We start from the raw sequence: 57,671 nt of genomic DNA on the forward strand, positions 1-57,671 counted from the left end.
CAAAAATTGGGCGACCCGCTATATCGGAAAAAATTTCGCGAAAGGCTATATCGTTAAAGACGAACACAAAAACGAATCCGCGCAGGACACGCGCTGGCTGGCGTTTAATATTCAGCGCCCGGTTTTTTCCGATCGTCGGGTGCGTGAAGCCATTACCCTGGCGTTTGATTTCGAATGGATGAACAAAGCGCTGTTTTACGGAGCCTACAGCCGGGCGAACAGCTATTTCCAGAATACTGAATATGCCGCCCGTGATTATCCCCACGCGGACGAGCTGGTTTTGCTGGCGCCAATGAAAGCGGAGCTCCCGCCGGAGGTGTTCACCCGCGTATTTGAACCGCCCAAATCCGACGGAAACGGGTTCGACCGGGACAACCTGCTGAAAGCCAGCAACCTGCTGGATGATGCTGGCTGGGTGCTGAAAAATCGGCAACGGGTTAATGTGCAAACCGGTAAACCGCTCAGCTTCGAACTGCTGATTGCCTCCGGCGCAAACGATCAGTGGGTGCTGCCATTTAAGAAGAACCTTGCCCGGCTTGGCGTCACCATGAATATCCGCCAGGTCGATATGGCCCAGTTAACCAACCGCAAGCGCAGTCGCGATTACGACATGATGCAGACCCTGTGGGCCGCGCAGCCGTGGCCGAGTTCAGATCTGCAAATCTCCTGGGCATCGGGGTATATCGACTCCTCCTACAACGCCCCGGGCGTAAAGAGCCCGGTGATAGATGCGCTGATTGCAAAAATTGTCGCCGCTCAGGGCGATAAGAACAAGCTTCTGCCGCTTGGCCGCGCGCTCGATCGGGTCTTAACCTGGAACTATTACATGCTGCCGATGTGGTATATGGGCGAAGATCGCGTGGCCCGCTGGGATAAATTCTCCCTGCCTGCCGTTCGCCCGGTCTACACCCTCGGCTTTGACACCTGGTGGTATGACGTGAATAAAGCCGCAAAACTGCCCGCAGAGCGGCGTTAAGGAGTGACGATGGGCGCTTATCTTATCCGCCGGCTGCTGTTAGTGATCCCGACGCTGTGGGCCATCATTACCATTAACTTTTTTATCGTCCAGATCGCCCCCGGCGGTCCGGTGGACCAGGCAATTGCGGCTATAGAATTTGGTCACGCTGGCGGCATGCCGGGCGGCGGCGGTGAAGGAATGGGGGCCAGCCATGCCCGGACGGGCGTGGGCAACATCAGCGAAAGCCACTACCGGGGCGGTCGCGGACTGGATCCGGAGGTGATCGCCGAGATCACCCATCGCTATGGTTTTGACAAGCCGCTGCACGAGCGTTATTTCAGGATGCTCTGGGATTATGTCCGTTTCGATTTTGGCGACAGCCTGTTTCGCAGCGCCTCGGTGTTAACCCTGATCAAACAAAGCCTGCCGGTTTCCATCACGCTCGGACTGTGGGGGACGCTGATTATTTATCTGGTCTCCATTCCGCTGGGGATCCGAAAAGCGGTCTACAACGGTAGCCGTTTCGATATCTGGAGCAGCACATTCATTATCATCGGCTACGCTATCCCGGCGTTTCTGTTTGCCGTGCTGCTGATTGTCTTTTTCGCCGGCGGCAGTTATTTCGACCTCTTCCCGCTGCGCGGGCTGGTCTCTGCGGATTTCAGCACCCTGCCGTGGTATCAGAAAATCACCGATTACTTCTGGCACATCACGCTTCCGGTGCTGGCGACGGTCATCGGCGGTTTTGCGGCGCTTACGATGCTGACCAAAAACGCCTTTCTTGATGAGATCCGCAAACAGTACGTCGTCACCGCGCGCGCCAAGGGTGTCGGTGAAAAGCAGATCATGTGGAAGCACGTTTTTCGTAACGCCATGCTGCTGGTGATTGCCGGTTTCCCCGCCACGTTCATCAGTATGTTTTTTACCGGCTCGCTGCTGATAGAGGTGATGTTCTCGCTCAACGGATTAGGGCTGCTGGGCTATGAGGCCACCGTCTCCCGTGATTATCCGGTGATGTTTGGCACGCTCTACATTTTCACCCTGATCGGCCTGCTGCTGAACATCATCAGCGATATCAGCTATACGCTGGTCGATCCCCGTATCGATTTTGAGGGCCGCTGATGTCGCGTTTAAGCCCCGTCAATCAGGCCCGCTGGGCGCGTTTTCGCCACAACCGTCGCGGCTACTGGTCGCTGTGGATCTTCGCCGTCCTGTTCGCCTTAAGTATGTGTTCGGAACTGATTGCCAACGATAAACCCCTGCTGGTGCATTTCAAAGACCGCTGGTATGTGCCGGTGCTGACCACCTACAGCGAAAGCGATTTTGGCGGCCCGTTTGCGACGCCAGCCGAGTACCAGGATCCCTGGTTACGTGAACAGATAGCGCAGCACGGCTGGGCTATCTGGGCACCGATTCGTTTTGGCGCGAACAGTATTAACTTCGCCACGTCCACCCCCTTCCCTTCGCCGCCTTCCGCGCAAAACTGGCTGGGAACGGACGCCAACGGCGGCGATGTGCTGGCGCGCATTCTCTATGGCACCCGCATCTCGCTCCTGTTTGGGCTACTGCTGACGCTCTTTAGCAGCGTAATGGGCGTTGTGGCGGGCGCCGTGCAGGGCTATTACGGGGGTAAAATAGATTTATGGGGACAGCGCGTGATTGAAGTCTGGTCCGGTATGCCGACGCTGTTTCTGATTATCCTGCTGTCCAGCGTGGTACAGCCTGGCTTCTGGTGGCTGCTCGGGATCACCGTCCTGTTCGGCTGGATGGCGCTGGTCGGCGTGGTGCGCGCGGAGTTTCTGCGTACGCGGAATTACGACTATATTCGCGCTGCGCAGGCGTTAGGCGTGAGCGATGGCGCAATAATCTTCCGTCACATGCTTCCCAATGCGGTGGTGGCGACCCTCACCTTCCTGCCGTTTATTTTGTGCAGCTCCATTACCACCCTGACGTCGCTTGATTTTCTTGGTTTCGGTTTGCCGCTGGGCTCACCGTCCCTTGGCGAACTGCTGTTGCAGGGCAAAAACAATCTCCAGGCCCCCTGGCTGGGCATCGCCGCATTCCTCTCCGTGGCGGTGCTGCTTTCCCTGCTGATTTTTATTGGCGAAGCCGTGCGCGATGCCTTCGATCCCAACAAGGCGGTATGACATGACCCGGCCTCTTCTGAGCATAGAGAATCTGTCGATTGCGTTTTCAAAACAGGGCGAATCACGCACGGTGGTGACGGACTTATCGTTGCAGATCCAGCGCGGAGAGACGCTGGCGCTGGTCGGGGAATCCGGCTCCGGTAAGAGCGTTTCGGCGCTGTCGGTGCTGCGCCTGCTCCCTTCCCCGCCGGTCAGCTATCCGCAGGGGGATATTCTGTTCCATGGACAATCGCTGCTGAACGCTGACGAGCAAACCCTGCGCGGCATTCGTGGCAACAACATCGCCATGATTTTTCAGGAGCCGATGGTGTCGCTCAACCCACTGCATACCCTGGAAAAACAGCTCTATGAAGTGCTGTCACTTCATCGGGGAATGCGTAAAGAGGCAGCGCGGGGTGAAATTCTGGACTGCCTTGAACGCACCGGTATCCGTAATGCGGCGAAACGGCTGAACGATTTCCCGCACCAGCTTTCCGGCGGCGAGCGCCAGCGCGTGATGATTGCAATGGCCCTGCTCACGCGCCCCGAACTGCTGATTGCCGATGAACCTACTACCGCGCTGGACGTCACGGTACAGGCACAAATTCTGCAACTGCTGCGCGAACTGCGCGACGAGCTGAACATGAGCCTGCTGTTTATTACGCACAACCTGAGCATCGTGAAAAAGCTCGCTGACGCGGTGGCCGTGATGCAAAACGGCCGCTGCGTGGAACAGAACCGGGCATCCGCCCTGCTGAGCGCGCCTCAGCACCCGTATACACAGCGCCTGCTCGATAGCGAACCCGCTGGCGACCCGGTTCCGCTTAACGCTGACAGCGCGCCGTTGCTGAGGGTTGAGGGGCTGTCGGTGTCATTCCCGATCCGCAAAGGCATTTTGCGTCGCGTGGTCGATCACAATCATGTTCTGAAAGACATGAGCTTCGCTCTGCGTCCGGGCGAATCGCTTGGGCTTGTGGGCGAGTCCGGTTCAGGCAAAAGCACCACCGGCCTGGCGCTGCTGCGCCTGATCGCCTCTCAGGGAAGCATTGTTTTTGACGGCATGCCGCTGCAAAACCTGAATCGCCGGATGATGCTTCCCGTGCGTCCGCGGATGCAGGTGGTATTTCAGGATCCAAACTCTTCGCTTAACCCGCGCCTGAGCGTATTACAGATTATTGAAGAGGGCCTGCGCGTCCACCAGCCGACAATGACGGCGCAACAGCGTGAAATCGACGTGATGCGGGTGATGGCGGAAGTGGGTTTAGATCCCGAGACCCGGCACCGGTATCCGGCTGAGTTTTCCGGCGGACAGCGCCAGCGTATAGCGATTGCCCGCGCGCTGATCCTGAAACCGGAGCTGATCGTGCTGGACGAGCCAACCTCTTCCCTGGACCGCACCGTGCAGGCGCAAATTCTGGCGCTGCTGAAGGGGCTACAGGAAAAGCATCGGCTGGCCTATATCTTTATCAGCCACGATTTACAGGTGGTGCGTGCGCTTTGCCATCAGGTGGTGGTATTGCGGCAGGGAGAAGTCGTTGAGCAGGGAGAGTGCCAGCGCGTATTCACCGCGCCGACGCAGGATTACACACGCCAGCTATTGTCCGCTGACTAGCACTCAGAAAGGATATTGACCGGAGAACGGCTCGGCAATGGCCACGCCGAAGTTTTTCAGACGACAGGTGGCGGCAAACTCATCCTGGCTGTTAACAAACAGGCACGGCTCACCTTCGCATTCCAGCACGGAGCTGTCCACTTCGATGTCCGTCAGCGCCTGGCTGAGACGTTCCATGACCGGCCACGCATTTTCATCGCTCGGGCTGAGCAGTTTGAGGGCCACCAGACAATTATCCTCCCCGGCAACGCTTTGCGGAATCGGTTCAACTTTCGAACCTGCAAAACCCGTCGACCAGCGATAGCTCTGGGGCAAGCGATGGACAATGGAGAGTTGTAATGTATTCACGTTCAGATCCCCGGAAGCAAATTTACTTCACAATTTATTTACATTTATAGTAACACATCATCGCAAACCTGCACTGTTTAGCGGATTTTATAGGCGTTGCAGGCTCGCGTCGGCGCTATATGTACCCGTTTCTGCGATCTAACTCAACCTTTTTAAATACAATGATGTGACTTTTTACATAAATAGATTTTACATAAAAGAAACAAACACAGGGTAAACGAACGGAGGGTTGGTTGATATGGGTCAACAAAAAGGCCCGTCACGGGCCTTAAGTGGTCATTTATGCGCCGTCTTTCGCGGCCGGCTGGCGTAAAGATAGAAGAGAATGGAGCAGGTCGCGCAGAGGGCAATCGCCCACAGCATCGGCCAGGCGGTATTAAACGTCGCCGTCGAGAGCAGCGCCCCGACTATCGCGCCAATTCCGAAACGGAACGTTCCTGCCAGCGACGAGGCGGTGCCCGCCATATGCGGAAATTCGTCGAGGATCACCGCCATCGCGTTGGATGAAACCATCGACACGCAGCCGACAAACGCCGCCACGCCCACCACCAGCGCCCAGAAACCGACGCCCAGCAACGCGCTCAATACCAGCCAGATAGCCATCACGAACTGGATCCACAGCCCGGCGCGGAACATATTCAGCGCCCCAACCCGCCGGACAAAGCGGCTGTTGATAATGGTCATCACAAACAGGAACACAATATTCAGCGCGAAGTAGTAACCAAAATGCTGGGGTGACACATGGTTCAGTTCGATGTACACAAACGGCCCCGCGCTCAGGAACGAGAACATTCCGGCAAAGCTGAAGCCGCTGGCCAGCATATAGCTGAGCACACGCTTATGGCGAAACAGCGAGGCAAAGTTGCCAAGCGTGGTGCGAATGTGGAACTTCTGACGTCGCTCGACCGGCAGCGTTTCATCGATAAAGACGAAGATCATCACCGAGGCCAGCAGCGCGGCAATCGCCAGGATCCAGAAAATCGCATGCCAGCTGAACCACACCAGGACCGCCCCGCCCACCATGGGGGCGACCAGCGGCGCAATTGTCGTGACCAGCATGACGAACGACATCATGCGTGAGAACTCTTCCTTCGGGTAGACGTCGCGCATCAGCGCGTTAATCACCACGCTTGCCGCAGCCGCCGCCAGGCCATGGAAGAAGCGCATCACAATCAGCTGATCGATACTCTGCGCCAGCGCGCAGGCCACCGCCGCCGCGGCAAATATCAATGTCCCGCCCAGGATAACCGGTTTACGCCCCAGGCTGTCGGCCATTGGGCCATAAAAGAGCTGACCGAGGGCAAAACCAAGAATGTAGGTGCTGAGCGTCATCTGCGCGCTGCCTGCCGGTACGCCAAACTGAGCGGAAATCACCGGCAGCGCGGGCAGATACATATCGATAGACAGCGGCATCAGCATGGCCAGCAGGCCAAGGATAAATACAATTTTAAACGACGAGTGTGGCCTGGTGGTCACAGGGTTCTCCTGAATTTAGCGTGAAGGCAGCCCGACGCTGGCAATCTCTTCTTCCGTCAGCGGGCGATATTCCCCTGGGGCCAGGTCTGGATCGAGTTCAATCGCGCCGATACGTTCACGATGCAGCCCCACAACGTGGTTGCCCACGGCGGCAAACATCCGCTTCACCTGATGGTAGCGGCCTTCACTGATGGTCAGACGGACGTCCGTGGGGGTGAGGATTTCCAGCACCGCCGGTTTGGTCAGATCCTTCTCATTATGCAGCTGAACGCCTTTCGCGAATTGCTCTGCCGTGTCATCCGAGACCGGAGACTCAAGCATCGCCCGATAGGTTTTCTCACAGTGATGGCGCGGGGAGGTGATGCGGTGCGACCACTGGCCGTCATCGGTCATCAGCACCAGGCCGGTGGTATCGATATCCAGTCGCCCTGCCGCATGCAGCTTGTGCGCCACAGGTTCGTCGAGGAAATAGAGCACCGTCGGGTGATCCGGATCGTCCGTTGAACAGACGTAACCTTCCGGTTTGTTGAGCATGAAGTAGCGCGGGCCATTCTGCTGGGTCAGCGGGTTGCCGTCATACTCCACCTGGTGCTCAGGCTGGAGTTTAAAAGCGCTGTCTTTCACAATGTCGCCGTCCACGGTTACGCGGCTGGCGCGAATTTCACGCCCGGCAATAGCCCGGCTTACGCCGAGTTGCTGAGCGATAAACTTATCAAGTCGCATGAAATCTTTTTAGCCTTAATGGTGCTGGAAGTCGGACTACGCGTCCGAAAAAGAAGCAGTCAGAAACAGTTCAGTATAATGGTCTGGTTGCGCCACTCAAGGGAAAAAGTTTCGTGGCATACTATATGCGAGTTAACTGAATAGAGAAGCCATGACGTTCACATTACGCCCCTATCAGCAGGAAGCCGTTGATGCCACCCTCGCCTGGTTTCGCAAGCATCGGGAGCCCGCCGCCATCGTTCTCCCGACCGGAGCCGGTAAAAGCCTGGTGATTGCCGAACTGGCGCGCCTGGCCCGCGGACGCGTGCTGGTGCTGGCGCACGTCAAAGAGCTGGTGGCGCAAAACCACGCCAAATATTGCGCGCTCGGCCTGGAGGCCGACATTTTTGCCGCCGGACTGAAGCGCAAAGAGAGCCACGGAAAAGTGGTGTTTGGCAGCGTACAATCCGTTGCGCGCAACCTGGAACTGTTTCGCAGCGAGTTTTCCCTGCTGATTGTCGATGAGTGTCACCGCATCAGCGATGACGACGACAGCCAGTATCAGCAAATCCTCACTCATTTGAAAAAGGTGAATCCTCACCTCCGTCTGCTTGGCCTCACCGCCACGCCGTTTCGTCTGGGCAAGGGCTGGATTTATCAGTTTCATTATCACGGCATGGTGCGTGGCGATGAAAAGGCCCTGTTCCGCGACTGTATCTATGAGCTTCCGCTGCGCTACATGATCAAGCATGGCTACCTGACGCCGCCGGAGCGGCTGGATATGCCCGTCGTGCAGTACGATTTCAGCCGCTTACAGGCGCAGAGCAACGGGCTGTTCAGCGAGGCAGATCTTAACCATGAGCTGAAAAAACAGAAGCGGATCACGCCGCATATCATCAGCCAGATTGAAGAGTTCGCACAAACGCGCAAAGGGGTGATGATTTTTGCTGCCACTGTCGAACACGCGCGCGAAATTACGGGGCTGCTGCCCGCCGACGACGCGGCGTTAATTACCGGTGAAACCCCCGGCCCGGAGCGCGACAGCCTGATTGAGGACTTCAAAGCTCAGCGGTTCCGCTATCTGGTGAATGTCTCCGTACTAACCACCGGCTTTGACGCCCCGCACGTCGACCTGATTGCGATTCTTCGCCCGACGGAATCCGTCAGCCTGTATCAGCAGATTGTTGGCCGCGGGCTGCGTCTGGCGCCGGGCAAAACCGACTGTCTGATCCTTGATTACGCCGGTAACCCGCACGATCTCTATTCGCCGGAAGTCGGCACGCCAAAAGGCAAGAGCGACAACGTGCCCGTTCAGGTTTTTTGCCCTGCCTGCGGGTTTGCCAACACCTTCTGGGGGAAAACCACCGCCGACGGCACGCTGATCGAACATTTTGGCCGCCGCTGTCAGGGCTGGTTTGAAGACGATGAAGGCCATCGCGAACAGTGTGATTTCCGCTTCCGCTTCAAAAACTGCCCGCAGTGCAATGCCGAAAACGACATTGCCGCCCGCCGCTGTCGGGAGTGCGACACGGTCCTGGTCGACCCGGACGACATGCTGAAAGCGGCGCTGAAGCTGAAAGATGCGCTGGTGCTGCGCTGTTCCGGCATGGCCTTACAGCCCGGCGCGGATGAAAAAGGCGAGTGGCTAAAAATTACCTACTACGACGAGGATGGCGCAGACGTCAGCGAGCGGTTCCGGGTCCAGACGCCCGCCCAGCGCACCGCGTTCGAGCAGCTCTTTATCCGCCCGCATACCCGCACGCCTGGCGTGCCGCTGCGCTGGATAACCGTGGCCGATATCGTGCGCCAGCAGGCGTTACTGCGCCATCCTGATTTTGTTGTCGCCCGTAAAAAAGGGCAGTTCTGGCAGGTGCGTGAGAAGGTCTTTGACTATGAAGGACGCTTTCGCCGGGCAAACGAATTGCGCGGTTAACGGGACTTTTCGTTGATGCGCGAGCCATTTGAGTATAAAATGCCGCCCGCTTCACATCCGTGAGGCAGAACACTCACCTGCTGCTGGGTCGCCTGTAGTAGGGTTTTAAATACAGAGAGAAATCAATGTTCACTATCGAAGCAGAAGTACGTAACGTGCAGGGTAAGGGTGCGAGCCGCCGCCTGCGTACCGCAAACAAGTTCCCGGCTATCGTTTACGGTGGCGAAGCTGCTCCAGTTGCTATTGAACTGGATCACGACAAAGTATGGAACATGCAGAACAAAGCTGAATTCTACAGCGAAGTTCTGACCATCGTTGTTGACGGTAAAGAAGAAAAAGTGAAAGTTCAGGCTGTTCAGCGTCACGCGTTCAAGCCAAAACTGACTCACATCGACTTCGTTCGCGCGTAATCGCAAACCTGTCGAGAAAAACCCCGCGTTTGCGGGGTTTTTTTATGGCTGTTACTTACCGCCTGAAGTGCGACGCTGAAGCTGGTCGCGCAGATTCGGCGGTGTGCCTTTAATGGTCAGCGTGTCGGTGGCCGGGTCCCAGAAGATACGTTCCCCGAGCAGCATGGCATCAAAGTTAATGGTTAACCCACCGCCGCTACCGGCAAATTTCGTCAGCTGACGCAGCGTACTGCGATCCGCCGGGAAGCTCTCTTCCAGCTCATAGCCTTTTTCCGCAGTAAATTCCTGGAAGCTGACTTCGCTGACGCCTGCCAGCTCTTTGGACAGCGACTCCAGCTCAATCTCTTCTCCAGCCTGTAGCTGCTCGTTGCAGTAGCTGTAAACCTGCTGACGCACGGTCTGACGCTCAGATTTATCAAGCTGCGCCTCAGCCGTAAAGTCATCCACCGCCTGGAGGAGACCTTTGTTCTGCGCTTTGGCATTCAGCCCTTCGCTGGCGCCGAGGAAGTCCATAAAGAAATCCGCCACTTTGCGGCCCACGCGGCCTTTAAGGAAGGTCAGATAGCGCGTTGATTCCGGGTTGGTTTCCCATTCGGTTAAATCGATACGCGCCACAATATCCGCATGGTTGATATCCAGGTAGTGCGTTGAGCTGATATCCAGCTGCTCGTTCACGCGCATACTGCTTAAGTTATTCAGCACGGTGACCAGCAGATACTCTACCGCCAGATAGCGGTAGTGGCAGAACAGGACGATACCGCCATCGGCGAAGGGATATTTCGCCAGCTCGTCACGCAGACGGCCAGTAGCAGCGCGGCTGAATGCCAGGAAATCCTCTTCGCCCTGACGTTGCAGGCGCAGGCTATCCGCCAGTTCGCTCTCTTCGCTGAACAAGCCATAGGCTTTATTTTTCGCGCTGTAGACGCGATGCAACTCCGCCATCATCTCGACAACGGTAGGCGTTGGTTCCAGTAACGAATCGCGCAGCACCACTTCAAGGGTTTGCTCATCACGCTTGATAAGCTGGTGCAAGGCAATCTGGTTGATTTCCAGACTCATGATAAACTCTCCTTTTAGACCGGGCGGTATTCAACCACCACCAACGCATGTGTGCAACAGAAGATAAAAAAGGGGAAAAAAAGCTGTTGCTACGGTAATATGTCGCCCTTCTCTCAACAAACTGATTTTGATTTATGCCACAACATTCCCGCTACAGTGACGAACACGTTGAACAATTGCTCAGTGAGCTGGTCAACGTACTGGAAAAACATAAAACGCCAACCGATCTCTCCCTGATGGTTTTGGGAAATATGGTTACCAACCTGATCAATACCAGCGTTGCTCCGGCTCAGCGTCAGGCGATCGCCAAATCTTTCGCCCAGGCTTTGCAGTCCTCCGTTAGCGACGACCAGGCACACTAAGGGAAACGAACAACAGTTTATGGTGACGAATCGTCAGCGCTACCGTGAAAAAGTCTCCCAGATGGTCAGCTGGGGGCACTGGTTTGCCCTGTTCAACATTCTGTTGGCGATGGTGCTCGGCTGCCGTTATCTGTTTGTGGCGGACTGGCCAACCACGTTAACCGGGCGCATCTACTCGTGGATGAGCCTTGTTGGTCACTTTAGCTTTCTGGTCTTCGCCACCTATCTGCTGATCCTGTTCCCACTGACGTTTATCGTCATGTCGCAGCGGCTGATGCGCTTCCTGTCCGCCATTCTTGCGACGGCGGGCATGACACTGTTGCTGATCGACAGCGAAGTCTTTACTCGCTTCCACCTGCACCTGAATCCTGTCGTCTGGGAGCTGGTGATTAACCCGGATCAGAACGAGACCGCGCGCGACTGGCAGCTGATGTTTATCAGCGTGCCGATTATCCTGCTGATCGAAATGCTGTTCGCCACGTGGAGCTGGCAAAAACTCCGCAGTCTGACCCGACGCCGCCATTATGCGAAGCCCGTCGCGGCGCTCTTTTTCGCCTCATTTATCGGTTCGCACCTGATGTATATCTGGGCAGATGCGAACTTCTACCGCCCGATTACCATGCAGCGCGCGAACCTGCCGCTCTCCTATCCGATGACGGCGCGTCGTTTCCTCGAAAAACACGGCCTGCTGGACGCGCAGGAGTATCAGCGTCGTCTGGTCGAACAGGGTAATCCGGAAGCGGTCAGCGTGCAGTATCCCCTGAGCGATCTGAAATATCGCGACATGGGCCGCGGTCAGAACGTGCTGCTGATTACCGTCGATGGCCTGAACTATTCCCGCTATGAGAAGCAGATGCCAGCGCTGGCTGAATTCGCTGAGAACAACATCGTATTCACTCAGCATATGAGCTCCGGTAATTCGACCGACGCGGGTATTTTCGGCCTGTTCTACGGCATTTCACCGAGCTATATGGACGGCGTGCTGTCGGCCCGTATTCCGGCGGCATTGATTACCGGGCTTAATCAGCAGGGCTACCAGCTGGGGCTGTTCGCCTCTGATGGTTTCAACAGCTCGCTGTACCGCCAGGCGCTGCTGTCTGATTTCTCACTGCCCGCCGCGCAGAGCCAGTCTGACGATCGGACCGCTGACCAGTGGATAGACTGGCTGAAGCGCTATGCGCAGGAAGATAACCGCTGGTTCTCCTGGGTTGCGTTTAACGGCACAACGCTTGATGACAGCAATCAGAAAGGCTTCGCGCGCCGCTATAGCCGTGCGGCGGGCGATGTCGATGCGCAGATCGGCCGCGTGCTGACCGCCCTGCGCGACGCGGGCAAGCTGGATAATACGGTCGTGATTATCACGGCGGGGCATGGCGTGCCGCTCGGCGACGAGGCGAAGGGCATGGAGTGGTCGCGTCCGAACCTGCATGTTCCCCTTGTGATCCACTGGCCGGGCACTCCCGCGCAGCGCATCAACATGCTCACCGACCATAAAGACGTCATGACCACGTTAATGCAACGGCTGCTGCACGTCAGCACACCGGCAATTGAGTACTCGCAGGGACAAGACCTCTTTAGCGCCACGCGGCGTCATAACTGGGTCACGGCTGCTGGCGGAAACACGCTGGTGGTGACCACGCCAACGTTGTCCCTGGTGCTGAACAGCAATGGCAATTACCAGACGTATAACCTCGAAGGTGAGAAGCTGAAAGACCAGAAGCCGCAGCTCAGTTTGCTGTTGCAGGTGCTGACAGACGAGAAGCGCTTTATCGCTAACTGATTATTTATGAATCAGTTAGCGTTGCTTGCCCCTTGCATTCAAAAAGGAATCGAGTAGTATTCCTTTTATGCGTCGGCACGTAGCGCAGCCTGGTAGCGCACCGTCATGGGGTGTCGGGGGTCGGAGGTTCAAATCCTCTCGTGCCGACCAAAACTACACAAAAAAACCAGCCGCTTATGGCTGGTTTTTTATTGCCTGTCTCCGCATGCGCAATGCTTAGTGTTTTTCACGCCCACCGAGAAAGAAAATCCCCAGCGGAATCGCCAGCAGGACGGTGAACACCAGGCTGTAAACAAAGATCATCGCCGATTGCAGGACAAACATGCTGGTTGTCCAGGCAGAGAGCGGGATGTTGTACTGCTCAATCACACCGACAATGGTTGCTCGCCCCACGCATGCAGCAGCAATCATAAACACAACCAGTAACGCCAGCAGGAACTTGCGGCCTTCAGGTGTCTTCAGTTTTTCCCGTACCATCTCCCCTCCCTTTACAGATGAATAACAATAATTAACGCGTAAAATAACACGATTGCCGCATCGACTCCAACACAGCATTAAACACCAATAAATAAACATAAAAGCAGTGTATTACTCCATTTAAAATGAAAATATGAGTAAATTGCGCCAACTATTCACGTACTATATGTTAGTCTTTCCAGGATCGTTTTAACAAAAAGGAATGACAGTGAAAAACGCACCTAAATTTGCCATCGCCCTCATCGCCGCTGCGTGCGCCAGCACCAGTGCTTTCGCCAGCGAAACCCGGAAAGAGCAGCCGCTGGAAAAAGTTGCTCCGTATCCGCAAGCGGACAAAGGGATGAAGCGCCAGGTTATTCAGCTCCCGGCTCAGCAGGATGAAGCAAATTTCAAAGTTGAGCTGTTAATCGGCCAGACGCTGGAAGTGGATTGCAACCAGCATCGCCTGGGCGGCCAGCTGGAAAGCAAAACGCTGGAAGGCTGGGGCTATGACTACTATGTCTTCGACAAAGTAACCTCGCCAGTCTCCACCATGATGGCGTGCCCGGACGGCAAGAAAGAGAAGAAATTTATTACCGCGTATCTGGGTGATAACAGTCTGCTGCGCTATAACAGCAAGCTGCCGATCGTCGTATACACGCCGGAAAACGTGGATGTGAAATATCGCGTATGGAAGGCGGATGAGACGGTAGGACAAGCGGTAGTTCGTTAATAATAAGTCGGGTGGCGCTCTCGCTTACCCGACCAGGAAAGGGTGCGTTCTGGTGCCCTCACCCCAACCCTCTCCCACCGGGAGAGGGAGAAAACACTAAAAACGGTAACGGATGTTACCGTTTTGCGTTTACCTTACAGCGCGATATCCGCTACCGGCTTGCTTTCCGCCTGAGGCTTCAGCTCTGCCTTAGGCGCAGCATCCGCAGCCTGCGGTTTGACGTATTGCAGTTGCAGAACGCGGCTGGTGTATTCCAGCTCTTGTTCCGTGGCTTCAACGTTACCGTTCAGCTTCGTACCGTAGGATGGAATAATGGTTTTCAGCTTCGCCTGCCATTCCGGGCTGGATACTTTGTCCTTAAACACTTTTTCCATCAGGTGCAGCATGATTGGCGCAGCGGTAGACGCCCCCGGAGATGCCCCCAGCAGCGCGGCAATGGTGCCATCCTTATCGCTTACCACTTCGGTGCCCAGACGCAGCACGCCGCCCTCTTTCGGATCGCGTTTGATAATCTGCACGCGCTGACCTGCCTGCCACAGACGCCAGTCTTCTTTCTTCGCCTGCGGATAGTACTCTTTCAGCGCCTCGAAGCGTTCTTCATCAGAGAGCATCACCTGGCTAATCAGGTATTTCACCAGATCGAAGTTATCCAGCCCCACGTCCATCATTGGCTTAACGTTTGACGTCGTGGTCGCGCTCAGCAGATCCCACAGGGAACCGTTTTTCAGGAATTTGGTGGAGAATGTGGCAAACGGCCCGAACAGCACTACGCGCTTACCGTCCAGCATGCGGGTGTCGATATGCGGAACGGACATCGGTGGTGCGCCCACAGAGGCCTGACCGTACACTTTCGCCAGATGACGGTTAACCACTTCCGGGTTTTCCGACACCAGGAACTGGCCGCCAACCGGGAAGCCCGCGTAGTCGTCTGCTTCCGGAATGCCGGACTCCTGCAACAGTTTCAGCGCCGCGCCGCCCGCACCGATAAACACGAACTTCGCCTTAATCACATGCTCGGCTTCGTTGTTTTTCAGATCGGCAACGGTCACGCTCCAGCTATTATCCGCGTTGCGCTTGAAACCACGCACTTCGGAGCTGAGTTGCAGGTTAAAGTTCTCTTTTTTCTTCAGAGAGGACACCAGCTGACGGGTGATTTCACCGTAGTTAACGTCAGTACCAATTTCAGTGCGGGTCGCCGCTACTTTCTGGTTCGGATCGCGGCCTTCCATGACCAGCGGCGCCCACTCTTTGATTTGAGCGTGATCTTCAGAGTATTTCATCCCGCGGAAAAGCGTGCTCTGTTGCAGGGCAGCGTAGCGCGCGCGCAGGAAGTTGACGTTTTGATCGCCCCACACAAAGCTCATGTGCGGTACGGTGTTGATGAAGGAGTGCGGATTGTGCAACACACCGCTGTTCACCTGGTGAGACCAGAACTGACGTGAGATCTGGAACGCTTCGTTGATCTCTACCGCCTTCTCGATACTAATGGAACCGTCCTTTTTCTGCGGCGTATAGTTCAGTTCCATGAGTGCCGAGTGCCCCGTCCCGGCGTTGTTCCAGCCGTTAGAGCTTTCCTGTGCCACGCCATCGAGGCGCTCGACCATGGTCATGGACCAGTTCGGCTCTAATTCCTGAAGATACGTTCCCAGCGTGGCGCTCATGATGCCGCCACCAATTAAAAGGACATCCGTTTCCTGCTCTTTTGGTGCGTCAGCCTTCGCCGCCAGCGAGACGACGTTCAGCCCCACGGCCAGAGAAAAGAGCACGGCAGTCATTTTTTTCATCATTTATGCCTTAGTTGAATAGTGCTTGATGCGTGGAAATTACAGGTGAAACACGCTGCGGTGGCACGGTAGCAACTTTTAAATATTGTTTAAAGGTTACGAAATTATTGTAATTGTGAAATTTAATGATGGATTGTTTGTAGGGATTTGGCAGACAGGCTGGCACCCGACGATTTTCCTGGCTATCATGCTGCACTTTGTGATCGCGCGCACGGAAGCCTGCCCCTACCAGCGAATTGTTATGTCATTACCCCACTCGTCTGTACCTCAAGAAGGCCATGTCGCCACTGTTTTACGTTCGCCTCACCGTCTGATGCGCGAAACCCTGGCCGGTGTGATTACCGCGCTGGCGCTGATCCCGGAAGTGATTTCGTTTTCCGTGGTCGCGGGCGTGGATCCGAAAGTGAGCCTTATCGCCTCCGTGGTGCTCTGTTTCGCCCTTTCCCTGCTCGGCGGGCGTCCGGCCATGGTGACGGCGGCGGCAGGTTCCGTCGCGCTGGTGATTGGGCCGATGGTCCATCAACACGGCGTACAGTACATTCTGCCCGCGGTGGTGATGGCAGGCGTGATTCAGATCCTGTTCGGCGCGCTGGGTATGGCGCGGCTGATGCGCTTTATTCCCCAGTCGGTGATGACCGGGTTTGTTAACGCCCTTGGCATTTTGATTTTCTTTGCCCAGGTGCCCCATTTCTGGAGCCGAAGCCCGCTGATTGTGGGCCTGTTCGTGCTGACGCTGCTGATTGTGCTCTGGGTGCCACGCTATATCAAAAGCGTGCCCTCCCCGCTGATTGCCATTGTGCTGCTGACTTTGTTCACCGTCACCAGCGGGCAAATCCTGCCGACGGTAGGGGATGAAGGTTCCATGGGCGGCGGTTTGCCGGGCTTTACGCAACTGCTGGTGCCGCTCAATCTGGAAACCCTGAGCATCATCTGGCCGTGCGCGCTAAGTATCGCTTTCGTTGGCCTGCTGGAATCCTTGTTGACGGCAAAACTGGTGGACGAGCTGACCGCTACCCCCTCCAGTAAGCGCCGCGAGAGCATCGGACTGGGCGTGGGCAATATTATGGCCGGGTTCTACGGCGGCATTGCGGGCTGCGCGATGATTGGGCAGACCATCGTTAACGTGGAGATGGGGAAAGGCAGAAGCCGTATCTCCACCCTTGCGGCGGGCATCGTATTGCTGGTGCTGGTTACGGCGCTCAGCGAGGTGATGGCCAAAATTCCGATGGCGGTACTGGCGGGAATTATGGCCATTGTGGCCGTCAAGACCTTTAGCTGGCATAGCGTTCAGCCCGGAACGCTGAAAAACGCGCCGGTGGCTGAAACCGTCGTGATGCTGGTGACGGTTGTGGCAACGGTTTTCACCGGCAACCTGGCGATTGGCGTGCTGGGCGGGATTGTGATGATGTTCATCCTCCCTGCCCGACTTAAGCAAAAAGCGCTGGCTACAGAAGAAAAATCGTCGCCAGTCCAAGAAAAATAAAGAAACCGCCGGTATCGGTAATGGCGGTGATCATCACGCTCGACCCCACCGCGGGGTCGCGCCCCAGCCGGGTCATGGTCAACGGGATAATCACGCCCATCATCGCCGCCACCAGCAGGTTCAGCACCATCGCCAGCATCATGACCCCGCCCAGCGCCATATCATCATACAGCCACCAGGTAATGCCGCCCATGATGCCGCCCCAGACCAGGCCATTAATAAGCGCGACGCCCATCTCCCTGAAAATCAGCCACGAGAAATTACCCGGCTGAATGTTTTCCAGCGCCAGGGCGCGAACGATCATGGTGATAGTCTGGTTACCGGTGTTCCCGCCGATCCCCGCCACAATCGGCATCAGCGACGCCAGGGCCACCAGCTGGGAAATGGTATGTTCGAAGCCGTCAATAACGCGGGACGCCACGAACGCGGTGCATAAATTGATGGCGAGCCACGCCCAGCGCGTTTTGACGGCCTTGCCGACGGAGGCATGAACGTCATCTTCGGCACTGATCCCGCCAAGGGCACGCAGGTCGTTATCGGTCTCTTCATAGACCACGTCAACGATCTCATCGATGGTCAGACGCCCCATCAGCTTGCCCACCGAATCCACCACCGCCGCGCTCACCAGGTCATCACGTTCGAAGGTACGCGCCGCTTTTTCGGCATCGTCTTCCGGCGAGAAGACCATCGGCTCGGTTTCCATGACCTCACTCACCCGCTGCTGGGTGCTGTTCAGCAGGATCGTTTTCAGCTCCAGCTCCCCGAGCAGAGTTTTATCCCGCGAGGTGACGAACAGTTTATCGGTGTTGTCCGGCATACTGCCCAGGCGACGAAGATAGCGCTGCACCGTACCCAGGGTGACGTCCGGGCGCACGGTGATGACGCCAAACTCCATGATCGCGCCGACGCTGTTTTTCTCGTAGTGCATCACCTGACGCACGCGCGCCCGCTCTTCAGCAGGCAGGGAAGCCAGCAGGCGTCCGGTCAGGTTGCGCGGAAGATGCTGAACGAGGTAAATCTGCTCATCGATATCCAGCGTTTGCAGGGCGTCAAGGATGTCCCGGTCGCTCATCTCATCGATAAGGTCATCCCAGACGTTTTCCGAGGCTTCAAGCAATACCTGACCGCGCTCGTGATCCTGCACCAGCCGCCACAGGGCGTGGCGCTCTTCGGAAGGCAATGCCTCCAGGGTGTCCGCCAGGTCCGGGGGCGGTAAATGTGCAACCAGCGCACCTACCTCAGCAATATCGTCGGCCAGCGTGCCGACATCATATTGCTCAGCCAGGGTTAGCTTACCCAATAACGTTGACGTAACCGCTTTATCGGTCGTCAGGAGCCAGATGAGCCGCGCACGCTCCTGGTCACGCTGCCTGGCGCTGTTTTTCTTTAATACCGACATCAATCATAAATCCATTAAATGAGTTGGCGTTAAGCATAGCGCGGGGATATGTAAATAAGAATAAACGGCGGGTCGGGATGGAGAAAAAAACGGCATATATGAAAAATTAATATGCCGGGCGCCACCCGGCACAATTGCAATCAGGCCGTACGCGCCACCGCGTCCCGTGACGCCGCATCGCGCTCATCGCCGGTCAGCTCGCTCAGCTTGCCGTCGCGCATCTCCAGCAGACGGTCGGCGTGAATGAAGTAGTGATCGTCATGGCTGATGGCAAAAATGGTTTTTCCCATCGCCTGCATCAGCGGCAGCAGGACCTGATAAAACTCGCGACGGAAGTGCGGGTCCTGATCGGCGGCCCACTCATCCAGCAGGATGATGTCACGCTCCTCGGCCAGGGCCAGCAGCAGCGCCACGCGCTTCTTCTGCCCTTTCGACAGCTTGAGATTCAGGATTTTGCCATCCTGAAGCTCCAGCTTGTGCGACATTTGCAGGTGCGCAAGCCACTTTTCCACCAGCGCCGGATCCGCCTGCTGCCCTTCCGGTCCCAGCAGCCGGTCGAACAGCCAGACGTCGGTAAATACCGCCGAGAAGAGCTTGCGGTAGTCCTCCGGTTTCTCCGCGCTCAGCGCTTTACCATCCAGCAAAATTTCACCCGCCTGCGGCTGGTAGAGGCCCGTCAGCAGCATCGCCAGCGTAGATTTGCCGCTGCCGTTGCCGCCGATAAGGAACAGCAGTTCGCCGCGATGAATGGTCAGGTTTATCGGCCCTACGGAGAAGGCGTTATCCTGATAGCGGAAGGTAACGTTACGCAGCTCCAGCGTTTGCCAGTTCGGGAAGGCCTGCGGGCGCGGGAACTCAGCCTTAAACGGCGCAAGGTCGAATTTCTTCAGCTTGTTGAAGGCCACCTGAGCGCTCAGCAGCGTCGGCAGTGCGCCAACGGCCGACAGCAGCGGCGTGCGTAAAAACAGCAGCGTCAGGGAGTAGGTTGCCGCCACGTTGGTATCCGCCCACCCCAGGCTGTTCGCCATCCAGAACACCAGGCCAATCGCGCCCAGCATCATGATGTTGGACCAGTTCACGGCGCTCAGGTGGAACGTATCGGCGCGGATAATGTGATGACGATATTCGTGCGCATCCGGGATATAAAGATGGTTGAAGATATGCTCGGCACGCTCGCGGTTCAGCGTCAGCTCTTTGCGCCCTTCCAGCACCGTCTGATAATCGTTATAGAGCTTGTCTTCCGTTTCGCGCAGCACTGCCATGTGCTTATAGACGCGTGATACCAGCAGGAACCCGCCCCAGATGGTAATAACAATCCACAGCGCCGTTACCGCCAGCATTTTGCTGGAGAGCCAGGCGAGATAGGCTGCCGAGCCAAATGTCAGGATGATCCCCTGCACCAGCTCCGGCAGGCGCACAAAGGCGATAGTAATGGCGCGCACATCGCTGGTCAGCCCCGCCAGCAGAGAGGCACTTCCCAGCTGCTCGATGCGTTCCACCTGAGTATCAAGGATCCGTTTGATGAACTCACTGCGCAGACGGAAAACGAAATGGTGGCCGAGGGCGGTCAGCGCCAGCTGTGACCCGAGCGTGACTGCCATCAGCAGCAGCAGTAAACCCAGAAATTCCGGCAGGACGGAGAGTGACGTGTCGACCCTTTCGATCAAACGCACGTTAATGAAGGCAATCAGGCCGATCCCCAGCGCCGCGCTGGCAAGGCTTAACGCCATCACCGCGATAAAAGGCCAGCGATACTGCCGCCAGACAAGAAGAAGTAGTTGCATGCAGAGCAATCCGGACAAGAAAAATCAGCCAGCAGTGTAAACTGCCTTTCACACACATCAAGAATAATTCTTATTTTTATTCTCTGTATGCCGCCTGACGGAACGTGAGGTTGTAGCGAAATGCCCCCGCCACCGGGTGATCGCCAGGTTTAAGCGGCTGAATACCGTGGTAAAAAAGCCGTGATTCACCGCCCCAGACCACCACATCACCATGCTCCAGCATCAGCCGTTTGAGCGGGTCGTTGCGCCGCAGGCCGCCAAACTGAAAGACAGCGGGCAGCCCAAGGGATACCGAGACGATCGGCGCGCGCAGGTCCGGCTCGTCCTTATCCTGATGCAAGGAGAGCTTTGCCCCAACGGCATAGCGGTTGATAAGACAGGCATCGGGTCGAAAATCAGGATAGCCGGCCGCCACGGCGGCGTCATGACACAGCGCCTGAAACGCCTCCGGCATCGGCGGCCACGGCTGATCCGTCAGCGGATCGTTCGCGGCATATACATAGCCCCGCTCATTCGTTGCCCATCCCAGTTCGCCGCAGTTGGTCATCGCCACGGACATGGTATACCCGCCCGGCGTAACCATATGGCGAAACGGCGAACGGGCGTTGACGGCATCAATACCGTCGAACAGCGCCGCCGCGCGGGAAAGCGCGAATCGTCTCAGGATCGTCGCCCCCGGCGCGAGCGGCTCGTGCCAGGGTTCAGCATCAGCAAAAAGATCGAGCATTATCCCTCCGGGTTGTTCGCCTCACGTTTCAACAATAGCATCTTACGCGCTGCTCCCCAGCGATAACCCGACAGCGCACCGTCGTTACGCACCACGCGGTGACAGGGGATGACTATCGCCAGTTTGTTGGCACCGCAGGCCCCCGCCACGGCACGTACGGCATTGGGTTTACCAATGGCCTTCGCCACCTGCTGATAGCTTGCCGTTTCACCGCAGGGGATATCCCGCAGCGCCTGCCAGACCTGCTGCTGGAAGGCGGTACCACGAATATCCAGCGGCAGCGTCAGCGGCGTCGCGCGGCTGTCGACAGAGGCAATAACCTGCCGAACACGCCCGGCAAACGCGCCTTCCATCGGTTCACGGACGGCAAGCGGAAACAGTGACAGCAGCTCAGCCGTCAGCCCGGCGTCGTCATCACCCAGCAGTATTGCGCAGATCCCGCGCTCGCTTTCCGCCACCAGACAGCGGCTCAGCGAGCAGTCACTGATGGCATAGCGGACCGCAGCCTCTCCGTTGCGGTACTGTTTTGCCGTCATGCCCAGCGCGCCGTTGGCTTTACGGTAGTAGCTGCTGCCGTCCGGAAAGCCAGCGGCCAGTACGGCGTCGGTGATTTTACCGCCCTGTGCAAGCAGGGTGCGCAGGCGTTGTTCACGCGCGGCCTGCTGCCATGCTTTCGGCGTCATGCCGGTGACGGATTTAAACAAGCGGTGGAAATGGAACGGACTCATGGCAACCTGCTGCGCCAGTGCCTCCAGGTTCAGCGCGGCATCCTGTTCAAGCAGTCGACAGGCCAGCGCAATGTTGGCCTTTTTCTGCGCCATAGGGTCGACCTGGTCCGGCCTACAGCGCTTACAGGGGCGGAAACCCGCCTGCGCGGCCTGGTGAGCGTCAGGATAAAAGCAGACATTTTTACGCAGCGCGTGGCGGGCGCGGCAGGACGGACGACAATAAATGCCGGTCGTCTGCACGGCAAAGACAAACTGGTTATCCGCACGCGGATCGCGGGCCAGTACGGCCTGCCAGCGATCCTCATCGGTAAGATAGGTTGGGTTTTTCATTATCGGCTCCTCTTACAAGCATACGCTCAGCTTGCCTGAACGCCACCGAACAAAAACCCGCAACCTTGCTTTTTAATTTTTTTCGCTCACCAGGAAGCTGTTGAACTGCGGCGAACTCCAGGTTTTAAATCCGTCAGCCTCTTTGGTGATCATATAGACGGCCAGCCCTTCCTGACGCACCACCTCTTTGGCCTTCTCCGTGCCGAGCACCATCAATCCGGTATCCCAGGCATCCGCTTCCAGCGCGGTTGGGGCTATCACCGTCACGGACACCAGGTTGTGGGTAATCGGGCGTCCGGTTTGCGGATCAATCACGTGCGAGATACGTTTGCCATCCAGCTCGTAATAGTTGCGGTAGCTTCCGGAGGTGCTGATACCATGCCCGTTGATGTCGACAATCGCCTGCACCGCGTTCTGCTGATCGGTTGGTTTTTGGATGGCCACTCGCCACGGCCTGCCGCTGGCGTTCATGCCCCGGCTGACGAGCGCGCCCCCGACGGAAACCAGATAACGCGGAATGCCTTCCTGCGCCATCAGGGCCGCGAGATGATCCGCAGCATACCCCTCGCCTACCGTGGAGAGATCGACAAACAGGTCGGGAATATCTTTTTGCAGGTATTGCTGACCGTACTGGGAGATCACCGCCAGATGCTGTAACCCTGTACGGGCGCGGGCGTCGTCGATGGCGGCTTGATCAGGTGTAGTCACCGGCTGCTTGTTGGGGCCAAATCCCCACAGGTTCACCAGCGGCCCCACGGTCACATCCATTGCGCCGTTGGTTTTGTAGCCCACGCGCATGGATTCCGTGACGATATCGGCCATCGCTTCGCTCACCGGCCACAGCGAGGTGCTGCTGGAGCGATTGAAACGCATCAGCGCTGAGTCATTTTTATAGGTAGAGAGTAGCTGATCGTCGGCATCCAGCTGCGCCTGAATTTTACCGCGTAATTCTTCAGCGCGGGATTTATCAATATCCATCACGCTGACGCGCCAGAAGGTCCCCATGGTTTTCCCTTCCAGCACCGTCGCGGCGGGTGCGTCGATTTTTGCGGGCTGTGTGGAAGAGTCACACGCGGTCAGGAGTAAAAAAGTCGCCAGAACGCTGGCGCGTAAAAAAGTCATATCCATTGGTTATTATCCTCATGCCAGGGCGGCTAGAGTACACTAAAACAGCGTATTTGTAAGACCCTAAAAAAGCATGAAAAAAGGGGCCTGTTGGCCCCTTTGTTGCAGTATGAGCAATTAGAACTGGTAAACCAGACCCAGCGCGACGATATCGTCAGTACCGATACCTGCTGCGCGAGTGAAGTCGTTCTCATCAACCAGGTTGATTTTGTAATCAACGTAGGTGGACATGTTTTTGTTGAAGTAGTAAGTCGCGCCAACATCAACATATTTCAGCAGATCCTGGTCGCCGTAGCCGTTTTCCAGGTCCTTACCTTTAGATTGCAGGTACGCCACGGATGGACGCAGGCCGAAGTCGAACTGATACTGCGCAACCACTTCGAAGTTCTGCGCTTTGTTAGCCCAGCCCAGGTCGCCCGCACGGGTCGCGTTGTAAGTCTGAGTATACTGTGCAGCCAGGTAGATGTTGTTCGCGTCGTATTTCAGACCACCGGTGTAGGTCTCAGCACGATCGCCGTTACCGTAGGCCATGGCGTTCTGGTCATCAGTACGTTTAGAGCTGGTGACCGCCGTACCGAGTGCGAAGCCTTCGCCCAGATCGTAGGTCAGAGAGCCACCGTAGCCATCACCGTTCTGACGCAGTGCCTCACGACCGTTGTTGGTCTGGCCTTCGCCGCTTGGGCTGCCGTTTTTACCCTGGTACTGCAACGCGAAGTTCAGACCATCAACCAGACCAAAGAAGTCCTGGTTACGGTAGGTCGCGAAGCCGTTACCACGCTGCTGCATGAAGTTGTCAGAACCGTAGGTGTCGCCGCCGAATTCCGGCAGAACGTCGGTCCATGAAGTCACATCGTAAACAACGCCGTAGTTACGACCGTAGTCGAATGAACCCGCATCAGCGAATTTCAGACCTGCGAACGCCACACGCGTCCATGAGTTGTTTTCGTTCTCACCAGAGTTGCCCTGGATCTGGTATTCCCACTGGCCGTAACCGGTCAGCTGGTCGTTAACCTGAGTTTCGCCTTTGAAGCCCAGACGCATGTAGGTCTGGTCGCCGTCTGCACTGTCGTCATCAGAGAAATAGTGCAGACCATCCACTTTACCGTACAGATCTAATTTGTTGCCGTCTTTGTTATAAATTTCAGCCGCATTTGCTGCGCCTGCCACCAGCAGAGCTGGTACCAGGAGGGACAGTACTTTAACTTTCATTTTATTAACCCTCTGTTATATGCCTTATTATTTACCACTGCTTACTGGTCAACCCTCTTAACCAGTCGGCAAGTTCATTCTCCTCAAAAATGCAGAATAATCCAACAGGAATATGATGCGAAAACTTTGAAGATGTTTCACTTTACCATCAACATGTTTCAATTTGTAAATTTGAAGGAACTTTTACAGAGCATAAATAGTTTAAAAATATAGCACGGATAATCAAAACAAAAATATATTCTATTTAATACAAGTGATTAGCTTAAAAAACGGTACAGCACTGAATGACAAAAAAATTCCCTTCAACACCACTAAAATAACTCTCGCTATCATCATTAACTTTATTTATTACCGTCATTCAGTTCTGAATGTCTGTTTATCCCTAATTGAACCGGATGCTTCGCATTCGGTTTTTTTTTACCTTTCTTTACGTCAGCCTACATTTTATGTGCTACCCCTCAGAAATGATAACGACTATTAACTAAATCCAGATTCCGGCTTTCGCTGAATTCTTTTTTATGCTATTGAAATTAATTTCTTGTTTATTCGTGCTATTTTCCTGCCGGTGCGATCGCGTATTTATACATTTCACGGGGTTTTGTACACCTTTCATCCGGGGACGTTGAAGCCGGTTACCCGGATAAAAAGTCAAGGTCATACCGTTAACGACGCTGGAAATTCAGTTATTACCCTTTATACTGCCCTATCCCATTACCGCGCGGCCATTACGGGTTAAACACATCGATGAGTCAGACTGAAACTACCGCCCCGAGCAAATTCTCCCTTCTACCGGGCAGCATCACCCGTTTCTTTCTTCTGTTGATCGTTGTGCTGTTAGTCACAATGGGGGTGATGGTTCAGAGCGCCGTTAATACCTGGCTTAAAGATAAAAGCTATCAAATCGTCGATATCACCCATGCGGTGCATAAGCGCATTGATACGTGGCGCTATGCGACCTGGCAAATCTACGACAATATCGCTGCCGCGCCTGCCACCTCGTCAGGCGAAGGGTTGCAGGAAACGCGCCTTAAGCAGGATGTGTATTACCTTGAAAAACCGCAGCGCAAGACGGAAGCCCTGATTTTCGGCTCGCACGACAGCGCAACGCTTGAGATGACGCAGCGGATCTCCTCCTATCTGGACACCCTGTGGGGCGCCGAGACCGTACCGTGGTCAATGTATTACCTGAACGGTCAGGACAACAGCATGATCCTGATCTCGACCCTGCCGCTTAAGGATCTTTCGTCCGGCTTTAAAGAGACCACCGTTGGCAGTATTGTGGATTCCCGTCGGGCAGAAATGCTGCAACAGGCCAACGCGCTGGACGAGCGAGAAAGTTTCTCGTCACTACGCCGTCTTGCCTGGCAGAATGGCCACTACTTTACGCTGCGAACCACCTTTAACCAGCCGGGCCATCTGGCGACCGTGGTTGCCTTCGACCTGCCGATTAACGATCTCATCCCACCGGATATGCCGCTGGACAGTTTCCGTCTGGAGCCAGACAACAGCACCCAAAATATGCGCACGCCGTCGGATAAAGAAGGCGCGGACAGCGTAGCGATCTCCTTTAATGGCTCAAAGATTGAGATTGCCTCATCGCTCAACTCAACCGGTATGCGTCTGGTGTGGCAGGTGCCTTTTGGCACCCTGATGCTTGATACTCTGCAAAACATTCTGCTGCCGCTGTTGCTGAATATTGGCCTGCTGGCGCTGGCGCTGTTTGGCTACAGCACCTTCCGTTTCCAGTCGGGCCGCCAGAGCGACTCGACGTCGGTATCAGCCGGGACCAGCAACGAGTTGCGCATTCTTCGTGCCCTGAATGAAGAGATTATTTCCGTGCTGCCGCTTGGGGTGCTCGTTCACGACCAGGAGGCTAACCGCACGGTAATGAGCAATAAAATTGCCGATCACCTTCTGCCGCATCTTAACCTGCAAAATATTACGGCCATGGCGGACCAGCACCAGGGCGTTATTCAGGCCACCGTTAATAATGAACTGTATGAGATCCGTCAGTTCCGCAGTCAGGTCGCCTCGCGCACGCAAATCTTCATCATTCGCGATCAGGATCGCGAAGTGCTGGTGAATAAAAAGCTCAAGCAGGCGCAAAGGCTGTACGAGAAAAACCAACATGGCCGCGCGGCGTTTATGCAAAATATTGGCGATGCCTTTAAACAACCGTTGAAGTCACTCGCCACGCAGATTGCTGATCTGAGCACGCCGGAAAGCCGACAGCTCAGCAGCCAGGCCGACTCCCTGGTTCGTCTGGTGGACGAAATCCAGCTTGCGAACATGCTGGAGAATGACATCTGGAAGGGCACCCCTACGCTCTTCTCCATCCAGGACCTGATTGATGAGGTGGTGCCGGAAGTCCTGCCGGTGATCAAGCGCAAGGGACTCCAGCTGCTGATCAACAACCATTTACCGGCCAACGACGAACGTCACGGCGATCGCGATGCCCTGCGTCGCATCCTGATGATGTTGATACAGTATGCCGTCACCACGACGCAGATCGGCAAGATCACCCTTGAAGTCAGCACCGATGAGTCCACCGACGATCGTCTGACGTTCCGCATTCTGGATACGGGCGAAGGCGTCACAGTGAGCGAAATTGATAACCTGCACTTCCCGTTCCTGAACGATACCCAGCGCGACCACTACGGTAAGGCGAATGCCCTCACCTTCTGGCTCTGCGATCAGCTGGCGCGTAAGCTGGGCGGTCATCTGAACATTAAGGCCCGCGAATCCCTCGGCACCCGCTACTCTTTACACGTGAAAATGGCGGCGAATCCCCAGGAAGAGGATGAAGAGCGTCTGCTGGACGATGTGGTGGTGATGGTGGATGTGACCTCCAGTGAGATCCGAAATATCGTCGTTCGTCAGCTGGAAAACTGGGGGGCGTCCTGCATTACCCCGGACGAAAGGCTCGCGAGTCAAGAATTTGATCTATTTTTAACTGATAATCCGTCTAATCTTACTGCCTCAGGCTTGCTTTTAAGCGATGATGAGCCAGGCGTGCGGAAAATCGGCCCTGGGCAGCTGCGCGTCAACTTTAATATGAGCAATGCAATGCAGGAAGCTGTATTACAACTGATTGAAGAGAATCTGGCGCAGGAAGAGATCCTGGAGTCACCGTTAGGCGGCGATGAAAATGCCGAACTCCATGCCAGCGGATATTATTCGCTCTTCGTTGATACAGTACCAGATGATGTTAAGCGGTTGTATACTGAGTCCGCTGCGCAGGATTTTGCAGCGCTGGCACAGACAGCACACCGGCTTAAAGGGGTGTTTGCCATGCTTAATCTGGTTCCCGGCAAGCAGTTATGTGAAACGCTGGAACATCTAATTCGTGAGAAAGATGCCTCTGGCATTGAAAAATACATCAGCGACATTGACGCTTACGTCAAGAGCTTGCTGTAGCAAGGTAGCCTTATACATGAACAATATGAACGTAATTATTGCCGATGACCATCCGATTGTACTGTTCGGTATTCGCAAATCACTTGAACAGATCGAGTGGGTGAATGTAGTCGGTGAATTTGAAGATTCCACAGCCCTCATTAACAACCTGCCTAAACTTGATGCGCACGTGCTCATTACCGATCTCTCCATGCCTGGAGATAAGTACGGTGATGGGATCACGCTCATCAAATACATTAAACGCCACTTCCCGGACATTTCGATCATTGTTCTGACCATGAACAATAACCCGGCGATCCTGAGCGCCGTTCTGGATCTCGATATTGAAGGGATTGTGCTGAAACAAGGCGCACCTACCGATCTGCCAAAAGCATTGGCGGCGCTACAGAAAGGGAAAAAATTCACTCCTGAGAGCGTCTCACGCCTGCTTGAAAAAATCAGCGCGGGTGGTTATGGCGACAAGCGTCTCTCGCCTAAAGAGAGTGAAGTACTGCGTCTGTTCGCTGAAGGTTTCCTGGTTACTGAAATCGCCAAGAAGCTGAACCGCAGTATTAAAACCATCAGTAGCCAGAAAAAATCCGCGATGATGAAGTTGGGTGTGGATAACGATATCGCCCTGCTGAACTATCTCTCTTCCGTGACGCTGAGCGCAACGGACAAAGATTGATCTTCGCTGTCTACGCCGGGTGGCGCTCGCGCTTACCCGGCCTACAGCCGCCGGAGAAATAAAAAAGGCCCTTTCGGGCCTTTTTTATTGTCTCGCTTTTCGTACCCGCTCCGCATACACGGACAGTGTCTGCTTCAGTACATCCAGCGTGACCGGCTTCGACAGGCAGCTGTCCATTCCCGACTCCAGACAACGCTGCTTCTCCTCCGCCAGCGCGTTGGCTGTCACGCCCACCACCGGCAGCGTCAGCCCCAGCTGTCGGATACGCTGCGTCAGACGGTAGCCGTCCATGTTAGGCATGTTCACATCGCTGAGCACAATATCAATATGGTTCTTACTTAAGACATTCAGGGCATCCACGCCATCATTGGCCGTTTTACACTGATAGCCCAGAGAGCCAAGCTGGTCTGCGAGCAGACGACGGTTAATTGGATGGTCGTCGACGACCAGAATCATCATATCGTCGTTCACCGACGCCAGCTCATCAGGGGAAGCCAGCACGGTGGCGCCGTCGCTGTCCTCAAGCTGCACGCTGTAAATACGCGCCAGCAAGCCCAGCAGCTCGTGCGGTGTCGCCACGCTGTGCACCCATACCCCAGGCGAACGCTCAAGCGGAATACCGATATGACGGCGGCAGAACATCACCACGCCGCGCCCCGCCCATGCCTGCTCCGGCTCAACGTCGGTGATCAGCATGTCATCCGCGTCCGGCGTCTGGCCTTCGTAGCGTGAAACCCGCACGCCGCTGCTGGTCAGCATCGAGGTCAGGAAATCATGTAAGGAGGCGTTGTGCACCGCCAGCCAGCAGTGCTTATCGCTCAGCCCGTCGACCGTGGTTTTCGCCGGATAGTGCGCCGAATAGAGCGGAATACGAATAGTGAACTGGCTGCCCATCCCTGGCTCTGTATCGACGGAGATATCTCCATCCATCATACTGATAAGCTTCTCGCAAATCGCCAGACCTAGCCCGGTCCCCTGGAAATTACGCTGGACGCCGGTTCCCACCTGGAAGAACGGATCGAACAGGCGTACAACCTCTTTCGCCGGAATGCCAACACCCGTGTCGCGCACGCGAATGGTCAGGTACTCCCCTGCCCGGCAGACGTGCAGCACAATACAGCCGATATCGGTGAATTTAATGGCGTTGCTCAGCAGGTTTGAGATGACCTGTTGCAGACGCATCGGATCGCCATGCAGCGTCAGCGGCACATCCGGCTCGATAAAGCAGTACAGCCCAAGCTGTTTACGCACCACCAGCGGCAGGTAGTTGGCGCAGATATGGTTCATCACCTCGCGCGGGGAGAACTCGCGCGGCTCTATTTTCAACTGCTCGGATTCAATTTTAGAGAAGTCGAGAATATCGCTGATGATTTTCAGCAGCAGGCTGGACGAGTTGTTCATGGCCGTCACCAGCCGGTCGACCCCTTTCGGCAGCTCTTTGGTCTGGAGCAGATCGAGGTTACCGATAATGCCGTACAGCGGCGTACGCAGCTCATGACTGACGGTCGCGAGGAACATCGATTTCGACTGACTGGCCTGCTCCGCCGCCTGCGCCATATCCTGCAACGACTCTTCCATTTTCACGCGCGCAGAGACGTCCACCAGCACGCAAATGGCCACGTTTTCATTGCGGTAGCGCGAATGGACGAAGCTGATTTGCAGGTTGGTGTGGGTGCTGGTCAGCACATCCACAAAGTTAACCTGCTGACCGCAGATGATCTGCGTTAACCGCTGGCGGTCTTCATGCGTGAGCATGTTCAGGTAGTTATGGGCAAGCTCGTTACTGAGGATATTTGTCCCGTCCTGAGTTCGCAGGATACAGATCCCCACCGGCGCCGAGGCGACAATTTTACGGTTAAACTGCTCGTGCTCCTCCAGACGCTGAGCATCCGCTTCCGCCGGAATAAAGATCCGCCGCTCATACATTCTCGCCAGCATAAACAGCGCGACGCCTACCGCGATGTTCAGCAAAATAGCGTTAAGGATCAGGATGCGAATGCGCTCCAGCACCTTGTCCACCGGCAGCGAGTAGACAATGCTCAGCGACGATGGCGGTAAACTTTTCTTCAGCACCAGCTCGCGGAACCCGGAGGTATAGCCAAACCATGACCGCTCCTGCATCCAGCTGGGTTCCACCTTCAGGCGGTTTTCAGGCCCGGTAAGGGAGATGAGCGGATGGCCGTTTTCATCCAGAATGGTCACGCCCATCGGCAGACTGCCCGGCGTGAAGAAGTTTTCCATGCGGATGGTTTGTTCAATCCCCAGCAGCGCTTGCAGGCGGTTTCCGAGGTAAACCGGAGTCAGGGCATAGAAATAGCCGACGCCCATGCGCGGCCCCTGGCTTATCCAGAAGATGTTGTTCCCGCGCTCTTCCTGAGGCGCATTGCGGTATTTCACTATGCGCTCATGCAGGCTTTTCAGCGCGTCTTCGCGTTCGACGGGCATATCCCGCAGGCCGAAATCCGCCATGCAGAGATTTTCGTTGCTAATCAGGTAGACGCGGTTCAGATCGTAGGCGGCCGAGAAGTTATCGCGCCAGTAGCGCATAAACCATGACAGGGACTCCAGTGAACCACGCCAGGCTTTGCCCATGGCGGAACAATCGGAGTCCGGGAAGAGCGGTTCGAAATCAGGTACTTCGGTTTTTTCATCCCGACCGCGGATGGCAAGAATGCCGTTCTCCGCCGTGAGTCGATTCTCCGCAATATACTTAAGCTCTTTCATCACGTCAGAGGTGCGCTGGATATAGCGCTGGGCCTGATCCGAGCTTAAGTTAAACTCCTGGCGGATCTCCGCTTCTTTCTGGTGTAACGCGTTAACGATGTAAAACACCGAGAGCAGTGCCACCAGCAACCATAGCAGTAGCGCAAGCGCCCGAAACAGATAGCGAGAGACTTTTAACGTGGTACGAAAGGAGACGAGGTATTTCAAAGGGGCGAGGCTCCGCCGTCGGGGTCAAAAAGAATGTGGTTAAGGTAGCGGTAAACGCGGCTTGTCGCAACGTTCACTTGTCTGCTTGCGCAAAACAAAAGGGCCGGAAACCGGCCCTTTATGCGTCAGGAGACGTTACTCGTCAGCGTCATCCGCTGCTTCATCATCGGTGTCCGCTTCCGGGGAGATTTCATCATCCCCTTCCGCGACGCTGCCGTCGATAGAGTCGAGCTCTTCGTCATCCACCGGCTCAGCAACGCGTTGCAGACCGACGACGTTTTCATCTTCCGCAGTGCGGATGAGGATAACGCCCTGGGTGTTACGACCCACCACGCTGATCTCAGACACGCGGGTACGCACCAGCGTACCGGCATCGGTGATCATCATGATCTGGTCCGCGTCGTCCACCTGCACCGCGCCAACAACGGAACCGTTGCGCTCGGTCACTTTGATGGAGATAACGCCCTGCGTGCCGCGAGACTTGGTCGGGTATTCGCTTTCCGCCGTACGTTTACCGTAGCCGTTCTGGGTGACGGTCAGGATTGCGCCTTCGCCACGCGGAACGATCAGGGAAACAACGGAGTCTTCACCCGCCAGCTTGATACCACGCACGCCGGTCGCCGTACGACCCATTGCGCGCACGGCGTTCTCTTTAAAGCGCACCACTTTACCGGCGGCAGAGAACAGCATGACTTCATCAGAACCGGAGGTCAGATCCACGCCGATCAGCTCATCGCCTTCGTTCAGGTTCACCGCGATGATCCCGGCAGAACGTGGACGGCTGAACTCGGTCAGCGCGGTTTTCTTCACGGTACCGCTCGCGGTCGCCATAAAGACGTTCACGCCCTCTTCGTATTCGCGTACCGGCAGAATAGCGGTGATACGTTCGTTCGCTTCCAGCGGCAGCAGATTGACGATAGGACGACCCCGCGCGCCACGGCTCGCTTCCGGCAGCTGATAGACTTTCATCCAGTACAGACGGCCCCGGCTGGAGAAGCAGAGGATCGTGTCGTGGGTGTTGGCCACCAGCAGACGGTCAATGAAGTCTTCTTCTTTAATACGCGCCGCAGATTTGCCTTTACCGCCACGACGCTGTGCTTCGTAGTCGGTCAACGGCTGATACTTCACGTAGCCCTGGTGAGACAGCGTCACTACCACGTCTTCGCGGTTGATCAGATCTTCAATGTTGATATCAGAGCTATTGGCTGTGATTTCGGTGCGACGCTCGTCGCCGAACTGATCGCGAACCAGCTCCAGCTCTTCACGGATCACTTCCATCAGGCGCTCTGCGCTACCCAGGATATGCAGCAGCTCGGCAATCTGCTCCAGCAGCTCTTTGTACTCGTCGAGCAGTTTTTCATGCTCAAGGCCGGTCAGTTTCTGCAAACGCAGATCCAGAATCGCCTGGGCCTGCTGTTCAGTCAGGTAGTACTGACCGTCACGCACGCCGAATTCCGGTTCCAGCCACTCAGGACGCGCAGCGTCATCACCGGCACGTTCCAGCATTGCCGCCACGTTGCCCAGATCCCATGGACGCGCAACCAGCGACGCCTTCGCTTCTGCCGGCGTCGGCGCACGGCGGATCAGCTCGATGATCGGGTCGATGTTCGCCAGCGCAACGGCCAGTGCTTCAAGGATATGGGCACGGTCGCGCGCTTTGCGCAGTTCGAAGATGGTACGACGGGTCACCACTTCACGGCGGTGACGCACGAACGCGCTCAGGATCTCTTTCAGGTTCATGATCTTCGGCTGGCCATGGTGCAGCGCAACCATGTTGATACCGAAGGAGACCTGAAGCTGAGTCTGGGAGTAAAGGTTGTTCAACACAACTTCACCCACCGCGTCGCGCTTGATTTCAATCACGATGCGCATACCGTCTTTATCAGACTCGTCACGCAGCGCGCTGATGCCTTCAACGCGTTTTTCTTTTACCAGCTCGGCGATTTTTTCAATCAGTCGCGCTTTGTTCACCTGATACGGGATCTCGTGAACAATAATGGTTTCACGGCCGGTTTTAGCGTCCGCTTCCACTTCGGCGCGGGCACGGATGTAAATCTTGCCGCGACCGGTGCGGTACGCTTCTTCAATACCGCGACGGCCATTGATGATTGCCGCCGTCGGGAAGTCCGGGCCCGGGATGTGTTCCATCAGCCCTTCAATGCTGATGTCTTCATCGTCAATGTAGGCCAGGCAGCCGTTGATCACTTCCGTGATATTGTGCGGTGGAATGTTGGTTGCCATACCGACGGCGATACCGGACGAACCGTTCACCAGCAGGTTTGGGATCTTCGTTGGCATAACGTCAGGAATTTTTTCCGTGCCGTCGTAGTTATCAACGAAATCAACCGTCTCTTTTTCCAGGTCAGCCATCAGCTCATGGGCAATCTTCGCCAGACGGATTTCCGTATAACGCATTGCCGCGGCGGAGTCGCCGTCGATAGAACCAAAGTTACCCTGACCATCTACCAGCATGTAACGCAGCGAGAAGGGCTGCGCCATACGGACAATGGTGTCGTACACCGCGGAATCACCATGAGGATGGTATTTACCGATTACGTCACCAACGACACGGGCAGATTTTTTGTAGGCTTTATTCCAGTCATTGCCCAATACGTTCATGGCGTATAGTACGCGACGGTGTACCGGCTTCAGGCCATCGCGGACGTCCGGCAGCGCACGGCCAACAATGACCGACATCGCATAGTCCAGATAGGAGCTTTTCAGCTCTTCCTCGATGTTAACCGGTGTAATTTCTCTCGCAAGGTCGCTCATCTAACCGCTATCCCTCTACTGTATCCCGGATTCAAAGGTCGCAAATTATAACACAGCCGCGGTGATACAGGTAAACCTATACGCTTTATTCACAGGGATTGCCTGATATACTCATTTGTCTTGCTAAATAAGGAGTAAAAGCGCCCATGAATGCCGAAAAATCCCCGGTGGCTCACAACGTTGACCACGAAGAGATTGCCAAATTTGAAGCGGTGGCGTCCCGCTGGTGGGATCTCGAAGGTGAGTTCAAACCTCTGCATCGTATTAACCCGCTGCGTCTGGGCTATATCGCGGAGCGTTCCGGCGGTCTGTTCGGTAAGAAAGTGCTCGACGTCGGCTGCGGCGGCGGCATCCTGGCGGAAAGTATGGCGCGTGAAGGGGCCACCGTCACCGGTCTGGACATGGGCTTCGAACCTCTACAGGTTGCGCGTCTTCATGCGCTGGAGTCCGGCGTACAGGTAGAATATGTCCAGGAAACCGTGGAAGAGCACGCGGCAAAACATGCGCACCAGTATGACGTGGTGACCTGCATGGAGATGCTGGAGCACGTTCCCGATCCGCAGTCGGTGGTCAGCGCCTGTGCAAAACTGGTGAAACCGGGTGGACAGGTCTTCTTCTCGACCATCAACCGCAACGGCAAAGCCTGGCTGATGGCCGTGGTAGGCGCGGAATACGTGCTGCGCATGGTGCCGAAAGGGACGCACGACGTGAAGAAGTTCATCAAGCCTGCCGAACTGCTGGGCTGGGTTGACCAGACATGGCTTAAGGAGCAGCACATGACGGGTCTGCACTACAATCCGCTGACGGATAAATTCAAACTTGCACCAGGTGTGGATGTTAACTATATGTTGCACACAACCGCCAAAAACGACTAACGTCATCCGTTATTCTTATAATGATTGCGCGACATCATGTTGCGCAATTCTGACCTCCCGTTGAAGAAATCAGCACTCGATCAAATTTTGAATTTTTTTTCTTAATTATTGACATCTCTTCCAGGCCTTACGGCACGAGGACTTAGCCTTTTTTACCCTTTCACAACCTCAATTTAACGTCAAAATCAACCCTTGTGCTGAAAAGATTCGATACTAGAATACTCACCATATAGCGTTCTTCTTATCGCAAAACCCCTATATGTAGTATTTATCCACAGAGTTAGTCACAAGACGGTTCTGTGGATAAGCGGGGGATATTTTTTTATTTCACGGACAGGTAAAAACCCACATGAATCAGAGTCTGCTGGTGACAAAGCGCGACGGTACCACCGAGCGTATCAATCTGGACAAAATCCATCGAGTTCTCGACTGGGCAGCAGAAGGACTGAACAACGTATCTATCTCCCAGGTTGAACTGCGTTCTCACATTCAGTTCTACGACGGCATCAAAACGTCTGATATCCACGAAACCATTATCAAAGCCGCGGCAGATCTGATCTCCCGCGACGCACCGGATTATCAGTACCTCGCTGCGCGTCTGGCGATTTTCCACCTGCGTAAAAAAGCCTACGGCCAGTTCGAGCCGCCGAAGCTTTACGATCACGTAGTTAAAATGGTCGAGCTGGGCAAATACGACACGCATCTGCTGGAAGACTATACGGAAGAAGAGTTCGAGCAGATGAACGGGTTTATCGATCACTGGCGCGACATGAACTTCTCCTACGCGGCGGTGAAGCAGCTCGAAGGCAAATACCTGGTTCAGAACCGTGTGACGGGCGAAATCTACGAGAGCGCCCAGTTCCTCTATATTCTGGTGGCCGCCTGCCTGTTCTCTAATTACCCGCGTGAAACCCGTCTGGACTACGTGAAGCGTTTCTACGATGCGGTCTCTACGTTCAAGATTTCTCTGCCTACGCCAATCATGTCTGGCGTGCGTACCCCTACCCGCCAGTTCAGCTCCTGCGTACTGATCGAGTGTGGTGACAGCCTGGATTCTATCAACGCGACCTCCAGCGCCATCGTGAAATACGTCTCCCAGCGTGCCGGTATCGGCATCAACGCCGGTCGTATTCGTGCGCTGGGCAGCCCGATCCGCGGCGGTGAAGCGTTCCACACCGGCTGTATTCCGTTCTACAAGCACTTCCAGACGGCAGTAAAATCCTGCTCTCAGGGCGGCGTGCGTGGTGGTGCAGCGACCCTGTTCTACCCGATGTGGCACCTGGAAGTGGAAAGCCTGCTGGTTCTGAAAAACAACCGCGGCGTGGAAGGCAACCGCGTGCGCCACATGGACTACGGCGTGCAGATCAACAAGCTGATGTACACCCGTCTGCTGAAAGGGGAAGACATCACCCTGTTCAGCCCGTCCGACGTCCCGGGTCTGTACGACGCGTTCTTCGCCGATCAGGACGAGTTCGAGCGTCTGTACACCAAATATGAAAAAGACGACAGCATCCGCAAGCAGCGCGTGAAAGCGGTCGATCTGTTCTCCCTGATGATGCAGGAACGTGCTTCTACCGGTCGTATCTACATCCAGAACGTTGACCACTGCAACACCCACAGCCCGTTCGATCCGGTGGTTGCACCAGTGCGCCAGTCCAACCTGTGCCTGGAGATCGCCCTGCCGACCAAACCGCTGGAAGACGTGAACGACGAAAACGGTGAAATCGCGCTCTGTACGCTGTCCGCGTTCAACCTGGGTGCGATTAAGAGCCTGGACGAGCTGGAAGAGCTGGCGGTGCTGGCGGTTCGTGCGCTCGACGCCCTGCTGGATTACCAGGATTACCCAATCCCGGCGGCAAAACGCGGCGCAATGGGCCGTCGCACTTTAGGTATCGGCGTGATCAACTTCGCCTACTGGCTGGCGAAAAACGGCAAGCGTTACTCCGACGGCAGCGCCAACAATCTGACGCACCAGACGTTCGAAGCGATCCAGTACTACCTGATGAAAGCCTCTAACGAGCTGGCGAAAGAGCAAGGCGCGTGCCCGTGGTTCAACGAAACCACCTACGCGAAAGGCATTCTGCCGATCGACACCTACAAAAAAGACCTGGATGCGATCGTCAGCGAGCCGCTGCACCTCGACTGGGAAGGCCTGCGCGAGTCCATTAAAACTCACGGCCTGCGTAACTCCACGCTCTCTGCCCTGATGCCGTCCGAGACCTCTTCGCAGATCTCCAACGCCACCAACGGTATTGAGCCACCGCGTGGCCACGTCAGCATCAAAGCGTCGAAAGACGGCGTGCTGCGTCAGGTGGTGCCGGATTACGAAACGCTGGGTGACAACTACGAGCTGCTGTGGGAAATGCCAAACAACGACGGCTATCTGCAACTGGTGGGTATCATGCAGAAGTTTATCGACCAGTCGATCTCTGCCAATACCAACTACGACCCAACGCGCTTCCCGTCTGGCAAGGTTCCGATGCAGCAACTGCTGAAAGACCTGCTCACCGCCTACAAATTTGGCGTGAAAACGCTGTACTATCACAACACCCGTGATGGTGCGGAAGACGCCCAGGACGACCTGGTGCCGTCAATTCAGGACGATGGCTGCGAAAGCGGCGCATGTAAGATCTAAGCACTTCGCCGGGTGGCGCTACGCTTACCCGGCCTACGGTTTTGTAGGCCCGGCAAACGCAGTGCCGCCGGGCAATAAAATCTCAACAGGACTCACCGCAATGGCATATACCACCTTTTCACAGACGAAAAACGACCAGCTCAAAGAGCCGATGTTCTTCGGCCAGCCGGTCAACGTGGCACGCTACGATCAGCAAAAATATGACATCTTCGAAAAGCTGATTGAAAAGCAACTCTCCTTCTTCTGGCGTCCGGAAGAAGTTGACGTTTCCCGCGACCGTATCGATTTCCAGGCGCTGCCGGAACACGAAAAGCACATCTTCCTCAGCAACCTGAAGTACCAGACGCTACTGGACTCCATCCAGGGCCGTAGTCCGAACGTGGCGCTGCTGCCGCTGATCTCGATTCCTGAGCTGGAAACCTGGGTGGAAACCTGGGCGTTCTCCGAGACGATCCACTCCCGCTCTTACACCCACATCATCCGCAACATCGTGAACGATCCGGCGGTGGTGTTTGACGATATCGTCACCAACGAGCAGATCCAGAAGCGCGCGGAAGGCATTGCGCACTACTACGATGAGCTGATCGAGATGACCAGCTACTGGCATCTGCTGGGCGAAGGCACGCATAACGTGAACGGCAAAACCATTACCGTAAACCTGCGAGCCCTGAAAAAGCAGCTGTACCTGTGCCTGATGAGCGTTAACGCGCTGGAAGCGATCCGCTTCTACGTGAGCTTCGCCTGCTCCTTCGCCTTTGCCGAGCGCAAGCTGATGGAAGGCAACGCCAAAATCATCCGCCTGATCGCCCGTGACGAAGCCCTGCATCTGACCGGGACTCAGCACATGCTGAACCTGCTGCGCAGCGGCGCGGACGACCCGGAAATGGCTGCGATTGCCGAAGAGTGCAAGCAGGAATGCTACGATCTGTTCGTGCTGGCCGCCCAGCAGGAGAAAGAGTGGGCAGACTACCTGTTCCGCGACGGCTCCATGATTGGCCTGAACAAAGACATTCTGTGCCAGTACGTGGAGTACATCACTAACATCCGCATGCAGGCTGTGGGTCTCGATCTGCCATTCCAGACGCGCTCTAACCCGATTCCGTGGATCAACACCTGGCTGGTGTCCGATAACGTGCAGGTTGCGCCGCAGGAAGTGGAAGTGAGTTCTTATCTGGTCGGTCAGATTGATTCTGAAGTCAACACCGACGACCTGAGCGATTTCCAGCTCTGATGAGCCGCGTAACGCTGAGCCTTTCTGGTACAGAGGTGTTGTGCCAGGAAGAGCACCCTTCTCTGCTGGTGGCGCTTGAAGCGCATCAGGTAGAAGTAGAGTACCAGTGTCGTGAAGGCTACTGCGGCTCCTGCCGCTGCCGTCTGGTCGCAGGCCAGGTAGACTGGCTGACCGAACCGCTGGCCTTTATCAGCGAAGGGGAAATTTTGCCCTGCTGCTGCCGGGCAAAAGGCGATATTGAGATCGAGATGTAATTACCCTTGTTCCCTCTCCCTGTGGGAGAGGGTTAGGGTGAGGGCATCAGGCCGCAGAGCCTGATTGTCGGGTGGCGGCTTCGCCTTACCCGACCTACCAAACCTATTTCCGGTGAATGAATTCGACCGCTTTATCCGGGAAATCCGTAAACAACCCGTCCACATCCGCCTGGTTATACAGTACGTCGTAAAGCTGATTCACGTCCGTCGCATACTCCGGCAGCTGGTCTGCGCGTACGGTATACGGATGCACCTGCATCTTGCTCGCATGCGCCTCTTTCACCATCGCCGTCAGCTTCACGTGACCCGGCGTTGAGCCTTCCGCCACCAGCATGTGGTAATCCGGCCCGATGCCGTCGGCGTACTGCGCAATCTGCTTCATCGCGCCCGGCTTAAACATCCAGTCGTAGCTGTAGTTCACCCACTTCCCGTCCGGCTGTTTTTCCTGGGTTTCATTCCAGTCGGTATACGCAATCAGCTGCACCAGATTGAGATCCATCCCCATTTTCGGCTCCAGCTCGGTTTTGATGCGCTTCAGTTCCGCGGCGTCGAAACATTGCAGGAAAACCTTATCCTGCTTGCTGGTGTAGCCGTACTTTTTCAGTACCTCCAGCGTCTTCGCGGCAATGTCCTTCCCTTCCTGATGGTGGAACCACGGCGCTTTGATTTCCGGGTAGATACCGATATTTTTTCCTGTCGAGTGGTTCAGCCCCTGAACAAACTCGATCTCCTCTTCGAAGGTGTGAATACGGAAGTCAGACTTGCCCATCGGGAAACGTCCCGGATAGACCTGTACCTTCTTACCGTTTTCAATCTCGAAGCCCTCGGTAAACTTCAGCGAGCGGATCTCCGCCAGCGTGAAGTCGATGGCGTAGTAGCGACCATCTTTACGGGCGCGATCCGGGAAACGCTCCGCCACGTCCGTCACGCGGTCAAGATAGTGGTCATGCAGAACGACCAGCTGGTCGTCCTTCGTCATCACCAGATCCTGCTCCAGATAATCCGCGCCCTGGGCATAGGCCATCGCTTTTGCCGGCAGCGTATGCTCCGGCAGATAACCGCTGGCGCCACGGTGGGCGATCACGATTTTATCCGCCGCCAGCGCGGAGCCTGTCATCAGGCCCGCCAGCAGCAGGCCTGTCGCTAACTGAGTTAATTTCATCGCAATGCTCCTTATTGACGACGCGCCAGCACTTCGGCGTGGTGACGTTTTTCACCAATCATCACAACAACCAGCAGCAGAACAGCCAGCACGCTGCCGCCAATCATCACCATAAAGCCGCCGTCCCAGCCGAAGAAGTCGACGGTGTAACCGACGATGGCACTTGCCGCCACTGAACCGCCGAGGTAGCCAAACAGACCGGTAAAGCCTGCCGCCGTGCCTGCCGCTTTCTTCGGCGCCAGCTCCAGGGCATGCAGACCAATCAGCATAACCGGACCATAAATCAGGAAGCCGATGACGATCATACAGGCCATATCCACCCCCGGATTCCCCGGCGGGTTAAGCCAGTAAACGACCGTCGCGATGGTGACCAGCGTCATAAAGAACACGCCCGTCGCCCCACGGTTGCCCTTAAACACTTTGTCCGACATCCAGCCACAGATCAGCGTGCCGGGAATGCCAGCGTATTCATACAGGAAATAAGCCCAGGAGGATTTATCCAGCGCGAAGTGCTTCACCTCTTTCAGGTAGGTTGGCGACCAGTCGAGAATGCCGTAACGCAGCAGGTAGACAAATACGTTTGCCACCGCGATGTACCACAGCAGCTTGTTCGGCAGCACGTACTTCATGAAGATCTGCTTTGCCGTCAGCTCTTCTTCGTGCTTCTCGCTGTAATCATCCGGGTAGTCGTTTTTGTACTCTTCAATCGGCGGCAGGCCGCAGGACTGTGGGGTGTCGCGCATCAGAGCGAAAGCGATAATCGCCACCAGAATGGCGCCAAAGGCTGGCATATAGAGCGCGGCATGCCAGTCGTTGAACCAGGCCATCCCCAGCAGGAACAGCAGCGGCGGAAGCCCGCCCCCGACGTTATGTGCGCAGTTCCACACAGATACAATTCCACCACGCTCTTTCTGTGACCACCAGTGAACCATGGTGCGTCCGCATGGCGGCCACCCCATCCCCTGGAACCAGCCGCAGAGGAACAGCAGCACGAACATGATGGCAATGCTGGAGGTCGCCCACGGCACAAAGCCCATGAACAGCATCACCGCTGCCGCGAGGATCAGGCCGGCGGGCAGGAACACGCGCGGATTCGAACGATCCGACACCGACCCCATAATGAACTTCGAAAAACCGTACGCGATGGAGATCCCCGACAGCGCAAATCCCAGATCGCCGCGAGAGAAGCCCTGCTCCACCAGGTACGGCATGGCGAGCGCAAAGTTTTTACGTACCAGATAGTACGCCGCATACCCGAAGAAGATCCCGAGGAAGATTTGCCAACGCAGACGGCGGTAGAGAGGATCAATCTCTGCCTCTGGCAGTCGCGCCCGATGTGGCGCAGGTTTAAAGATACTGAGCATAACAGCCTCCGTGGCCTTTCAAAAAATGACCGGGCATCTCGCGCCCGGCTACAGAGGCGGCGATGTTAAGAAATCACGGTGAATGTTACTGTGAATCAACGCACAGATTGTTACAGAAATATGACAGAATGCGCAAAAAAGCGCATGAAATCACGTTTCACTTTCGAATTTCGCGCGTTTATGTTCGAAATCAAACAAACCACACGATCAATGTGGCTAAATGCTAAAAAACGAACATAGAGGAAAGGCAATGACAATTCACGATCCACGCTTCAGCGATGTGATTATCATTGGCGGTGGCGCGACGGGTGCCGGCATCGCACGCGACTGCGCCCTGCGGGGATTGAGCGTCACGCTTCTGGAACGCCACGATATCGCCACCGGCGCGACGGGACGTAATCACGGTCTGTTGCACAGCGGCGCCCGCTATGCGGTCACTGACGCTGAGTCAGCACGCGAGTGTATCGCTGAAAACCAGATCCTCAGGGGCATCGCTCGCCACTGCGTTGAACCGACCAACGGTCTTTTTATCACCCTTCCAGAAGATGACCTCGGCTTTCAGCAAACCTTTATCACCGCCTGCACGGCGGCAGGCATTCAGGCCGAGGCGATCGATCCTGCGCAGGCGCGCCGTCTTGAACCCTCGGTAAACCCGGCGTTACTGGGCGCGGTAAAAGTACCGGACGGAACCGTTGATCCTTTCCGCCTGACCGCCGCCAATATGCTCGACGCGCGGGAACATGGCGCCCGGATCCTGACCGGGCATCACGTCACCGGGCTTATTCGTGAAGGTAATAGCGTGCGCGGGGTGCGCGTGTTTGATGCGCAGTACAATGAACACCGCGAGCTGTATGCCGCCGTCGTGGTCAACGCGGCGGGGATCTGGGGCCAGCGCATCGCGGAATACGCGGACCTGTCGGTGCGCATGTTCCCGGCGAAAGGCTCGCTGCTGATCCTCGACCACCGCATCAATAACCATGTCATCAACCGCTGCCGTAAACCGTCCGACGCCGATATCCTCGTGCCGGGGGACACCATTTCGTTAATCGGCACGACCTCAATGCATGTGGACTACAGCGAAATTGATTACAACCGCGTCACCGCAGAAGAGGTGGATATCCTGCTGCGCGAAGGGGAAAAGCTGGCCCCGGTGATGGCGCAGACGCGTATTCTGCGTGCCTACGCGGGCGTGCGTCCCCTTGTCGCCAGCGATAACGATCCGAGCGGGCGTAACGTCAGCCGCGGCATCGTGCTGCTCGATCACGCCGAACGTGACGGCATGGACGGGTTTATCACCATTACCGGCGGCAAGCTGATGACCTACCGGCTGATGGCCCAGTGGGCCACCGATGCCGTCTGCCGTAAGCTCGGCAACACCGCACCGTGCGTGACGGCGGAACAGGCTCTGCCCGGCTCGCAGCAAACGACAGAAAAAACGCTGCACAAAATCATTTCACTCCCTGCCCCGCTTCGCGGTTCAGCGATTTACCGCCACGGCGACCGCACCCCAACCTGGCTCGGTGAAGGGGGACTCAGCCGCAGCCTGGTGTGCGAATGCGAAGCCGTGACCGCAGGCGAGGTGCAGTATGCCGTGGAAAACCTGACGGTGAACAACCTGCTCGATTTACGCCGCCGCACGCGCGTCGGGATGGGCACCTGTCAGGGGGAACTGTGCGCCTGCCGTGCCGCCGGGCTGCTGCAACGTTTTCACGCCACCACGTCAACCCAGTCGCTTGCCCAGCTCAGCGATTTTTTAAACGAGCGCTGGAAAGGCATTCAGCCCGTCGCCTGGGGCGATGCCCTGCGCGAAAGCGAGTTTACCCGCTGGGTCTATCAGGGGCTTTGCGGTCTGGAGAAGGAGCACAACCATGAAATTTGATACCGTGATTGTGGGTGGGGGACTGGCGGGCCTGCTGTGCGGCCTCAAACTGACGCAGCGGGGTCTGCGCTGCGCCATTGTCACTCGCGGTCAGAGTGCCCTGCACTTCTCTTCCGGCTCGCTGGATTTACTGGGCGCGCTATCTTTCGCCGATCTGCCGCCTGAACATCCCTACCGCCTGACGGGCGCAGAGAATATGGCCCGCTTTGCCTGCGAAACCGAACACCTGCTCACCACCTGCGGCGCACGCATGCAGGGTGACGCCGAGCAAAATCATCAGCGCGTCACGCCGCTCGGCACCCTGCGCGCCGCCTGGCTTAGCCCGGAAGAGGTGCCTGTCGCCCCCATCGCTGCCGAGCGCGTGCGGGTGGTGGGGATCAGCGGCTTCCTCGATTTCCAGCCGCATCTGGCCGCCGCGTCTCTCAGACAGCAGGGTGTTCAGGTGGATACGGCGGAGATTGATCTCCCCGAACTCGACGTGCTGCGCGAAAACCCCAGCGAGTTTCGTGCGGTGAACATTGCCCGCCTGCTGGATAATGAAAGTTACTGGCCGCAGCTGTACGCGGCGCTTCAACCGCTCGGCGAGACCTGCGACGCCCTGTTTATGCCCGCCTGTTTTGGCTTAACGGACAACCGGCTCTGGCGCTGGCTCTCGGCGCGCCTGCCCTGTACGCTCGGTTTACTGCCGACGCTCCCCCCTTCCGTGCCCGGCATTCGTCTGCACACCCAGCTTCAGCGTCAGTTTGTTGCCCAGGGTGGCGTCTGGATGGCAGGCGACGAGGTGAAAAAAATCACCCTGGCTGAGGGCGCGGTAAGCGAAATCTGGACCCGCAACCACGGCGACATCCCGCTTCGCGCACGCTTTACGGTGCTGGCAAGCGGCAGTTTCTTCAGTAACGGTCTGCTGAGCAGCCGGGATGGCGTGCGTGAGGCGATCCTCGGTCTGGACGTCCGGCAAAGCGCTTCCCGCGCGGACTGGTATCAAAGCGATTTCTTCACCCCGCAGCCCTGGCAGCAGTTCGGTGTGATCGTCGACAGCCAACTGCGCCCGCGGCTGGGCGGGGAACCGTTTGAAAATCTTTACGCCATCGGCTCGGTTCTGGGCGGATACGATCCCGTGGCGCAGGGCTGCGGTGGCGGCGTCTGCGCCGTCACTGCGCTGCATGTCGCGGAGCAGATTATCCAGCGCAGGGAGGGAGCACAATGAACGACACCCGATTTGAAAGCTGTATCAAATGCACGGTCTGCACCACGGTTTGCCCGGTCAGCGGCGTCGATCCGCGCTATCCCGGCCCGAAACAGGCCGGTCCCGACGGGGAGCGTCTGCGCCTGAAGGATGGCGCGCTCTACGACGAGGCGCTGAAATACTGTATCAACTGTAAACGCTGCGAAGTTGCCTGCCCGTCGGACGTGAAAATAGGCGATATCATCCAGCGCGCCCGCGCCCGCTACAGTACGCAAAAACCGACGCTGCGTGACGCGATACTGAGCCACACCGATCTGATGGGTAGCCTCTCGACGCCTTTCGCGCCGGTCGTCAATGCCGCCACCGCCCTGAAGCCGGTGCGCAGGCTGCTGGATGCGACGCTCAAAATCGACCATCACCGCAGTCTGCCGAAATATTCTCACGGCACCTTCCGCCGCTGGTTTAAATCCGTGGCGGCAGAACAGGCGCAGTTCGCTGAGCAGGTCGCCTTCTTCCACGGCTGCTACGTGAACTACAACCATCCGCAGCTGGGGAAAGACCTGCTGAAAGTGCTGAACGCCATGGGAACGGGCGTTCAGCTGCTGAGCAAAGAAAAGTGCTGCGGCGTTCCGCTGATTGCCAACGGCTTCATCGACAAAGCGCGCAAGCAGGCGAGCAGCAACGTCACCTCTTTACGTGAGGCGATCGTCGACAAAGGGATACCGGTACTGGCGACGTCGTCAACCTGTACCTTCACGCTGCGCGATGAATATCCGCATCTGCTGGAGGTGGATAACACCGGCCTGCGCGAGCACATTGAGCTGGCGACCCGTTTTCTCTGGCGCAAACTGGACAGCGGGCAGACGTTACCGCTGGGCAAATTGCCGCTGAAGGTGGTGTATCACACGCCATGTCATATGGAGAAGATGGGCTGGTCGATCTATACGCTTGAGCTTCTGCGGCTGATCCCCGGGCTGGAGCTGACGGTGCTGGACTCACGCTGCTGCGGCATCGCAGGCACGTACGGCTTCAAGCGTGAAAACTACCCAACGTCACAGGCCATTGGCGCACCGCTGTTCCGGCAGATTGAAGAGAGCGGCGCAGATATCGTGGTGACGGACTGCGAAACCTGCAAGTGGCAGATCGAGATGTCCACCAGCAAACGCTGTGAACATCCCATTACCTTGCTGGCAAAAGCGCTGGCGTAACCGTTGCCGGGGACACGGCCCCGGCACACTCTCACTCCACGAACAGCGATTCGACGACGTTGATCCAGCCGTGCTCGCTGGCGACCTCTTTCCCGTTCAGCCAGCGGCGCAGCATGTTCAGTGCCATCATCGCGTACACCTCCTGACGCACGGCCAGGCTGTGGCGGGTAATGCTCATCCTGACCCGCAGGGCGTGCGTCCCTTCCGGCGTTGCAAGGGCAAAGTTGAGATGCTCCTCATCCAGCCCGCCCACAAACAGCGCCAGCCCGGCGAAATGCTTCACTCTGCGCTCGGACGCCCAGCGCGCGGTCTGCGCCAGCGTCTCCTGCTGGAACGGCACCACTTCACTGGCCAGCAGCGGCGCACCCGCCCGGGTAAGCTGAAGCGCCAGAAGCCCACCGGTAAACTGCTCGCTTAACGTCACGCTCAGCTGGCGGGACTGCAAATGCGCTGCGATCTGCGCCGGCAGCCCTTCCGTTCCTTCGAAAATCAGGCTTTCCCCGGCGACGCGCTGCACTTCCGGCCACAGCGCCAGCATGGCGGCTTTCTCTGACGCCGGTCCGGTCAGCTTCAGTTCAATAATCGGCATGGAGGAGCGATAGCCCATCGACACGCCAGGAGGCAGTTGCAGGTGATCGAGGCTCTGGGCCAGATCGCTTTCCGAGCGACCAAAGGTGGTCAGACGCAGGCACAGCGGCGGTTCAGGCAGCGTAAAGCGCGCGCGCAGGCGCGGCAGGATCTGCTGCTCGACCATCACTTTAAATTCCGACGGGACGCCCGGGGTGAAGAACATCAGGCAGCGGTTCAGCTGAACGGCAAACCCGCAGGCGGTGCCGACCGGGTTATCAATCAGTTCCGCGCTGGCGGGAATTTCAGCCTGCTTGCGGTTGCTGGGGGCCATCACGCGGCCACGCCCGGAGAAAAAGCGCTCCATCTGTGCCAGCCACGCCTCGTGCAGAACCAGGCCTTCGCCTTTGGCCGTGGCGGCGGCCAGCGCGCTGAGATCGTCGCTGGTGGGTCCCAGCCCGCCGTTCACAATCAGCACGTCGCAGCGTTCGCTGCGCTCGCGCAGAACGTTGACCAGCGACTCAAGATTGTCACCTACGGTGTTGCGGCGCGTTAACGGTAATCCTTGCTCAAAGAAGAGATCGGCGAGCCAGGCGGCATTGGTATCAATGATTTGCCCATGCAGCACTTCGTCGCCAGTGGATAACATTTCCACATTTATCATTGTGTTCTCCCATTTCAATGGTCAAAACACTATAGCGCAATCGAGGACCGGGGGAAGAGAGAAACTGGCGCGACTGAACGCCGCGCCGAGAGGATTAGAAACCGGCGCTCACGCCGACGTACGGACCGTCTGCCAGGGCGTTGTCGCGGTTGCCGTCTTTACCGGCCAGGTTCAGATAGCGATAGCCCGCTTCGATGGTGATCGGACGCATGATGGTCCAGCGCGCGCCGGCATTAGCTTCCTGATAGCTGTCGATACCGCTGGAGAGGGAATCCGGGGAGTAGTAGTACTCACCGAACAGGCCAAAGCTGTCGCCAATTTTCCACTGCAAGCCGCCGCCCACTGCCGCCGCGTAGCCTTCGTCGCCGTCGTTCGGGTTGGTGTAAATGCCTTTACCGCCGACGGTCGCCAGGAAGGGACCCAACGGCACGTTGAAGCCGAGGCCCAGGCTTGCCGCATCCCCATCGTCGTCGTTGTGCGTCCAGCCGCCGGTCATTGCCAGGCCTGCGCTATCCGTGCCAAGACCAAAGCCCAGATGGGTATAATCTTGTCCCGCCGAGCCGTTGAAGGAAATTGCGTTTGCCGCTGCTGAAACAAACATCAGGCCGCTTAAGCCCATTAATGCCACTTTTTTCATTGTCGTGATCCCGCACAATTTATTCAGAGATGTCCAAAACCGCGAGATTTTAACCTGACTGCCTGTGTGATCAATGGACTCCGCGTGCGGCGGGCAATTAGTTTGTAACGATTTGATAATATCGGCATTTATACCAGCATCAGAAAGCGCATTTTCACGCTCAGCCCACCCAGATTTTCACTGGGCATCAGCTGAAGATGGCTGCGGTGCAGGCGGGCAATATCGTTAGCCAGCGCCAGGCCAATGCCGGACCCGGCGGCATCGCCCACGTTATCCAGCCGATGAAACGGCAGCATGGCCTGGGAGATCTGGTCTTCAGCAATGCCCGGTCCGCTGTCCTCCACGCTCAGCTCAACGGCATCGTTAGCCGTGCGCAGGTACACCGTCACGACGCCCTGCTCCGGTGTGTATTTGATCGAGTTCTCCAGCAGGTTGGCGCAAAGTTCGCCCAGCAACACGTCATCCCCCTCAATCATTACCGGCTGCTGTACGCCGTCATAACCGAGATCGATACCCTTGCTGCGCGCCTGCGCCAGCCGGGAAAAGCAGCAGTTTTGCACCACCTGTACCAGATCGACAGGCGCAAACTGTCGCTCCCCCTGCTCTTTTCGCTTCACCGCCGAAAGCTGCAACAGCCTTTCCGTCAGCACGATGGTGTTATCCAGCGTGACGTTCATCGCCCGTAAGCTCTCCTGCCACAGCGCCGGATCGTTACGCGTCAGGGCAACCGATACCTGGGTTTTCAGCACCGCCAGCGGCGTTTTGAGCTGGTGTGAGGCGTCGGCGTTAAAGCGCGCCTGCCGCGAAAGTACGCCGCGCAACCTGTCGATATAGCGGTTAAATGCCACAATCAGCAGCCGCGTTTCCGACCAGGGCAATAACTCCGGCAGCGGAGCCAGCAGCCCCGGCTCACGGCGCACCATCAGGGACGAGAGCTGCCGCATCGGGCGCAGCACACGACGCAGCAGCCACGCGGTCAGGACCAGCGTCAGCAGCACCAGCAGCCCCTGCGACACGAGCGAGGAAAACAGCAGCTGAGTGGCCAGATAGCGCCGCGACTGCAACGTTTCGGCGACGTAGATCTCCGCCATCCCGAACACACTGTCCTCGTTAACCGGCTGGAGCAACTTCGCCACGCGGATCGCCTGCCCGCGATACTCGGTATGATAAAACCACGCCAGCGCCGGATAGTGTGTAGTGCGCGACGTGGAGGGAGGCATATTCGGCAGATCGTCGTAGCCGGAGATCACCCGCCCGTCGGGGTCCACGACCTTGTAATAGAGGCGATCGTTCATGTTCAGCTCGAAGCTGTCGAGCACGACCCAGGGCACGTTCACCTGGAGTTTACCATTGTGCACCACCAGCCGCTCTGACACCGTGCGCGCCGAGGATAACAGCGTGCGGTCATAGGCCTGCGTCGCCGCCTGTAACGCGCTAACGTAGCTGTTAAAGGCTGACAGCCCCCATAACAGCAGCAGCGGCAAACCCAGAAAAAGCAAAAGTTGCAGGTAAAGCGACTGCGGCTTAACCCACTTCATCGCCGCACTCCAGCACGTAGCCCAGCCCCCGGAGGGTGGTGATCCGCACCCCGCTGCCGGTCAGCTTCTTACGCAGGCGGTGAATATAGAGATCGATGCTCTCGGGGCTGACGTCGTCGTTCAGGCTGAATACCTGGTCGAAAAGCTGTTGCCGGGAGACGGGACGGGTCCGGCGGTACATCAGCACCTTCAGCAAAGAGAGTTCGCGCGGCGTGAGGGAAAGGGGTTCATCGCGAAGCAGAAAAAAGCCTTCATCATCGTACTCCAGCTCTCCCAGCCGCTGGCGCTCCTGGGTTCGTCCTTCGCTGCGGCGCAGCAGCGCGCGCAGGCGGGCATCAAGCTCCTCCAGCTCGAACGGTTTCGGCAGGTAGTCATCCGCCCCGGCATTCAGCCCCTTCACCCTGTCTGCCACGTTGCTGCGGGCGGTAAGAAACAGCACCGGCAGCGTCTGCCCGCGCTTTCTCAGGCGATGCACCACCTCCAGCCCGTCGAAGCCGGGCATACGGATATCAAGGATCGCGACGGCATAGTTTTCTCCCTGCAAAAGATGATCGGCCGCCCGTCCATCGTTGACGCAATCCACGGCAAATCCGTTTTGTACCAGCGCTTTTTCCAGCCAGTGAGCCAGCTCACGATTATCTTCCGCCAGTAAGAGACGCATATCACATCCTGTAAAGTTGGTGTCGCAGTGAAAGGGAAATGAAAGGTTATTGTTTTAACAATCACGCAACGGAACCGCTACAAGGTGGTTCACATAATCAGAAAAAATACACCCGTACCCGTACTCCCGGTTCTCCGGCGTGAGGATAAACGATGAAAAAACAATTACTTTCTACCCTTGCTGCAAGCGTATTGCTGTTGAGTGCCTCTGTCGTCCAGGCGCAGGACGCGCCATCCCGTACCGAATGTATCGCCCCGGCCAAACCCGGCGGCGGCTTCGACCTGACCTGCAAGCTGATTCAGGTCAGCCTGCTGGAGACGAAGGCCATTGAAAAACCGATGCGCGTCACCTACATGCCCGGCGGCGTGGGCGCGGTAGCCTATAACGCCATCGTCGCGCAGCGCCCTGCCGAAGCGGGCACCGTGGTGGCCTTCTCCGGCGGTTCGCTGCTAAACCTGTCGCAGGGGAAATTTGGTCGTTATGACGTGAATGACGTGCGCTGGCTCGCCACCGTAGGCACCGATTACGGCATGATCGCTGTGCGCGCGGACTCCCCATGGAAATCCCTGAAAGATCTGCTGACCGCCATGGAAAAAGATCCGAACAGCGTGGTCATTGGCGCGGGCGCCTCTATCGGCAGCCAGGACTGGATGAAAGCCGCGCTGCTGGCGCAGCAGGCCAAAGTGGATCCGCACAAGATGCGTTACGTGGCCTTTGAAGGCGGCGGCGAGCCGGTGACGGCGCTGATGGGCAATCACGTCCAGGCGGTATCGGGCGATCTCAGCGAAATGGTGCCCTACCTGAGCGGGGATAAGATCCGCGTGCTGGCGGTCTTCTCGGAAAACCGTCTGCCGGGCCAGCTGGCAGACGTCCCAACCGCTAAAGAGCAGGGTTATAACCTGGTCTGGCCGATCATCCGCGGCTTCTTCGTCGGGCCAAAAGTGACCGACGCCGAGTACCAGTGGTGGGTGGATACCTTCGCAAAACTTCAGCAAACCGAGGAGTTCAAAAAACAGCGCGATCTGCGCGGGCTGTTTGAGTTCAACCTGAACGGCAAGCAGCTGGACGAGTATGTCAAAAAACAGGTGAATGACTACCGAGAACAGGCGAAAGCCTTTGGTCTGGCGAAATAACCGGAGGCGCTATGAGCGATCGCATTTTTGCCGGGATATGGCTGCTGCTCTGCATTGGCGGCATGTTCGTCGCCTGGCAGATCCACAGCGAATACAGCTATGAACCCGTGGGGCCACGCCCCTTCCCCGTCGGCATAGTCGGCCTGATGCTGCTCTGCTCGGTGGCGCTGCTGCTGCGCCATCCGGATACCGTGGAGTGGCCGCCACGCCGTACGCTGCAACGTCTGCTGGTAATGGTAATTGTCCTGCTGATGTATGCGTGGGGCTTTGAGTGGCTCGGCTTCCCGATTGCCACCGCCCTGCTGACGATGGTGATTGGCATACTGTTTAACGCCTCGCTGACTGCGGCGGGGATCTCCGGGGTCGTACTGGGCATTTTACTCTGGTACGCCTTCGACCGCCTGCTGGACGTGACCCTGCCGCTCGGCGCATGGTTTAACTAACGGAGCACGCTATGGATACCTGGATCTATCTCTCTCAGGGGTTCGCGGTAGCGATGACCCCGGAAAACCTGGTGATCGCCCTGATCGGCTGTTTCGTCGGGACCATCGTCGGCCTGCTGCCGGGCCTTGGCCCTATCAACGGCGTGGCGATTTTACTGCCGCTGGCCTTTGCGCTACACCTGCCTGCGGAATCGGCGCTGATCCTGCTGGCGACGGTCTATATCGGCTGCGAATACGGGGGGCGTATTTCCTCGATTCTGCTTAACGTGCCCGGCGATGCCGCCGCCATTATGACCGCGCTGGATGGCTACCCGATGGCGCAGCAGGGGCGCGGCGGCGTGGCGCTCTCTATTTCTGCCGTCAGCTCGTTCTTTGGCTCCATGATCGCCATTGGCGGCATCATCCTCTTCGCCCCGGCGCTGGCCCAGTGGTCGCTGGCGTTTGGTCCGGCCGAGTATTTTGCCCTGATGGTGTTCGCCATCGCCTGTCTCGGCAGCATGATGGCGCAGAATCCGCTGAAGTCGTTTTTGTCTGCGTTGATTGGCCTCAGTCTGGCCACCGTCGGCGTGGATGCCAACACCGGGGTTTATCGTTTTACCTTCGACAGCGTTCATCTCTCCGACGGCGTGCAGTTTATCGTCGTGGTGATTGGTCTGTTCTCTGTCTCAGAAATCTTACTGATGCTGGAGCATACCAGCAGCGGGCAGACGCTGGTGCGTAAAACCGGACGTATGCTCTTTAATGCCAAAGAGGGGGCGCAGTGTATTGGCGCCACCCTGCGTTCGTCGGTGATCGGTTTCTTCGTCGGCATTCTGCCCGGCGCGGGGGCTACTATCGCCAGCGCTATCACCTACATGACCGAGAAAAAGCTGAGCGGTAACAGCGACAGCTTCGGCAAAGGCGATATCCGCGGCGTGGCGGCGCCGGAGGCGGCGAATAACGCCTCGGCCTGCGGCTCGTTTATCCCGATGCTGACCCTCGGCGTGCCGGGCTCCGGCACCACGGCGGTAATGATGGGCGCGCTGACGCTCTATAACATCACCCCGGGTCCGGCGATGTTTACCGAGCAGCCCGATATCGTCTGGGGTTTAATTGCCGCCCTGCTGATCGCCAACGTGATGTTGCTGGTAATGAACATCCCGCTGATCGGCCTGTTCACCCGCATGCTGACCATTCCCCTGTGGTTCCTGGTCCCGGCCATCGCCGCCGTCTCTGCGGTTGGGGTGTACGCGGTGCACAGCACCACCTTCGACCTGGTGTTGATGGTGCTGCTCGGCGTGCTGGGCTACATTCTGCGCAAGATGCACTTCCCGATGTCGCCGCTGATTTTAGGGTTTGTGCTGGGGGAAATGCTGGAGCAGAACCTGCGCCGCGCCCTCTCCATCAGCAATGGCAACATGGGGATCCTGTGGGAGAGCAGCGTGACGAAGATCCTGCTGGCAATGGCGATTATGGTGATTGTCGTGCCGCCGGTGCTGCGCTGGGTCCGCCGACGCCAGCACAAACCGCAGCCGGATATCGGTTGATTAGCCCCTCAACAGGGCATTGACCCACTGCTTTAACGCCTGGCGGGAGATTTTAATCCCGCCATTTTTCAGTTCTGACGGCAGCGCCAGCCAGTGTACCGGCTGCTCAAAGCGCGCCAGCCTGCCCTGAACCCACTCCGGCAGCAGCGTGATATCCGTGCCCGGCTCGCATTCCACTACCGCCACCGGACGTTGCCCATACTCGGCATCATCCAGCGGAACGACAAACGCCTGGCTTATCTGCGGATGCGTGGCGATAACGCGCTCCAGCGCTTCGGGCTGGATCCCTTCTCCGCCGCTGAAAAAGAGATTGTCCATTCGGCCCAGAATGGTCAGGCGTCCGTCATGCCACTCGCCGCGATCGCGGGTGGCAAACCAGCCCTGCTCATTGACCAGCGGCAATAATGCGCCGTCTCGCCAGTAGCCCGCCGCCATGCTTTCCGCCCGGAGCCAGACTTCACCGTTCACCACCTGAACGTCTCTGCCCGGCAGCGCGCTGCCCACGTCCGGCGCGCCGTCGGCCTCTTTGGCGCAGACGGTGGAGGCGAACTCGGTCAGACCGTAGCCGCAGAACGTACGGATCCCCTGCTCGCGCGCCTGTTCGGTCAGCGCAACGGGGATTTCCGCCCCGCCGAGCAGCACGGCTTTCAGCGCGACGGGATGGTGTGAATTAAGCAGCCGCCACAGCTGCGTTGGCACCAGCGAGGCGTGGGTACAGCCCTGTAGCGCCTGCTCCAGCGGCTGTTTTTCACGCACGGTGAGACGGCCTCCGCCCTGCAACCAGCGCCACAAAATCCCCTGACCGGAGACGTGAAACAGCGGCAGAGAGAGCAGCCAGTCGTCGCTATCGCCGTAAGGCATCAGCGCCAGCACCCCTTTTGCGCTGGCAAGGTGGGCGGCACAGGTGTGCACCGCCGCTTTCGGCAAGCCAGTGGAGCCAGAGGTGAGCGTCATTGAGGCCAGCCGTTCTGCCCGCCACGTCACGCCGCCCTGCCCCTCGCCCTCTCTTAATACCAGACCGGGCAGACCGTCATACTCACCGTTAAGCACCAGCGCAAAGCGCAGCGTCATCTGCGGCAGGAGGACGTCCAGCAGCGGACGGGGAAGCTGAGGGTTCACCGGCAAAATGCGGGCGCCGCACTGAAGCAGCGCCAGCCAGGCCAGCAGGGTCTGCGGGTGGTTGTGGGCGAGCAGCATGACGCCATCACCGTCCGTAACGCCCTGAGACTGAAAACCGGCTGCGAGACGATCGATACGCTCGCCCAGCTGAGACCAGCTGAGCGTTATATCGTCTAAACGCAGCGCGGATTTATCGGCACGCCGGGTGCGCCAGTACCGCCACGGCCAGTCGGTAAAACTCATCGCAATGGCTCCAGCGCCCCGACGTCGAGGCACGGCAAGGTGCTGCCAGGCCACTGGCGAATCAGCTGGGCCTGCATCAGGTTTAGCGTATCGAGACCGGGAACGGTGTCCGGCGTTAACCATGCAGCGATGCGCGCCAGCTGCGTCAGGCCGAGGCTGGATTCGATGGATGAACTGATCACCGCCGTCAGCCCTGCGGCATGGGCCGCCGCAACCTGCTCGCGCACCTTGTCGAGGCTGCCGGTCAGCGTTGGCTTAATCACCACGGCCCTGACGCCCGGCTCGGCGGCAAACGCGAAATCGGCTTCGCGCAGGCTCTCATCCCAGGCAATGGCAATGCCGGTTTCCCGGGCGAAGGCGCGCGAGTCGTCGCGCGTTTTGCACGGCTCTTCGAGAAACGCGATGCGGCTGCGGTACGCCGGGTTGACGTACTTCGCGAACTGTTGCGCCCTGAGCGGCGTCCAGGCGCGGTTGGCGTCCAGGCGCAGGTGTAGATCGGGAATGGCTTCCAGTAACAGGTTAACCACCATTCCGTCGCGCACTGCTTCGTACAGGCCAACCTTTATTTTCGCCACCTTCTCGCCAGGCATCGCGGAAAGGAGCGCGAAAAGTTCATCCGGATCGCCGGTACAGAGCGGCGCGGCGCAATAGTTCGCCGCGTCCGGTAAACTGCCGTCCAGCTCTGCCAGCGCACAGCTGATGCCGAACGCGGCGGAAGGAACGTCCGGCAGCGCCGGATCTGCTCCCTCACGCCATTCGTACGTCCAGGCCATCAGCGCAGCCTGCGCCTCGTCCGGCGTTTCCAGGCTAAAACCCGGAAGCGGGGCGATTTCGCCCCACCCTTCCCGCTCGCCCTGCCGGAGATGCACGCAAAAGCCGTCACGGGTTTTTAACCGCCGTTCACGCAGCACCACGCCCGCGTCCATCGGTATCTGCCAGCGGTAAACCTGCGCGCAACGCATTACGGGTTCCGTTTGTATTTGCTGAAGTCCGGCTGGCGTTTTTCGTTGAACGCGTTGCGCCCTTCCTGACCCTCTTCGGTCATATAGAACAGCATGGTGGCGTTACCTGCCAGCTCCTGAAGGCCCGCCTGACCGTCACAGTCGGCGTTGAGGGCCGCTTTCAGGCAGCGCAGCGCCATTGGGCTGTTTTGTAGCATTTCGCGACACCAGCGCACGGTCTCTTTTTCCAGATCGGCGATCGGCACCACGGTGTTAACCAGCCCCATATCCAGCGCTTCCTGGGCGTTGTACTGACGGCACAGGAACCAGATTTCGCGGGCTTTTTTCTGACCGACAATGCGCGCCATATAGGACGCGCCCCAGCCGCCGTCGAAAGAGCCGACTTTCGGGCCAGTCTGACCGAAAATGGCATTTTCCGCCGCGATCGTCAGGTCACACATCATGTGCAGCACGTGACCGCCGCCGATGGAATACCCTGCCACCATCGCGACCACCGGTTTTGGACAGGTGCGGATCTGGCGCTGGAAATCCAGCACGTTCAGGTGGTGCGTGCCCGCATCATCCTGGTATCCGCCGTAGTCACCGCGGACTTTCTGATCGCCGCCGGAGCAGAAGGCTTTCTCCCCTTCCCCGGTGAGGATGATGACGCCGATAGTGTCGTCGTAGCGGGCATCCGCCAGCGCCTGGATCATCTCTTTTACGGTCAGCGGACGAAATGCGTTGCGCACCTGTGGACGGTTGATAGTAATTTTGGCGATACCATCGGCGGATTTGTGGTAACGAATGTCGGTATAGCCTTCGGAGCAGTCCTGCCATTCAACCGGCGCGTAAAGCATGTGTTCATCAGGATAGATCATAGCGTGTCCTTTGTTCGATAACGCAGTATCTGAGCCAGACTCGCGGCAACCGCGTCCGGGTTGTCCCGGTGGGCGTTGTGTCCGGCGTGAGGGATAGCATGACGCGTGACGTTAAGTTCAGCGGCGATAGCTGCAAACTTCCCGTCACGTTCGCCATAGAGATAGTCAAAAGAAAAATCACGCGCGATGAGCGCGGGACGTAAATCAGGCTGAACGGCAAGCGAGGTGGCCTCCAGCATCTCTGCCAGCCTCGGGCCGTTGTTCCGGCTGCGCAGCGCGATCAGCGCCCTGCGCTGATCATCCGTAAGTGAGGCAAAGACCGGCTGTTGATACCAGTCGGCAAAGACGGCCTCCAGCGGCTCACTGCGAAACCGTGACGCCCAGCGGCGGTCAGAGATCAGCCGGGCCTGGCGCGCATCGGCGTCTTGCAGGCCCGGGTGTCCACCTTCCACCATCAGCCCGTCTAACCCCGCAGGATGCTGACAGGCATGGAACATCGCAATGCGGCCGCCGAGGGAGTACCCCACGAGCCAGTATCTTAGTATGTTGTAACTAATAAGGGTATGCGAGAGCAATTCACTTACCTCTGCAAACCCCGTCACGCCCGTATCCGCTGAACCACCGTGCCCGGGCAGGTCAATGTAGAGCCGGGGGTAGTCATGCAGCGACGCCCCGACAGCCTGCCACTCGCGACAGTCGCCGGAAAAACCGTGCAGGAAAACCAGCCAGGGGTAGCCTGGTTTTCCTGGCTGGGAGACGCCTGCGAGGATCACAGGTGACTCACCTGCGCAAGCAGATGTTGCAGCTTCTGCGCGCCGTCAGCATCGTTTACCACCAGCTCAATCAGCGTCGCGCCAGGCTGCCGCCAGGCGGTGTTCAGCGCCGTCTCCAGCGCGTCCCAGTTTTCCGGGCGATGGTACTTGAGGCTGAACATGGCGGCGGCGTGTTCGAACTGCACGTTTTGCGGCATCAGATAGAAGCGCTCACGCTCGCTTTGCGGCGTCGGCAGCAACGAGAAAATCTGCCCGCCGTTATTGTTCACAACAATCAGCACGAACGGGGCCGACACCTGACGCAGGAGCGCCAGCGCGTTGAGATCGTAGAGGGCTGAGAGATCCCCCACAATCGCCAGGGTGGATTTCGCGCTGGCCCGCTGTACGCCAGCGGCGGTGGAGATCAGGCCGTCAATGCCGCTCGCGCCCCGGTTGCTGTACAC

General features: G+C 57.2%; 47 protein-coding genes and 1 tRNA gene (2 of these 48 cut by a window edge). 23 read left to right on the forward strand and 25 right to left on the reverse strand.

Annotation, left to right across the window (positions count from 1 at the left end; all coding sequences use genetic code 11):
* The 4 genes in view from INF61_RS14930 to yejF are tightly spaced (at most 9 nt apart) and all read left to right on the forward strand, a layout consistent with a single transcriptional unit that may run on beyond the window.
* A protein-coding gene (locus INF61_RS14930; RefSeq protein WP_017383396.1) for an extracellular solute-binding protein crosses the window boundary here: on the forward strand, positions 1–976 show its 3' portion. 830 nt of this gene lie to the left of the window's left edge; only the last 976 of its 1,806 coding nucleotides appear in the window; its start codon lies beyond the left edge, outside the window; it ends in the stop codon at positions 974–976.
* Between the two features lie 9 nt (positions 977–985).
* On the forward strand, positions 986–2,080 hold the full coding sequence (locus INF61_RS14935) for a microcin C ABC transporter permease YejB (RefSeq protein WP_003859369.1): 1,095 nt from the start codon (positions 986–988) through the stop codon (positions 2,078–2,080).
* On the forward strand, positions 2,080–3,105 hold the full coding sequence (locus tag INF61_RS14940; protein WP_015572302.1) for a microcin C ABC transporter permease: 1,026 nt from the start codon (positions 2,080–2,082) through the stop codon (positions 3,103–3,105). The genes INF61_RS14935 and INF61_RS14940 overlap by 1 nt, the downstream gene beginning before the upstream one ends.
* A 1-nt stretch (position 3,106) precedes the next feature.
* The gene (gene yejF / locus INF61_RS14945; RefSeq protein WP_032103234.1) at positions 3,107–4,696 is read left to right on the forward strand and encodes a microcin C ABC transporter ATP-binding protein YejF; all 1,590 of its coding nucleotides are present in this window, start codon (positions 3,107–3,109) and stop codon (positions 4,694–4,696) included.
* Between the two features lie 3 nt (positions 4,697–4,699).
* Here the strand turns inward: yejF and INF61_RS14950 are convergent, their stop codons facing one another.
* The 3 genes from INF61_RS14950 to rsuA form a co-directional block, all read right to left on the reverse strand.
* Positions 4,700–5,044, reverse strand: coding sequence for a YejG family protein (locus tag INF61_RS14950; protein ID WP_003859372.1), 345 nt, complete (start codon positions 5,042–5,044; stop codon positions 4,700–4,702).
* A gap of 276 nt (positions 5,045–5,320) precedes the next feature.
* Positions 5,321–6,520 carry a Bcr/CflA family multidrug efflux MFS transporter gene (locus INF61_RS14955; RefSeq protein WP_017383400.1) on the reverse strand — a complete coding sequence of 400 codons (1,200 nt, stop codon included), beginning with the start codon at positions 6,518–6,520 and terminating at the stop codon, positions 5,321–5,323.
* A 15-nt stretch (positions 6,521–6,535) separates the two neighbouring features.
* Positions 6,536–7,243: a 16S rRNA pseudouridine(516) synthase RsuA gene (rsuA, locus tag INF61_RS14960; protein WP_193547883.1), complete on the reverse strand. Its 708-nt coding sequence runs from the start codon at positions 7,241–7,243 to the stop codon at positions 6,536–6,538.
* A gap of 151 nt (positions 7,244–7,394) precedes the next feature.
* Here rsuA and INF61_RS14965 point away from each other — a divergent pair, with 151 nt between their 5' ends.
* Positions 7,395–9,155: a DEAD/DEAH box helicase gene (locus INF61_RS14965; protein ID WP_023304130.1), complete on the forward strand. Its 1,761-nt coding sequence runs from the start codon at positions 7,395–7,397 to the stop codon at positions 9,153–9,155.
* A gap of 125 nt (positions 9,156–9,280) precedes the next feature.
* A complete protein-coding gene (gene rplY, locus INF61_RS14970; RefSeq protein WP_015572298.1) occupies positions 9,281–9,565 on the forward strand; it encodes a 50S ribosomal protein L25 in 285 nt (94 codons plus the stop codon).
* Positions 9,566–9,616: 51 nt separating this feature from the next.
* On the opposite strand, the gene yejK is transcribed toward rplY, so the two are convergent.
* Complete coding sequence (gene yejK / locus INF61_RS14975) at positions 9,617–10,624, reverse strand: nucleoid-associated protein YejK (RefSeq protein ID WP_017693031.1); 1,008 nt, start codon at positions 10,622–10,624, stop codon at positions 9,617–9,619.
* 134 nt (positions 10,625–10,758) lie between these two features.
* Between yejK and INF61_RS14980 the strand changes: the two genes are divergently transcribed.
* From INF61_RS14980 to INF61_RS14990, 3 genes are all read left to right on the forward strand, one after another.
* Positions 10,759–10,986, forward strand: coding sequence for a YejL family protein (locus tag INF61_RS14980; protein WP_001135586.1), 228 nt, complete (start codon positions 10,759–10,761; stop codon positions 10,984–10,986).
* Between the two features lie 19 nt (positions 10,987–11,005).
* Positions 11,006–12,766, forward strand: a complete 1,761-nt coding sequence (gene yejM / locus INF61_RS14985; protein ID WP_017383404.1) for an LPS biosynthesis-modulating metalloenzyme YejM — start codon at positions 11,006–11,008, stop codon at positions 12,764–12,766.
* Between the two features lie 73 nt (positions 12,767–12,839).
* A tRNA-Pro gene (locus INF61_RS14990) sits at positions 12,840–12,916 on the forward strand.
* A 66-nt stretch (positions 12,917–12,982) separates the two neighbouring features.
* Here the strand turns inward: INF61_RS14990 and INF61_RS14995 are convergent.
* A complete protein-coding gene (locus tag INF61_RS14995) occupies positions 12,983–13,243 on the reverse strand; it encodes a DUF2534 family protein (protein ID WP_006811332.1) in 261 nt (86 codons plus the stop codon).
* 202 nt (positions 13,244–13,445) lie between these two features.
* Between INF61_RS14995 and eco the strand changes: the two genes are divergently transcribed.
* Positions 13,446–13,955 (forward strand): serine protease inhibitor ecotin, encoded by a 510-nt coding sequence (eco, locus tag INF61_RS15000; RefSeq protein ID WP_015572295.1) that lies wholly within the window; start codon positions 13,446–13,448, stop codon positions 13,953–13,955.
* Between the two features lie 134 nt (positions 13,956–14,089).
* Here eco and mqo read toward each other — a convergent pair whose 3' ends face one another.
* Positions 14,090–15,739 carry a malate dehydrogenase (quinone) gene (gene mqo, locus INF61_RS15005; RefSeq protein ID WP_032619315.1) on the reverse strand — a complete coding sequence of 550 codons (1,650 nt, stop codon included), beginning with the start codon at positions 15,737–15,739 and terminating at the stop codon, positions 14,090–14,092.
* A gap of 187 nt (positions 15,740–15,926) precedes the next feature.
* Between mqo and INF61_RS15010 the strand changes: the two genes are divergently transcribed.
* Positions 15,927–17,222, forward strand: a complete 1,296-nt coding sequence (locus tag INF61_RS15010) for a SulP family inorganic anion transporter (protein WP_032650078.1) — start codon at positions 15,927–15,929, stop codon at positions 17,220–17,222.
* Here INF61_RS15010 and mgtE read toward each other — a convergent pair.
* From mgtE to INF61_RS15040, 6 genes are all read right to left on the reverse strand, one after another.
* A complete protein-coding gene (gene mgtE, locus INF61_RS15015; protein ID WP_006811337.1) occupies positions 17,185–18,621 on the reverse strand; it encodes a magnesium transporter in 1,437 nt (478 codons plus the stop codon). The genes INF61_RS15010 and mgtE overlap by 38 nt on opposite strands.
* A gap of 140 nt (positions 18,622–18,761) precedes the next feature.
* Complete coding sequence (locus INF61_RS15020; protein WP_193547884.1) at positions 18,762–20,405, reverse strand: multidrug ABC transporter permease/ATP-binding protein; 1,644 nt, start codon at positions 20,403–20,405, stop codon at positions 18,762–18,764.
* Positions 20,406–20,481: 76 nt separating this feature from the next.
* Entirely contained in the window at positions 20,482–21,132 is a 651-nt protein-coding gene (alkB, locus tag INF61_RS15025) for a DNA oxidative demethylase AlkB (RefSeq protein ID WP_032104978.1), read from the reverse strand.
* Positions 21,132–22,190, reverse strand: a complete 1,059-nt coding sequence (gene ada / locus INF61_RS15030) for a bifunctional DNA-binding transcriptional regulator/O6-methylguanine-DNA methyltransferase Ada (RefSeq protein WP_193547885.1) — start codon at positions 22,188–22,190, stop codon at positions 21,132–21,134. The genes alkB and ada overlap by 1 nt, the downstream gene beginning before the upstream one ends.
* Positions 22,191–22,262: 72 nt before the next feature.
* Positions 22,263–23,318 (reverse strand): FAD:protein FMN transferase ApbE, encoded by a 1,056-nt coding sequence (gene apbE / locus INF61_RS15035; RefSeq protein WP_015572290.1) that lies wholly within the window; start codon positions 23,316–23,318, stop codon positions 22,263–22,265.
* Positions 23,319–23,432: 114 nt separating this feature from the next.
* Positions 23,433–24,524, reverse strand: coding sequence for a porin OmpC (locus tag INF61_RS15040; RefSeq protein WP_017693024.1), 1,092 nt, complete (start codon positions 24,522–24,524; stop codon positions 23,433–23,435).
* 744 nt (positions 24,525–25,268) lie between these two features.
* On the opposite strand from INF61_RS15040, the gene rcsD reads away from it, so the two are divergent.
* Positions 25,269–27,941 (forward strand): phosphotransferase RcsD, encoded by a 2,673-nt coding sequence (gene rcsD / locus INF61_RS15045; protein ID WP_017383411.1) that lies wholly within the window; start codon positions 25,269–25,271, stop codon positions 27,939–27,941.
* Between the two features lie 16 nt (positions 27,942–27,957).
* Positions 27,958–28,608 (forward strand): response regulator transcription factor RcsB, encoded by a 651-nt coding sequence (gene rcsB / locus INF61_RS15050; RefSeq protein ID WP_003859405.1) that lies wholly within the window; start codon positions 27,958–27,960, stop codon positions 28,606–28,608.
* An 84-nt stretch (positions 28,609–28,692) separates the two neighbouring features.
* Here the strand turns inward: rcsB and rcsC are convergent, their stop codons facing one another.
* Positions 28,693–31,539 (reverse strand): two-component system sensor histidine kinase RcsC, encoded by a 2,847-nt coding sequence (rcsC, locus tag INF61_RS15055; RefSeq protein ID WP_047053323.1) that lies wholly within the window; start codon positions 31,537–31,539, stop codon positions 28,693–28,695.
* A gap of 135 nt (positions 31,540–31,674) precedes the next feature.
* A complete protein-coding gene (gene gyrA, locus INF61_RS15060) occupies positions 31,675–34,311 on the reverse strand; it encodes a DNA topoisomerase (ATP-hydrolyzing) subunit A (protein ID WP_165730090.1) in 2,637 nt (878 codons plus the stop codon).
* A 146-nt stretch (positions 34,312–34,457) separates the two neighbouring features.
* On the opposite strand from gyrA, the gene ubiG reads away from it, so the two are divergent.
* The 4 genes from ubiG to yfaE all read left to right on the forward strand — a co-directional run bounded on the left by ubiG (position 34,458) and on the right by yfaE (position 39,306).
* The gene (gene ubiG, locus INF61_RS15065) at positions 34,458–35,186 is read left to right on the forward strand and encodes a bifunctional 2-polyprenyl-6-hydroxyphenol methylase/3-demethylubiquinol 3-O-methyltransferase UbiG (protein ID WP_006811346.1); all 729 of its coding nucleotides are present in this window, start codon (positions 34,458–34,460) and stop codon (positions 35,184–35,186) included.
* A gap of 349 nt (positions 35,187–35,535) precedes the next feature.
* On the forward strand, positions 35,536–37,821 hold the full coding sequence (gene nrdA / locus INF61_RS15070) for a class 1a ribonucleoside-diphosphate reductase subunit alpha (RefSeq protein ID WP_023295072.1): 2,286 nt from the start codon (positions 35,536–35,538) through the stop codon (positions 37,819–37,821).
* 100 nt (positions 37,822–37,921) lie between these two features.
* A complete protein-coding gene (gene nrdB, locus INF61_RS15075) occupies positions 37,922–39,052 on the forward strand; it encodes a class Ia ribonucleoside-diphosphate reductase subunit beta (RefSeq protein ID WP_026080618.1) in 1,131 nt (376 codons plus the stop codon).
* Positions 39,052–39,306 (forward strand): class I ribonucleotide reductase maintenance protein YfaE, encoded by a 255-nt coding sequence (gene yfaE / locus INF61_RS15080; protein WP_003859419.1) that lies wholly within the window; start codon positions 39,052–39,054, stop codon positions 39,304–39,306. Before nrdB ends, yfaE begins: the two co-directional genes overlap by 1 nt.
* 103 nt (positions 39,307–39,409) lie before the next feature.
* Here yfaE and glpQ read toward each other — a convergent pair whose 3' ends face one another.
* Together glpQ and glpT are read right to left on the reverse strand one after the other, a co-directional pair.
* Positions 39,410–40,468, reverse strand: coding sequence for a glycerophosphodiester phosphodiesterase (gene glpQ, locus INF61_RS15085; protein WP_032654313.1), 1,059 nt, complete (start codon positions 40,466–40,468; stop codon positions 39,410–39,412).
* 11 nt (positions 40,469–40,479) lie between these two features.
* Positions 40,480–41,832: a glycerol-3-phosphate transporter gene (gene glpT, locus INF61_RS15090; RefSeq protein ID WP_003859423.1), complete on the reverse strand. Its 1,353-nt coding sequence runs from the start codon at positions 41,830–41,832 to the stop codon at positions 40,480–40,482.
* A 250-nt stretch (positions 41,833–42,082) separates the two neighbouring features.
* Between glpT and glpA the strand changes: the two genes are divergently transcribed.
* The 3 genes from glpA to glpC are packed head-to-tail and all read left to right on the forward strand — an operon-like array spanning position 42,083 to position 46,105.
* Positions 42,083–43,711 carry an anaerobic glycerol-3-phosphate dehydrogenase subunit A gene (glpA, locus tag INF61_RS15095; protein WP_047737439.1) on the forward strand — a complete coding sequence of 543 codons (1,629 nt, stop codon included), beginning with the start codon at positions 42,083–42,085 and terminating at the stop codon, positions 43,709–43,711.
* Positions 43,701–44,918 carry a glycerol-3-phosphate dehydrogenase subunit GlpB gene (gene glpB / locus INF61_RS15100; RefSeq protein WP_193547886.1) on the forward strand — a complete coding sequence of 406 codons (1,218 nt, stop codon included), beginning with the start codon at positions 43,701–43,703 and terminating at the stop codon, positions 44,916–44,918. The genes glpA and glpB overlap by 11 nt, the downstream gene beginning before the upstream one ends.
* A complete protein-coding gene (gene glpC, locus INF61_RS15105; RefSeq protein ID WP_063404177.1) occupies positions 44,915–46,105 on the forward strand; it encodes an anaerobic glycerol-3-phosphate dehydrogenase subunit GlpC in 1,191 nt (396 codons plus the stop codon). Before glpB ends, glpC begins: the two co-directional genes overlap by 4 nt.
* A 31-nt stretch (positions 46,106–46,136) precedes the next feature.
* On the opposite strand, the gene INF61_RS15110 is transcribed toward glpC, so the two are convergent.
* From INF61_RS15110 to tctD, 4 genes are all read right to left on the reverse strand, one after another.
* Positions 46,137–47,336: a nicotinamide mononucleotide deamidase-related protein YfaY gene (locus tag INF61_RS15110; RefSeq protein ID WP_047737441.1), complete on the reverse strand. Its 1,200-nt coding sequence runs from the start codon at positions 47,334–47,336 to the stop codon at positions 46,137–46,139.
* A gap of 94 nt (positions 47,337–47,430) precedes the next feature.
* Positions 47,431–47,973, reverse strand: coding sequence for a YfaZ family outer membrane protein (locus INF61_RS15115; protein WP_003859436.1), 543 nt, complete (start codon positions 47,971–47,973; stop codon positions 47,431–47,433).
* 128 nt (positions 47,974–48,101) lie between these two features.
* On the reverse strand, positions 48,102–49,511 hold the full coding sequence (locus tag INF61_RS15120; protein WP_193547887.1) for a sensor histidine kinase: 1,410 nt from the start codon (positions 49,509–49,511) through the stop codon (positions 48,102–48,104).
* Positions 49,498–50,172, reverse strand: coding sequence for a transcriptional regulator TctD (gene tctD, locus INF61_RS15125; protein WP_193547888.1), 675 nt, complete (start codon positions 50,170–50,172; stop codon positions 49,498–49,500). Before tctD ends, INF61_RS15120 begins: the two co-directional genes overlap by 14 nt.
* Before the next feature lie 152 nt (positions 50,173–50,324).
* On the opposite strand from tctD, the gene INF61_RS15130 reads away from it, so the two are divergent.
* The 3 genes from INF61_RS15130 to INF61_RS15140 are packed head-to-tail and all read left to right on the forward strand — an operon-like array spanning position 50,325 to position 53,274.
* Positions 50,325–51,305: a tripartite tricarboxylate transporter substrate binding protein gene (locus INF61_RS15130; RefSeq protein WP_006811363.1), complete on the forward strand. Its 981-nt coding sequence runs from the start codon at positions 50,325–50,327 to the stop codon at positions 51,303–51,305.
* Positions 51,306–51,316: 11 nt separating this feature from the next.
* Positions 51,317–51,748: a tripartite tricarboxylate transporter TctB family protein gene (locus tag INF61_RS15135; RefSeq protein ID WP_193547889.1), complete on the forward strand. Its 432-nt coding sequence runs from the start codon at positions 51,317–51,319 to the stop codon at positions 51,746–51,748.
* An 11-nt stretch (positions 51,749–51,759) separates the two neighbouring features.
* Positions 51,760–53,274 (forward strand): tripartite tricarboxylate transporter permease, encoded by a 1,515-nt coding sequence (locus tag INF61_RS15140; RefSeq protein WP_006811365.1) that lies wholly within the window; start codon positions 51,760–51,762, stop codon positions 53,272–53,274.
* Here INF61_RS15140 and menE read toward each other — a convergent pair whose 3' ends face one another.
* The 5 genes in view from menE to menD are tightly spaced (each overlapping or abutting the next) and all read right to left on the reverse strand, a layout consistent with a single transcriptional unit that may run on beyond the window.
* Positions 53,275–54,636: an o-succinylbenzoate--CoA ligase gene (menE, locus tag INF61_RS15145; protein WP_193547890.1), complete on the reverse strand. Its 1,362-nt coding sequence runs from the start codon at positions 54,634–54,636 to the stop codon at positions 53,275–53,277.
* Positions 54,633–55,598 carry an o-succinylbenzoate synthase gene (gene menC, locus INF61_RS15150; RefSeq protein ID WP_032669452.1) on the reverse strand — a complete coding sequence of 322 codons (966 nt, stop codon included), beginning with the start codon at positions 55,596–55,598 and terminating at the stop codon, positions 54,633–54,635. Before menC ends, menE begins: the two co-directional genes overlap by 4 nt.
* Positions 55,598–56,455, reverse strand: a complete 858-nt coding sequence (gene menB, locus INF61_RS15155; RefSeq protein WP_003859452.1) for a 1,4-dihydroxy-2-naphthoyl-CoA synthase — start codon at positions 56,453–56,455, stop codon at positions 55,598–55,600. Before menB ends, menC begins: the two co-directional genes overlap by 1 nt.
* Complete coding sequence (gene menH, locus INF61_RS15160; protein ID WP_193547891.1) at positions 56,452–57,228, reverse strand: 2-succinyl-6-hydroxy-2,4-cyclohexadiene-1-carboxylate synthase; 777 nt, start codon at positions 57,226–57,228, stop codon at positions 56,452–56,454. Before menH ends, menB begins: the two co-directional genes overlap by 4 nt.
* Positions 57,225–57,671: the end of a 2-succinyl-5-enolpyruvyl-6-hydroxy-3-cyclohexene-1-carboxylic-acid synthase gene (gene menD, locus INF61_RS15165; protein ID WP_040117897.1), read on the reverse strand. Its footprint extends 1,224 nt past the window's final position; only the last 447 of its 1,671 coding nucleotides appear in the window; the start codon falls outside the window, past its right edge — the gene reads right to left on this strand; the stop codon is at positions 57,225–57,227. Before menD ends, menH begins: the two co-directional genes overlap by 4 nt.

This window comes from Enterobacter cloacae complex sp. P18RS (genome assembly GCF_014982105.1).
In the GTDB taxonomy this organism is placed as follows: domain Bacteria; phylum Pseudomonadota; class Gammaproteobacteria; order Enterobacterales; family Enterobacteriaceae; genus Enterobacter; species Enterobacter hormaechei_C.

Coding starts and splice junctions, on each gene's coding strand:
- INF61_RS14935 (WP_003859369.1), top strand. CDS start 986: ATGGGCGCTTATCTTATCCGCCGGCTGCTGTTAGTGATCCCGACGCTG.
- INF61_RS14940 (WP_015572302.1), top strand. CDS start 2,080: ATGTCGCGTTTAAGCCCCGTCAATCAGGCCCGCTGGGCGCGTTTTCGC.
- yejF (WP_032103234.1), top strand. CDS start 3,107: ATGACCCGGCCTCTTCTGAGCATAGAGAATCTGTCGATTGCGTTTTCA.
- rsuA (WP_193547883.1), bottom strand. CDS start 7,243: ATGCGACTTGATAAGTTTATCGCTCAGCAACTCGGCGTAAGCCGGGCT.
- INF61_RS14965 (WP_023304130.1), top strand. CDS start 7,395: ATGACGTTCACATTACGCCCCTATCAGCAGGAAGCCGTTGATGCCACC.
- rplY (WP_015572298.1), top strand. CDS start 9,281: ATGTTCACTATCGAAGCAGAAGTACGTAACGTGCAGGGTAAGGGTGCG.
- yejK (WP_017693031.1), bottom strand. CDS start 10,624: ATGAGTCTGGAAATCAACCAGATTGCCTTGCACCAGCTTATCAAGCGT.
- INF61_RS14980 (WP_001135586.1), top strand. CDS start 10,759: ATGCCACAACATTCCCGCTACAGTGACGAACACGTTGAACAATTGCTC.
- yejM (WP_017383404.1), top strand. CDS start 11,006: ATGGTGACGAATCGTCAGCGCTACCGTGAAAAAGTCTCCCAGATGGTC.
- INF61_RS14995 (WP_006811332.1), bottom strand. CDS start 13,243: ATGGTACGGGAAAAACTGAAGACACCTGAAGGCCGCAAGTTCCTGCTG.
- eco (WP_015572295.1), top strand. CDS start 13,446: ATGACAGTGAAAAACGCACCTAAATTTGCCATCGCCCTCATCGCCGCT.
- mqo (WP_032619315.1), bottom strand. CDS start 15,739: ATGAAAAAAATGACTGCCGTGCTCTTTTCTCTGGCCGTGGGGCTGAAC.
- INF61_RS15010 (WP_032650078.1), top strand. CDS start 15,927: ATGCTGCACTTTGTGATCGCGCGCACGGAAGCCTGCCCCTACCAGCGA.
- mgtE (WP_006811337.1), bottom strand. CDS start 18,621: ATGTCGGTATTAAAGAAAAACAGCGCCAGGCAGCGTGACCAGGAGCGT.
- INF61_RS15020 (WP_193547884.1), bottom strand. CDS start 20,405: ATGCAACTACTTCTTCTTGTCTGGCGGCAGTATCGCTGGCCTTTTATC.
- alkB (WP_032104978.1), bottom strand. CDS start 21,132: ATGCTCGATCTTTTTGCTGATGCTGAACCCTGGCACGAGCCGCTCGCG.
- ada (WP_193547885.1), bottom strand. CDS start 22,190: ATGAAAAACCCAACCTATCTTACCGATGAGGATCGCTGGCAGGCCGTA.
- apbE (WP_015572290.1), bottom strand. CDS start 23,318: ATGGATATGACTTTTTTACGCGCCAGCGTTCTGGCGACTTTTTTACTC.
- INF61_RS15040 (WP_017693024.1), bottom strand. CDS start 24,524: ATGAAAGTTAAAGTACTGTCCCTCCTGGTACCAGCTCTGCTGGTGGCA.
- rcsD (WP_017383411.1), top strand. CDS start 25,269: ATGAGTCAGACTGAAACTACCGCCCCGAGCAAATTCTCCCTTCTACCG.
- rcsB (WP_003859405.1), top strand. CDS start 27,958: ATGAACAATATGAACGTAATTATTGCCGATGACCATCCGATTGTACTG.
- gyrA (WP_165730090.1), bottom strand. CDS start 34,311: ATGAGCGACCTTGCGAGAGAAATTACACCGGTTAACATCGAGGAAGAG.
- ubiG (WP_006811346.1), top strand. CDS start 34,458: ATGAATGCCGAAAAATCCCCGGTGGCTCACAACGTTGACCACGAAGAG.
- nrdA (WP_023295072.1), top strand. CDS start 35,536: ATGAATCAGAGTCTGCTGGTGACAAAGCGCGACGGTACCACCGAGCGT.
- nrdB (WP_026080618.1), top strand. CDS start 37,922: ATGGCATATACCACCTTTTCACAGACGAAAAACGACCAGCTCAAAGAG.
- yfaE (WP_003859419.1), top strand. CDS start 39,052: ATGAGCCGCGTAACGCTGAGCCTTTCTGGTACAGAGGTGTTGTGCCAG.
- glpQ (WP_032654313.1), bottom strand. CDS start 40,468: ATGAAATTAACTCAGTTAGCGACAGGCCTGCTGCTGGCGGGCCTGATG.
- glpT (WP_003859423.1), bottom strand. CDS start 41,832: ATGCTCAGTATCTTTAAACCTGCGCCACATCGGGCGCGACTGCCAGAG.
- glpA (WP_047737439.1), top strand. CDS start 42,083: ATGACAATTCACGATCCACGCTTCAGCGATGTGATTATCATTGGCGGT.
- glpB (WP_193547886.1), top strand. CDS start 43,701: ATGAAATTTGATACCGTGATTGTGGGTGGGGGACTGGCGGGCCTGCTG.
- glpC (WP_063404177.1), top strand. CDS start 44,915: ATGAACGACACCCGATTTGAAAGCTGTATCAAATGCACGGTCTGCACC.
- INF61_RS15110 (WP_047737441.1), bottom strand. CDS start 47,336: ATGATAAATGTGGAAATGTTATCCACTGGCGACGAAGTGCTGCATGGG.
- INF61_RS15115 (WP_003859436.1), bottom strand. CDS start 47,973: ATGAAAAAAGTGGCATTAATGGGCTTAAGCGGCCTGATGTTTGTTTCA.
- INF61_RS15120 (WP_193547887.1), bottom strand. CDS start 49,511: ATGAAGTGGGTTAAGCCGCAGTCGCTTTACCTGCAACTTTTGCTTTTT.
- tctD (WP_193547888.1), bottom strand. CDS start 50,172: ATGCGTCTCTTACTGGCGGAAGATAATCGTGAGCTGGCTCACTGGCTG.
- INF61_RS15130 (WP_006811363.1), top strand. CDS start 50,325: ATGAAAAAACAATTACTTTCTACCCTTGCTGCAAGCGTATTGCTGTTG.
- INF61_RS15135 (WP_193547889.1), top strand. CDS start 51,317: ATGAGCGATCGCATTTTTGCCGGGATATGGCTGCTGCTCTGCATTGGC.
- INF61_RS15140 (WP_006811365.1), top strand. CDS start 51,760: ATGGATACCTGGATCTATCTCTCTCAGGGGTTCGCGGTAGCGATGACC.
- menE (WP_193547890.1), bottom strand. CDS start 54,636: ATGAGTTTTACCGACTGGCCGTGGCGGTACTGGCGCACCCGGCGTGCC.
- menC (WP_032669452.1), bottom strand. CDS start 55,598: ATGCGTTGCGCGCAGGTTTACCGCTGGCAGATACCGATGGACGCGGGC.
- menB (WP_003859452.1), bottom strand. CDS start 56,455: ATGATCTATCCTGATGAACACATGCTTTACGCGCCGGTTGAATGGCAG.